This window comes from Prevotella pallens ATCC 700821, assembly GCF_000220255.1.
Taxonomy (GTDB): domain Bacteria; phylum Bacteroidota; class Bacteroidia; order Bacteroidales; family Bacteroidaceae; genus Prevotella; species Prevotella pallens.
In genome coordinates this window covers 184,219-230,182 of record NZ_GL982513.1, presented here as the reverse complement: position 1 = coordinate 230,182, position 45,964 = coordinate 184,219, and the positions used below count along the sequence as shown (strand labels likewise).

The window sequence follows — 45,964 nt, the reverse complement described above, 5'->3', positions numbered from 1 at the left end:
TATTAATATATAAACAACAATAAAATTAATTGATTATGAAAAGAAAAGGATTGAAAGTGGCTATATGCCTTATGGCAGGCACAATGTTGGCAACCTCTTGTGTAGGTTCGTTTACAATGTTCAACAAATTGGCTAAATGGAACAAGCGTGCTACCGATTCTAAGTTCTTAAACGAACTTATCTTTATTGTTATCTCCCCAGCTTATGCAATCGCAGGTACAGTTGATGCTCTTGTTCTTAATGCTATTGAGTTCTGGACAGGCGATAATCCGATGGCTAAGAATATTGGTAAAACCAAGAATATTAAGGGCGACGATGGCTTAATGTATGCCGTGAAATATCTTAAAAATGGTTACGAGATTACCCGTCCGAACGGAACAGTGTTCTACTTAACCTACAACAAGGCAGAGAACAACTGGTATATGAATGAGAATGGCAAGGAAAATAAGCTCATACATTTCAACGAAAACGGAACAATAAAGGCATTCTTAAACAACGGAATGACTATGGACGTTACTCCAAATGCCGCAGGCTTATACGAACTTCGCCAAGCAGTGGCAGGCACCAGCTACTTTATGGCAGTGCGATAAAAGATCAGACAGGAGGTAAACACTAATCATGGATTGTTAACCTCCTGCCTTCGTATTAACCTCCTTTCCTGCATTTGCCACACGAACTATTCGATATATGGGAATAGTTCGTGTTTTCGCATCTTATAATATGCAGCAAATTGTCTTAATCCATCAATGCATGCGCTTAAATAGCTTCCCATCTACCTGAATGAATATCACACCCAGGCTATCACCTTTCTGAATAGAAAGAAGCTGAAGACCACCCTTGCACACATCTTGTTTCAGAATACGTCCGTTGATGTCATACACCCTGATGTCCCTGCCTTGTAAACTTTGAGGCGTATTAATTTGCAGCAATCCATTGGCAATGAAGCATACGTTAATATCTTCTCTGCCCTCCGGCAGGTTTAATCCCGTAGGATTTTCTTTTCCCTCATAGAGGTTTTTACCATTGTTTTCTTTATTCTTATAGTCATAAACCTGCCAATTGTGCTTGTTGGCAACTTCTACATCTTTCTTTGTACACTGGTTTTCTTCCGTGGGATTCGTGGTATCGACAACATAAAATTCACCCTTTTTATTATCTTCTCTCACCGGCAACATGTTGCATAGCGATTTCATTTCCTGCCCTTTGATTTGATTACAGAAGCAATATACAGCTTCCAGCTGCTTTAGATTTTCATCAAGAGCGATGCTGGAGAGGGCATTGTGCTCACACGAAAGCATTCGTAGACCGTTAAGACCCTTTAAGTTTAGCTTTGTAAGTTTATTCTTCTGGGCATAAATACTCTCAATGAGGGCATTTTTGCTTAAATCAACTTCTTGGAGCTGATTATTCTCAAATGCAATTGTCCGAAGGTTTATGCAGGGTTTTACATTGAGTTCTTTAAGTTCATTGTTTGAAATAAATAATGTAGTCAGTGCATTATTATTGTCAAAGTTTGCTGCCGAGAGTTTGTTGGTGTTGAGTGATAGCAAAACCAGTTCTTTGTTTTCACTCAGATCTATTTCCGTTAACTCATTTTCATACCCTAACAATTCTTTGAGTTTCTTGTTGCTGTTAAGTTTCAATGTCTGAAGTTCGTTCTTTGAACAATTAAGAGTCTCCAACTCTGTGCATTCTTCAACATTGAGTGCGGTAAGATGATTGCCCATACACACAAGTTTGCTTAGCTTGCCATAAATGTTTATTTTTTCTCCACTGATGGGCAGGAGCACTTGCTGATTAAATACATTTTGTTCCTCACCGTAGTCATATTCATTGTTGTTATTCAAGTCAATCCAAACGCTATCAACCTCTTGTTCGGGAACACCGATATTGAGTAGCCACTCACCGCTTTGCTTGGAGGTGGTCAAGATAGCCTTAGGCTTTGACGTAAGATAACGATTGTGGTCTGAACCAGAATAATCAAGTTGCCCTGTGAAGTATTTTACGTCCCATTTCTTGGTCTTGGCTTGTTCTACCGAAGTTTTCAGAATCTCGTTCTTCTCCTTCTCGTCTATACTGTAAAGTACAAATAACCTGCCTGCTGTATTTTCTTGTGAACGGTCTGGAAGACTCTCCACTAACTTTTGCATGGCATCGGCTGTAAGTCTATTGTTAAAGCAGTCTATTCTCACCAACTTGCTGCAACCGGACACTTCAAGATTGTCGAGTTCATTGTCGTTCACGTCCAGTTCTTCCATCGCAGGACTTTGGACAGGCAGTGCAATACTGTTGAGTTTGCACCCACTAACATTAACCTTCTTAAGATTGGCATTTCCTGAAAGGTCCAATGAAGTGAGTCCTTTAGAATAAGTACATTTTAGCTTTTGAAGATTGGGGTTGTTCTTGATGTTGATTGCAGCAATTGCGTTGTCTTTGCTACCACAGTCAATATCAATGACAGGTCCATAAATCCTCAAGGTCTTTGCTGTACGTGGTCTACTGTACCAATACCATTCCCACATATCGATGGTTTCGTTCTCGTCTTTTTGTCCGTTGTTATTCAGGTCTACCCATACTTTGGCTTTATCTTCATCGTTAGCCACCGCAAGCGATACCCCCCACTTACCAGTTTCTTGTTCTGATGTAAGCTCAATATACGGTTCTCCGGGAGAAGTTTGAGCTATGCAAACATTGCTGAACAGAGCAATTGCTGCAGTCATTAATAAAGAATAATTTCTTTGCATACTTTGATTGTTTTTAAAAAATGAATATTCTATTTGCTTCCAAATTAATTTCAAGGAATAAGCCTTATTCTGAATATATAAGGTCTTTGTTAGTTTTTCTAGTTTATAGAGAAGGAGTACTAACAAAGACCTATTATTTTTCTTATCTTATCATTATTTTCTTTCCATCTATTATATACACACCTCTTAATCCTTTAATAGAGTTTGAGTTTTTACGTACCAATTTTCCACTAACGGTATATATAGTAAAGTTCTGATTGGAAACGTGGGGAGAATCAATAATAGATACAGCTGTTCTAATCGAAACAGGAGCAGATTCTATATTATCTCCATATATCGCAGTTACACTAAATAGGTGGTCTCCATCTGTTAAAGGTCGATTTACAATATAAGTCGTGTTTTCTCCCTCAACGGTTGCTATTAGTTTCTTATCAAGATATATGTTATATTTCTTAACCTTATCTCCCTTTACTGAATAGTTTATATCATCGAGCAAGAGTCCAAATGCATCTGTTGCAGTGTGGTGTATTGCAAAGTATTTTGTTTTATTAGGCAATGTAAAGAACCGTTGTGTCCAGTCCATATTGGGATTCTCGGTATTTTCAACTTTTATAAAGCTTTCTATATTTCTATCAGTTGTAGAATAAAGAACCTCATAAGTTTCGTCTCCATACATTAACGAGAGGCATTTCACATAGAACGTAATAGTTTGTTCAACTCCAGGAAGTTCTGGTGATATGAGCCAATCATTAGCAGCACCTTTTACAGGACAGAATGATATTAGATATTGATTGCCGGAATGAGCTTTGTCTTTATCATAAATGTTAGCACCAAAAACAGTTTCTGGATTAATAACCTGCCATGCGTGTGGTTTAGCAGAATTCTTATATGTTACTGCTCCCCATGCATCTGTTACCTGCCCATCACCATCTATAATCTTCCAATCCCCAAAAGAACCTTCATGTGTGGTTTCTGTTACACCTCCAAGAGAGAAAGGTACAAATATATTTTCGTCCTCAAAATCCTCAGTTATTGGACGTGTTGTCTCGTGTGGAGCATTCCAAGTAAGTTTAATTCCTTTCTCTGTTTGTTCTGCTAGAAGATTTTCAGGAGCTACTGCTTGTGATATTAGTACATTAAGTATACGCTCTGCTATATTGTTTTCTGGTATTTCATCTATAGCGTAAATAATCTCTGCTTTTATAACCCGGCTGCCAGCTTCATCAAATATTGTAGTTGGTATAGAAGTTTCGAAAGCTTGTTCATGCATAGAAGGTAAAGGTTGTTCAACAATTGTATTCATAAGTTCCTTATTGTCCATAGTTATCCGAACTGCATAGGATTTTGCAGTCTGTAAACCATAGTTTTTAACAGATAATCTAATAGTTGCAGTATCTCCGGTGTGTACAGTCTCAGGCACAGAAAAGTCTGCAACCTTAAGATCGTAACTGTTCATATCTACTATATTAATATTATCGAAAGTTATATTTCCTGGTGAATTAAATGTCTCAAATAACCCTAGTCGGATATATCGTTCTGTTTTGTACTGAGTTAAGTCTATTTTGTACGTTGTATACCCTGTTTTGGGACTAATTACATCGGCTAATGTCTCTGTACCATCTGGCTTTACAACATAAATACCAATAGTATTCTGACTATCTGTTCCTTTTACATCGAGTGTAAGTGTTGGTTTCTCTGCTCCTGCTAAAGATATTTTGCCCGAATATAATTCACCATATTCGTCTGAAGATGGAGAATCTATTGTAAAAGCATAATTATCCCCATCTGATGCTTCTGCAGATATTTGCATTTTGACACCTCCACCTGTACTATTAAAATTCCAATAATTATTCAGTTGTCCTTTGGTTACACTTTCTTTAAAAGGTAAGCTATAAGCCTTTCCTATAAGAAGTCCACTCATTCGAGCTTCGCCTGCTCCAGCAATATTAACGGCTCTTACTGCCCAATATGCAATACCTTGTTTTCCTTCATTAGTATTAAATGGAAGATCTGCCGAAGTTCCATTATGAATAGTTGATAATTTCTCTCCAAGTAACATTGTTCCATTGTAAGATGCAGTATTCCAAACTTCGTAATCAACGTTATCAGCAATAACAAGTCCACCTATAACCCCAGTATTTCCAACTTTATCCCATGTAATCTTAACAGAACTATCCTTGTCTGCTACTTTGATATTCTTTACATGTTCAGGTATATCTACTCCAACATAAACTACAGCTTCTTGTTTACGTCCTTGTTCTCCTTCAATAAAAGGTAATACTGTATACGTATGACTACCAAGACTAACTTTAGTATCCTCATATTCTATAATTGTATTTGGTAGGACATTATTAAAAGTATTAATAATTTTATTATCACGCCGTAATTCAATTTTTGTAATAGGCTTTGTTAGTATTGTTCCTCCAACAGTTTTTATAGGAGCATTAAAGAATATATTTGTTCTCAGTTGTCCTGTAGAGTCTGCTATTACTTTAAGGTTACCAACAGAATCTGGTGCTTCTGCAATAGGTATTTGTTCAACTATAATAGAATCAACGTAAAGAGTCCAACCCTCAGTTGTACTAATGGCATGTATGCCTAAATGATAGTCTCCACCTGAGTCTACCTTTATCTGATTATTCTCATATTTTTGATAAGTCGCAGAATTAATATTTGTTTCTGGTAATACGTTAATCGTCATATTTTCAACATTCGTTCCTTTTCCCATTTTCATTTCGAAGCGTTCAGGATATACTTTGCTTTGCCCTGAGCGTCCTTTGGCACTTAGACCAATGGTATAAGTTTTCCCCGCTTTTAGTTTTATAGGAGGAGATATTAACCAATCATCAGCAAGTTTTGGACCGAATGTATAAGAGGCAGATTTGGTTCTATTATCATAAATCCATGCTGCACGCGTACCAAATTCTGATTCTACTCTATCATTATTAACATCAACAACTGTCCATATAGAGAAGTTGTCAGCCGACTCAAAATCTTCTAAATAAGGTACATTAAAAGGCGAACCTAATTTTTCAGAATTTGAAAAAGCCATCTTGCTATGTTGCTCTCCATTTTTGGCAACGATACCATATTTATAGTTTGTATAATCACCAAGCGTTATTTGGTCTTCTATATATGTATCATTATAGTTTTCAGATATCAATTTTCTTTCTCCATTCCCTATGCGATAGATATCATAATAAATGCTTCCTATAAAACCATTATGTATTCCTTTTACTGGAGCTTCCCAATAGACATAAGCATTACCACTTTGTTTGTCCAATTCCATTACAATGTTGGAAGCTGTCTGTGGTTCATCATATCCTATCCATTTACTTAATTTTGTAGTTGGCGAACTACCAATTTCATTAGAAGTAACTACTTCGAAAGTATGCATATCTGTTGATACCGTAACAGGAATTGTCTCATTTTTTCCTGGAGAAGTTGTACCTGTAGCAGTCTCTTTACCATCTACAAGTATTTTATACGATAAGTTACTATTCAATATCTGACCATCATAACTCAATGTAGGTGCTGTAAAAACAACAGAGCCTGTTGTATCACCATCAATAAACATAAGTGAAAGATCTGTTACTTTTGCTGGTGCTCCACCAAGAGCTTTAGGTTGTTGAATAATCATTCCTGAAAAAGTATATTGCCCAAATTTGTATATTTCGGTTGCTACACCTGTATTAAGGTCTACTGTATATAGCGAAGTGCTCTGTTTTTTTTGGTCTGTTCCTAACCAATAGAATGTATCATCTGTCTGATCTATTTCACCTGTTTGAAAAAAGAATGCACCAGAACTATCCGAAAGCGTTATTCCAGTTGGTCCAATTAATGTTTCTGTACCAGCTTCTTTATCAATTTTATAAAGAAATCCATCAGTAGCAATACCATATAGCATACCAGCTTTTGTAATACCCATTGCAATATAGTATTTGTTTGTTTTAAAAAGCGTTGAACGAGTTTTATTTGGATAATCTATAATGCCAATCTCTTTACTTTTTCCGTCTACAGAATAGAATTCTCCATATATAGTTCCGTCTGTTGCCATTGCGGTTTCAAAGCTCATTAATGAATAGTCATTAAGTACTTCTGCTCCTATCAATTTCCAAGTGTTTGTATCTATAGTATATAGAGTAGGTGTGTATTTTTTATCTTTTGACACAGCATTGTAACCAGCATATAATTTCCCATCTACTAAGCCAATACCATTATAGAACATAAAATTACCTTTTATAAGAGGAGTTAAATTCTTTGGAGTTGTGGTGCTAAAGCTTGAAATACTTCGGTCTGTTGCTGCCGACATACCAGGTGCATAGGTAACATTTACCCAAATTTCTGCTCCACTATTTGTTTTTAATACTGGTTGTTTAATAGCAGATAAAGTTGATAATTGTATTGACGAAGTTAATTTTTGGTCCTGTAATGGCATACTTATTAATTCTGAATGAGGACTTTTAAGAGAATTTCCTTTTATGAATATAGTAGATGTTTCATTTTCTCGTTCGTCTATACAATTTTTTTGTTGTGATACGAAGCGTTGTGAAGACATACAAGGATTTTCTAATTGTTTTTGTGCAAAGGCTATGTTTCCTATTAATAGGAATATACAAGCCAACGAAAAGAATGCTTTTTTCATTATATAAATCTCCTATATGCAGCGTGATTGTTTAGTTATATCTAAAATACCTACGAAGCAAGATCAATAGGAATAGATAAATAATAATTTCTCCATCTTCCTGCTGCTTGGAAAAGGAAATATAATTTATTCCGTACAAAAATACTATTATTTTTAAATAAAAGTATAATAAAGTTTGCAAATTAACTAAATTAACGTTATTTTTGCACTGCGTAATCGTACTTAAATCATTTATTCACTAATTCTTTTTGTTATGAGAAAGAAACTATTTACCAACGAAAGCTTTAGAGGTTTCATCACATTAGTATGTATGTTGCTATCGGCATCGGTAGCTTTTGCACAGAAAATTGTGCACGTAGAAGAAGCAGGAACATTGAAAGATAAGCTAACTGAGGAGGAAATGCTTTCCCTTACAGAACTTACGCTGACAGGAAATTTAAATGGTACGGACATTCTCTTTATTCGTGCGATGGGCGGAAGTACCATTGCGGGCGGAAAAACCGATGGGAAATTGCATGTACTTGACCTTTCTGGAGCGAACATTGTGGCAGGTGGAGATGCTTATTATTATGTCAATGAAGATTTGGAATACGGAACAAAGGATAATACTCTTTCAGTTAATATGTTTTGCAAATGCGACCAATTGCGTAAGATAACCATTCCCAATAGCGTTACATCTATTGAAAAGAACGCTTTCTTGCTATGCGACAATCTTAAAGAAATTATTGCAAAGTCCGAAAACAAGAACTTTAAGACAGCAGAAGGGGTGCTTTTTGATAAGGATATGACTACTTTGATAAAATGTCCAGATGGAAAAACGGGTACGTATAACATTCCTGAAGGTACGGTAAAACTCTTGGGTGAGGCTTTCTCGAATACAGAAAAGCTAGAAAAACTTGTTATTCCTGCATCGCTGAATGATATCGGCAGCAGTAATTCGGTGCCTTTCTACATCTGTAATGCTATGAAAGCATTTGAAGTTCATAAGAATAATAAGACCTTTGCATCTGTAGATGGTGTACTTTTCGATAAAAATATAGAGACACTTTTAAAGTATCCGAAGGGCAGATGCGGTGAGTATGTCGTGCCCGAAACGGTGAAAAAGATTGATAAATATTCGTTCTATGAGGTTTATGGGCTTACGAAAGTAATCTTGCCGAAATCGCTTACCGAAATTGCAAGTTCGGCATTTGCACACATAAAGAAGTTATCTACTATTACTTTGCCAGAAAAACTTGAACAAATTGGTTTTGGTGTGTTTATGAATTGTACAGGACTGTCCGAAGTTCACGTTCTTGCTACTGAACCTCCTTATTGTAGTTCGATGGTATTTTATAATGTAGACTTTGATCAGTGTAAGCTGTTTGTTCCTCATGGAAAATTGGACGTTTACAGGATATCTACACCCTGGTCTTCATTCAAACATATAGAAGAATCTACAGCGATGCCTTATGTAACTTTTACGACTAGTCAGAAAATTGGTAGCGAAGTTGTTTCTCGTATTGTTGGAGAAAATATAATGTTCGATGGAATTAAATTCTTGGGAACAAAAGAAGTAATGGGCGAGAAATTTGATTACTATCAGGTAATGAAGAAAGATGTAAGAATAGAAGGCAGAATTACGGAAATGAGTATTGATAACTTTAATGTAGAAGCGCTTGATGTAAGCCATTGTCCTATGTTGAAGGTACTAAGTTGTAAGAATGGTAAGCTAGAGAAGTTGGATTTGTCTAATAACAAAGAGCTCGACACTTTAAATTGCAGTTACTGTGGACTGAAGGAATTGGATATTACGCAGTGCGGAAAGCTTGTTTTCGTAGATTGTGATGAAAACGAACTTACAAAAATTGATATCAGCAAGAACCTTCTTCTGAATTTTCTTTCAGTAAATAAGAACAAGATTAGTAGCATTGATGTGAGTGCACAGAAATATCTTGAAACGCTTTCGCTGAATGGAACAGATATCGAGAAGTTGAACGTAAAAAACAATCTGTATTTACAAAATTTATTTGCAAATGAGAATAAACTCTCCGAACTTAATCTCACAAATAATAATAATATACAAGAATTGCAACTGGCAAAGAACAACTTTGCTTCGTTCTCACTCAATTCGTCTACACTGAAGAAACTTTATATCAACGATAACAAACTGAAAACAATAAAACTTGACTTACCTGAACTGGAATTGCTATGTGCTTACAACAACGAAATAGCAGAACTTGACTTGTCGAATCTAAAGAATGTAAACACACTTTCGCTTCACCACAATCTTTTGACCGATATTAATGTGAAGACTCTCGGAAAATTAGAATATATATGGATAGACAACAATAAGTTGAAAACGTTAGATTTGTCGCAAAACCAAATGATTTTAACCGTAGTATGCTATTCGAATGAGCTTTCTGCTAATGCTTGTAAATTGCTTATGGAGGGACTTCCACAGCGAAACGAAAGCGATATTGCAGAAATAATTATTGTTGATACGAAAGGAATAGAGGGCAATGTCTGTACAAAATCGGCTGTAGCAATTGCAAAAGAAAAGCAATGGAACGTGATAGATTATGTTGGTGGCACAGAAGGATATCCTGGTTTACCTTACGATGGCATTAATGACCCCACAGGAATGCAGTATATTAATGCTGATAACAGTATAAAAACTTTTAATATTATCAACGGAAAGATACTGTTTACCGGTAATTGTGGACGAGTCATATTTTATAATGCACAAGGTACAGAGATTAATTCATTCGATAATCCTACATCAATAGATCTTAGCAGTATTCCTCACGGTGTTTACATTGTAACTTTTAATGGGACTTCAACAAAATTTGTTCATTAACATAAGTATCTATTATTATTTTTTTACGGTGGAATAACGCTATGTTGTTCCACCTTTTTTGTAAGCATAATACTTTCGGTCGTAAAATATGTATCATATTTTTCTGCACATTGTATTCTATTTCAATACAGTATATTACAGCATAACAGGAAACGAACTTTGTTATGGTGGGTATTTTAGTTTCAGCGGGGAGATGATATATTAGAAAATAAAAAATTGTGTTGTGGCAAGATACTGAGACTTAGAGGTTGAGTTGTTTTTTCAGTTCCAAACGTTTTTCTTTTAGTTCTTTATCGTCGGTATATGCCAGAGCGTAGCCCCAATAAAGGTAAGCTTCTTTAAATTGTTTCAGCTTGTTTTTGGCATCGCCCATATTTTTATATATCACGAACATAATTGTTTTGTTAGGTTCGTATAGTGTTGCGGCTGTTTTTAAATGTTCTATGGCTGCATCGTAGCGTTCTAATTGGTTTTCTACAACTCCCAAACGGTAGTTTCCAACTGCTATTTTCGGGTTTCGTTCCACTGCTTTTGCAAAATAAAGGGCTGCCGAATCTAGTTTTTCCAAATATTCGTATGCTCCTGCTGTATAATAAAGTGCGTTATAAGTGGTATCGCCTGCCGCAAATACCTTATTATATATAGCGATACATTGCTCGTATTTGCGATTTAAGAAATAAGCTTCGCCCAACGCACGGTTTACTTCCACATTGTTTGAATCTATTTTATAATAGCGTTCGCCGTATAAAACTGCCATATTAGGGTTACTTTCTTCTTGGTTTACAAATAATTTCATAAGGTCGGCAACTATATGTCCGTCCATTGGAAACTTATCTATAAGTGTCATTCCCCAATAAGTTTGTAGAGTTGTTTGTTGCATTGCTCCCTGTGCATAGTACATTTCGCGCATTGCATCGTGAGTAAGACTGTCTTCTGGAATTGTTTTCAGCATATCTGCACATTGTTTATATGCCGTACGGAGATAGTAACACGAGGCAAGTTTCATACGTATTGTGTTATTGTCGCCTAACATTTGTGCTTGTTTATAGTGCGAAATGGCGCAAAAATAGTTGTATGCCTTCATACAGCTATCGCCTTTTTCAATAAGCTGTTGGCAGTTTTGTGCCATTGTATGTAGACAAATGCAACAAACGACAGCAAAAAGTAGAATTTGCTTTTGCATATAAACAGTTTTATGAAACAATGAACTAAAAAATTTGTCTATTTATTTTCGTGAGGCTTTTAAACAAATGCAGCCTCACGAAAACTATTTTTTTAACTATACACTATTTACTTTTAGTTTAGTTTAAATGTAATTGGTAGCATATAGCGCACAGCAACTGGTTTTCCATTAAGTTTACCCGGATTCCATTTAGGCATTGCCAATATTGTACGAATTGCCTCTTTGTCGAGTATTGGCGAAACCGAACGAATAACTTTTGGTTCTAAAATTTCACCATATTCAGATACAACAAATTCCAGAATAACCTTTCCTTGTTGTTTCTTTTCTACAGCTTCTATTGGGTAATTTAAATTCAGTGCTAACCACTGATTAAGGTTTCCATTAAATGTAGGCATATTGTCTATGGCTTCATAAATTTTCTTTGGTGTTCTTTTTGTTTGTTGTTGTGTAGGGTTGTTTGTTGCAATTTCTGCCGTATTCTCTACTTTTTTAGCAACCATTTCTTCCCTGTTATTGGTTGTTTGTATTTCTGTTTTTCTATTCGTACAAGCTGTTTGTCCTGTATGTTGCACACGTTTTTGGTTCTTTTGCCTTTTTGTTACTTTTTTGCCCGATGCTAAATTTGCTATCTTTTTTTGTTCAACATTCTTATTTCCTATTGTTTTTGCAACATTGGCTATATTACGTGCAACTGTTTCTATGTTGCTCACTATTAATAGAGTTGCTATCAACGGAATATAAAGTGCATACTTTGCTTTTGCTATTTGTTTTGTTCTTTCTTTGTTCATCATTTCTATACGCTTTTTAAGGGGTAAAACATTAAAATTATTTGAAATAGTAGCTACATTCTTTTGGTATGTCAATACAAGCAAATGGTATTGATATTCTTTTTTGTTTGCTCCACTGGTTAAAACATTGTTGTCGGCAAGATATTCAAGGTTTAATCTTACTTCGCGTTTAAGCAACCAAACAAACGGATTTATCCAAAAAATGGTAGAAAACAGTTCTGTAAATAGAATATCTACGGAGTGCCATTGTTTGCAATGCGTTAATTCGTGTTTTATTATCTCGTGTGTTTGTTGTGTATTGTGTTTTGATGGATTGATAAAAATCCAGTTGAAAAACGAAAATGGACCTTCGTTGTTTTCTAACAAATATACTTTTACTCCATTTATATTGGCTGTTCTACATTTGTTTCTAAGTTTTATAATGGAAATTAACTGACAAAAGAAACGCACCAATAACACGCAAACCACCATATTATATATGGTTAATGCTATAGTTTCCCAGTTCGTTGCATTTATCTTATTTGGTGTTATGGTAACGGTTGGCAAAATAAAGGTTGCATATTGGTTTGCTATTGATGTTATTTCCACATTTTTGTTTATCCATTCCAAGCAATTTAGCTCTGGCACCAACATTGCAACAATGTATATTCCTATAAGTGTTGCCCTACGTAGCGAGAAAAATGTATCGCCAGAAAACATAAGTTTATAAAAACCAAGGAGCACTATTAAGGCAATGTTTAGTTTTAGAAAATACATCGTCATATTCGTTATATTTTAAGTTCAACGTTTTTCTAACTATGTTTTAAAATACTTCTAAAAAAACTATTTTTGCACCATTTCTGTTTTATTCAGTATCTTTTCCTTTTTCAATTTCGCTAATAATATCTCTCAAGTCCTCTGGCGAAATCTTATCTTTTTTTGCGAAAAACGATACCATTTCGCGAAACGAATTTTTAAAATAGTTGCCTACAAAGTTGCTCATAAAGTCTGATTTATAATCTGTTTGAGCTATTTTTGGTGTGAAATGATATACCAAACCATGTTGTTTTGCCACTAAATACCCTTTGCGTTTCAAATTGTTCATTACCGAAGCAATAGTAGTGTAGGGTGGTTTAGGCTCTTCTAATTGCTGCAAAATATCTTTTATTGTACAATTGTTAAGTCGCCATACTTGCAACATAACCTCTTCTTCTTGTTTTGTTAGCTTTTCCATATTCGAATTTTATTCTATAGGTTGCTGCAAATTTACGATTAATTCGTAATAACAACAATCTTAGCACGCTAAAAAATGTTAATGGGTTAATATTTTATATTGATTAATAGTTTAATACGAAAAAATAATAGATATGTTCTGCAAAATAAAAACGGCTCTACATTTAGCACATTCCACATAAATAGTTTTTTTATTCTTTCACGTTTCAATTGTTATGCACCTTATAATAAACGTAAATAAAAAGATGCCAAAATGCTAATACAACAATAAAGCAAAAACAGCCCAAGCCTAAACAACTGTTTGTTTAAAGAGTGTGTAATATACTTCTAAAATTTTGTAATTAAAACCTATGCAAATATTAATAAGAAAATAAAAAACTGTAATTAAAAAATTTTATTTTCTTATTAATAATTTCCTCCTTCTGTTATGTGTTTTTATATGGCTAATATATATACCTACCAAAAGGCGCACTACTCTTCAAAAAAATAATATAATTGCCAAACTATGATATTAAAAATATTTAGTATCTTTGCTTTTGTAAACATTAAATTGAGCTTATGAAACCATATACAGCTGTTATTGTGTTCCTTACATTAGTATTGTCGTCGGTATTTACAAGTATAAATAGTTACAACCATACAAAGAAAATGATTGTAAACGATATGAATCGCGCATTAGCATTAACGCTTTCTGAACAGCAAGAAGCCTGGATAACGCCCGATACTATTATAAACTATCGCAAAAATTTAAAGATAGATGTGCTCCGAAACGAGTCGTTTGTAACTTATGCACTTAACAATACACCAAAAACACTATGCAGTAAGCCTATGAAATGGGTAAGAAACAACAACAGAAATATTATTCTCCAGTCGTATGCAACTTGTTCTCTTTTCACCATTTACGGACTTTCTAACCAGCGTTCTACTGCTTTTCTCTTGTTTTTATCCCTCGTTTGGCTTGCCAGTTCGGTTTATTGGTTGCGCAAACATAGTTTAGGCACACTTGTTTTAAATAGTTTAATCTATTCAAACAATAGGCAAATGTTCTATAATATAAAGCAAATGCCAGTTCCTTTTACTCCTATGCAACAACAACTTATGCAGCTTTTTGTTGCTTCTGCCGACTATAAATTGTCTAAACAAACCATTTGCGATGCACTTTGGCCAAAGAAACCCGATGCAACCGAAACGCTTTATACACTTATTAGACGTATAAAACCAGTGCTAAAAAAATATGCTGGTTTGAATATTGTTACCGAACGAGGTGGCGATTATCGTTTAGAAAAACAATAAGAAAAATGCTACAATTTTGCAAAAATATAGCATAAGAAACTGATGTATATATTTTTTGTATAGCACGAACATCTATTTTGTGTTGAATATAGGCACTTTGCAGAATATTGCATAGATAGCCCATTAAAGAATATTATTGTTTTAATAAGGCGTTTACAAATTTATTATCTTTTTCGTGTCTATAAAATAAGGTTTCGTTGTTAAGTATTTATTCTTCTAAAATAGCAAAATAGGCTATGTTGGTTACGTTTCAGTAAGATGTCAGACACTTGTCAGCCATATTTTACCCTATTTTTTGTTGTTCAATCTAACTTTGTCTAATAAACTATAACCTATCGTTGCAATGCTGCAATATGAAGCAAAGGAGCGAAACTAAATTTATTGAATGACAATGAAACGATTTTTTACTTTATTTTTAATTGTTATGGCTGGGCAATATGTTTTATGTGTTCACGCTTTTTCGTTTAATGCAGTGTGTTTGCAGCACAATTTTACACAGAAAGAAGTTAGCGACACGGTGCAAACAAATAAGAACGAAAAGCCCGTAAAACTATCTGGCGTAACAATAGAAGCAACAAGAGTGATACAAAAACCCGACGGACAACTTATTTTTCCATCGAAAACGCAACGCAATAGTTCTACAAACGGATACAGTTTGTTGGCAAAACTCAGTTTGCCACGTATCAGAATAAACGAAACAATGCATACAATAACAGCATTAAATAACAATGGCGATGTGCAAATTCGTATTAATGGCGTGATAGCAACAAAGACAGAATTGATAAATATGAATCCAAAACTGGTGAAAAACATTGAATTTATAGATAATCCTGGTGTTCGTTATGGCGAAAATGTGGGCTATGTGCTAAACATTCGTACCGCAAAAAGCAAACAAGGAGGGGCAATTGGCATAGACTTAAACAATGCTTTAACAACAAAAAGTAGCGATAACACAGCATTTATAAAATTTAATAGAGGCAATTCGGAACTTTCGTTTTCCTATTCTTTTAATTATCAAGACTTCAAAGGAAGCAGAACTAAAGAAGAGGCTAACTATCAATTAAGCAACAATACATCTTATTATATTGCGCGAAACGACTTATCGAGCCGTAATCGTACGGTTAGAAATGGGCTTCAATTAAAGTATAATCTTGCCGATTCAGCATTGTCTTACGTGTTTCAAGCAAGTTTATCGAACGACTTTAATCATAGTCTTAACAACGATAAAACATATCAAATGTTTACACCCGAAGGTAATTTCCTCTCGGAAAGTCGCAATTCTGAACGTAGTTTTTCGCCAGTTCTCGACCTTTACTACTATAGAAAGTTGGGCAAAAGTAACAACATTACAGCCAATATAGTGGGTACAACAATTGGAACAAAGGCAAACAACTATCTAAAAGAAGTTTCACCTTATATATATAATGTAGATGGACAAATGCGTTCGTTATATTCTGAGCTTATTTACGAACACCAATTGCGCCCTTTTACCATATCGGCAGGTATAAATAGTATGTTGAAATATATACGAAACGAGTATATTGGCGATGTAAAATCGTTTAATAAGATGAATTATTCTACCTTATATATGTTCTCGGAAATAAAAGGAAATTGGCAAAAATTGGGTTATGTTTTTGGCATTGGAGCCACAAATGCAGGCTACAAACAAGCCACCGATAAATATAACTATTGGCTTTTTCGCCCTAAACTTAGTTTAAACTATTCTGTTACGCAAGCATTATCGGTGCGATATAGTTTTGAAATCTTCGAACATATATCGCGTATGGCAATGATTAGTAATACTAAAATCAGAGAAAACAGTCGCGAATGGCGTGTTGGAAATCCTAATATAGAGCCAAATAAGGTTGTTCAGCAAATAGTAAATATAAGTTATGTGCGCCCACGTTTCTATAATTTGGTTGATTTCTTTTGGCGATTGAATACCAATCCCAATATGTCTAAATACGTTCGTAATGCCAACAATGAGTTTTATTATATGCAAGCCAACCAGAAACGCATAGAAATGTTCAGCATTTCAGATGCTTTCAACATTAAAATCATACCCGATGTGCTCGAAACAACATTGGTTGGAGCACTCTATCGCTTCATTAACGAAGGCGACGACTATAAGCATAGTTTAACAACATTCAATTTTCAAGCCAGTATACAGGCATATTTAGGGCGTTGGACACTTACAGCGTATGCCGATAACGGGTGGAAATTCAACGAAGGAGAAACACTTGCGCACAACGGAAGTAATATTTATGTAGGCAGTAGCTATCGGTTGGGCAATTTACAGCTATCGCTTTACATTAATAATCCATTTACTCAACACCACAAGGACTTACATTCGCACATATTAAATTGCTATGTAACGAAAAATATAGTGCAGCGTAACCGTGATATGGGCAATTTTTTAACCTTCAATTTGTCGTGGAATTTAGAGTTTGGACATAGAAAACAGAATAAGAAAGAACATAATCAGCACAAAGATACCGATACGGGAATAATGTAAACAAATAGAAAAGCAGCATATTTAATGTTGCTTTTCTTAATAATATCTATCTTGTTAAAGCAATAGTTACACTTTTCTTCGGTTTTATTGTTCTGTTTTCACCTAATAGAGGTGTGTATAAAATAATAATAACCTTAAAATAATTTCCTTATATGACTTAAATTTACTATTTTTGCATTATGTATACGGCATACGAAAAATCGTATTCGTAAAAAGAAATAAGAACTATGCTGGCAAAATATCACTACGCTGTGCTTATACACGAGCAAGCAAAAAAATATGGAACAAAGCCCGTTATAACTTTTAGACATTTTGGAAGTTTAGAATGGAAAACGGTATCGTGGAACCAATTTTCTATGCGCGTAAAGCAAGTTTCTAATGCTTTAATAAACTTAGGACTGAAATCACAAGAGAAAATTGCCGTATTCGCACAGAATTGTATACAATATCTTTATACAGATTTTGGTGCTTATGGTGTTCGTGTAACCACAATTCCATTCTATGCATCAAGTTCTGAACAGCAAATACAGTATATGATACAAGATGCGAGCGTTCGTTTTGTTTTTGTTGGCGAGCAAGAACAATACGATAAAGCACATCGTATACTTCCACTTTGCCCAACATTAGAACGTATTATTATTTTCGACCCAAGTGTACGCATAAGTTCTCACGATCCGCATGCTATCTTTTTTGAAGATTTTTTAAAACTTGGCGAAGGATTTCCACGCCAATCAGAAGTAGAAAAACGATGGGCAGAGGCAAACGATAACGATATCTGTAACATTTTATATACTAGTGGTACAACAGGCGAGAGTAAAGGCGTTATACTTACACACGGTATGTATAATGCTGCAATGATTGCTAATAGTAAATGTGTACCTGTTACAGATAAAGATAGATCAATTGACTTTTTACCCTTTGCACATGTCTTTGAAAGAGCCTTTGCTTATTTAGTATTAGGCAACGGTGGTGAATTGATAGTGAACACATATCCAAAAGAAATTCAAGAAAGTATGCGAGAAACCCACCCAACTTGTATGGCTTCGGTGCCACGCTTCTGGGAAAAGGTTTATATAGCAGTGAAAGAAAAAATAGAAAATGCAAGTGCTGTACAGCGAAAAGTATTTGAACACGCATTAGAAGTAGGGCGCAAACACAATGTAATGTATCTTGGACGGGGCAAACGTCCTCCTTTAAGTCTACAGTTAGAGTATAAACTCTTAAATAAAACAGTTCTTGCATTGGTTCGTAAACAGTTAGGTTTAACCAATCCAAATTTCTTTCCAACAGCAGGTGCATACGTTTCGCCCGAAGTTGAAACATTTGTACATAGCATAGGTCTTGATATGTTGGTGGGTTATGGCCTTACAGAGAGTGTGGCTACAGTTAGTTGCGACCATCGTGGAAAGGCTTTTACAGTGGGTTCAGTGGGAAGACCAATAGAAGGACTACAGATAAAAATAGGCGAAAACGATGAAATATTGCTGAAAGGTCCTACTATTACCCCTGGATATTACCATCGTGAGCACATAAACGAAACTGCTTTTACTGCCGATGGCTACTTCCGTACAGGCGATTCTGGGTATCTTAAAGACGGAGAACTGTATCTGAAAGAGCGCATAAAAGACCTTTTTAAAACATCGAACGGCAAATATATTGCACCACAAATGATAGAAGGGTTGCTCTTAGTAGATAAGTTTATCGATCAAGTAGCTATTATTGCCGACCAACGCAAATATGTTTCAGCACTTATAGTACCCGAATTTAGAGTTTTAGAGGAGTGGGCGAAAGACTTTAATATAGATTATGATAGTCGAGAAGCTCTTTGTAGCAATCTACAAGTAAACAAAATGATGAAAGAACGTATAGCTACGTTGTTGCAATTGCTTGCTCCATACGAACAAATAAAACGCTTTACACTATTACCACACCATTTTTCAGCAGAGAATGGAGAGCTAACAAATACATTAAAACTGCGTCGCCCAATAGTTTATAAGAACTATAAGGACGTTATAGAAAGTATGTACGAAGAATAAGAAAACACCATCTAAAAACATAACACGAAAGTGATTACAGCAGAACAACTAAAAGATGTGGTGGCACGTGTAGATGCTTTACATCACTATTTAGGAATAGATAAAAAGAAAATTGAGTTCGAAGAAGAGCAACTTCGTACCCAAGCACCTGACTTTTGGGACGATGCTGACCGAGCACGAGAGCAAATGAAAAAGGTAAAAGGCATTGAAAAATGGCTGAAAGGATATGAAAATATTAAATCGGAAGCCGAAGAATTGCAGCTCGCATTCGACTTTTATAAAGACGAACTCGTTACCGAAGAAGAAGTAGATAAGGATTATGCAAAGGTAATATCCGATATAGAGAATCTCGAACTAATGAATATGCTCCGTCAAGAGGAGGATCCTATGGAGTGTGTTATGAAGATTAACTCTGGTGCGGGTGGAACAGAGAGCCAAGATTGGGCATCTATGCTGATGCGAATGTATATGCGTTACGGAGAAGCACACGGCTATAAAGTTACCATTTCAGATATTCAAGATGGCGATGAGGCTGGTATTAAGAGCGTAACTATGAAATTCGAAGGAGGAGAATATGCCTATGGCTTTCTAAAAAGCGAAAATGGGGTGCATCGTTTGGTGCGTGTTAGCCCATTTAATGCACAAGGAAAACGTATGACAAGCTTTGCCAGTGTGTTTGTTTCACCCCTTATTGACGACTCTATTGAGGTATATGTAGACCCAGCACGTGTAAGTTGGGATACTTTTAGGTCGGGCGGTGCTGGTGGACAGAACGTAAATAAGGTTGAATCGGGCGTACGTTTGCGTTATCAATATGAAGATCCTGATACAGGGGAGCAGGAAGAAATACTTATCGAAAACACCGAAACACGCGACCAACCCAAGAATAGAGCAAAAGCAATGCAGCTTTTGAAATCGCAATTGTACGACCGTGCAATGAAAAAACGTATGGAAGCACAAGCAAAAGTAGAGGCATCGAAGAAGAAAATAGAGTGGGGAAGTCAGATAAGAAGCTATGTTTTCGACGACCGTCGTGTGAAAGACCACCGCACAAACTATCAAACTTCTGATGTAGATGGGGTGATGAATGGAAATATTGATGGCTTTATAAAAGCCTACTTGATGGAATTTCCAGAAGAAGAAAAATAACTTTTAGGAGTGTAAAAATAGAAAAAGGTGAATAGAAAGAGAATTTCTCACCTTATTATATATAGTAACCAGTGAAAAGTTATAACGGCTTTTCTCGTAAAAAAATTATCACAATGAGCAATAAAAACAAATTAAGAAAGAAAGCAAAAGAGGCACGCGAAGAGAAAGAAGCTAAGTCTGTTTTTAAGTGGATAATAATATCTCTTATGATATTAGCTCTTATTTTAATGACGTGGGCAATGACTTTTAATGCATAATGAGTAGCGGGTTAGAAATTGAACGTAAGTTTCTTGTCCATAAAAATATGGATTGGAAGAGCCAAGCATATAATGTAAGTCATGTCCGACAAGGCTATTTTGCAGCTATAAATACCGTTCGTATTCGCATTCGAGATACAAAAGGCTACCTCACTATTAAAGGAAAGTCGGTTGATGGGGGGCTTTCGCGTTACGAATTTGAAAAAGAAATAACTCTCGAAGAGGCAGAACAACTTCTTCAATTGTGCGAGAAAGGTATAATAGACAAGCATCGTTATTTGGTGAAAAGTGGCAAACATACTTTTGAAATTGACGAATTTCACGGCGAGAACGAGGGCTTGGTTATGGCAGAAGTAGAATTGGAAAGTTTGACTGAACCGTTTGAAAAACCTAATTTCATAGGAATGGAGGTTACAGGCGACCCTCGTTTCTACAATCGGCAAATGCGTAACTATCCATTTACTGCTTGGAAAGAAACCTTACCAGCAGAGTACCGATAGCCAAAGCAATAGTACTACCTATAATATCGGCAATAAAATCGAGCCATTCGCCACTTCTGTTTCCATTGGTACAATAGGCTTGCAATAGTTCTATGCCTCCTCCTAAAAGCGATGGTAGCAACCATACACCAAGAAACATACCTTTTGGGGTTACAGGTTTGTGGTTATGAAAATACTCGTGTGCCACAATCATACCGAGCACAGTGTATAAACCAATGTGTGTCCACTTGTCTATGAGTGTAATACCACTTAATGGAGTCTCTGGAATAGGTATTAACGAAACAACTAAAATAAATATAGTCATCGCAATAGCCATTGGAAACTTGCGCAATAGAGAGAATGTTTTGTTCATAAATCTATTCTATTTTACTGCAAAAATACCAATATTTTTCTGTTTCAGTGGAATTTCTGCTGAATAATCTAAATACAATCGTAAACCGTTCTATGAATTTTCGTGAATTCTTTTACCTGAAAAAGTCAGATAGGAAAGTCATTACCTTTCTGTTATGTCTTACTATTGGAGTGTTAGGAATTTTGTTTTTATTAGGTAATAAGCGTAGTAGCACATTGCTTAATGCTGCCGACAGTTCGGCAATAGCTACAGAAAGAACAAGAGATATAGCCAGTTACGAAACAAGTTCGGGACAATATAGATTGGAAAACGGGCAAAAAACAGAATTGTTTCCTTTCGATCCTAATACAGCAGATAGTTTACAGCTGAGCCGTTTAGGGCTTGCACCCTATCAAATACGCAATATTTATCGCTACAGAGCCAAAGGAGGTGTGTTCCGTTCGCCTCAATCGTTTGCTAAAGTTTATGGTTTAACTCGCAAGCAATATCGCGATTTAGAGCCATACATAACCATTGGCGAGGACTATCAGCCAGCCTTTACAATGGAAACTATACGCAATTACGAACGAGGACGGATAGAAGAACAACGCAAACTACACGAAGCCTACGAAGAATATAAGAAGAACGATGCCTATAAACCATACAAGAAATACGACAGAGATACCATTCGATACCCCATTAAAATAAAAATGGGCACACATATAAACCTTGCTTATGCCGATACAACTATGTTAAAGAAGGTTCCTGGTATTGGTTCTGGTTGGGCAAAAACCATTGTTAGCTATGGCGAACGGCTTGGTGGATATGTAGCGGTGGGACAACTGAAAGAGATAGAAGGGTTCCCTGTAGAATCGTTACCTTTCTTCGAAGTGCGTAATGCGCAAACAAAACGTCTCAATCTCAATACACTTTCGTTGTCACAACTGCGTCGCCACCCCTACATAACCTTTTATATGGCACGTCAGATAGTAGAATACAGACGACTGAAAGGCAGATTAAGTAGTTTGTCGCAACTTCGATTGCTCAAAGAATTCCCAGCCGATGTTATTGAGAGGCTACAACCATACGTCTGCTTTTAGTAGTTCTTATATATTAAAAAGGTGGTTTTTGGTTTGTAAAAAGGTATGTTTTGCAAGCCAAAAACTACCTTTTTACAATGCAAAAGTATAGCTTTTTATAAGCTATTGAGAACTAATTAGTTAATAATACTATTTATATCTTATTGGGTTGGGGCTATAATAGCATCACTATTTCTGTTCTCTCACCAAATCTTCGTAGGCTTGGTTCATTTCATTCATCAGTACTTCAAAGTTATCCGAATTAAGTGCCACACGACGGAACATAATCTCTAAGTTATCACTTTCTATGGAAATAGGCTCATTGTGCAGCAATGCCATTGTGCCATAGAGCATTAAACGGAAAACGGTAGCCTGGTGCAAGGTTGCCAATTCGGGATTAATAGTTCTCAGTACCATACTATATGTCATCATCTGAGTACGCACCATAGAACGGATAGCAAGGGCTACATCTACTGGTTGAATATCTTTTGCACCACGTTCGTAGCTTTCGAAGAACTCTGTTATGGTTTGTAACCTTCCCGTAAGCAAGATACTAACCTGCTGTTGATACTCTTTAATGGCAGTTTCGTACAGTTCTTTAGACCCACAAGCATAGCGAAGAAGTATTTTTGGCGATGTTGAATTACTGAATTTTCTACGTTTCATGTCTTCAGCAACAGCCTCTCCGTCAGTGTAATTAAGCCGAATAAGAATTGGGAACATTACAGAAACATAGTAAGCCGACAACCTTTCGTAGTTATCGGCTATTATTTTCTTATATTCTAAGGGTGTTATATTCTTCTTTCCAGGCTGTGTGGCATCTATACTACCACTTATAAAGGCTTGAAAAAAACCTCTTGTCATAGCCGCCACTACCTTGTGCCGACTAACAGTTGTTATGTGCATGTGTTTTGTTTTCTATCTATGTCCGCCAAACGAACCACTGTTTTGTGTCGGGCGTTCTATTGTTTGATTAGGTTGCATACTAGGACGCGGAGCACTATTTCCAAACGATCCACGACTGCTATTGTTATTATTGAATCCGCTATTAGACGGTTGCGTTTCAAGACGACGGCTTTCTGACCCAAAAGAGAACGTGCGTTCAGAACCATTGTTGCGACCAAAGCTACCACCAAAATTAGAAGGCTGTGATGTTGTTCCCTGACGAGAGCCACCGAAGCTACTATTATTGTTGGAACGTTGTGGCATTTGTTGTGGTTGTACACCAACAGGTTGCCCCTGTATAGTGGTATTTCCGAAGCTTCTTCTGTCCACACTTTCATTATTTCTGCGTTGATTTCCAAAAGAAGGACGGCTACTATTGCTTCCATTTTGTGGTGTTTGCACTACGCGCGAACCATTGTTACCGTAGTTTCCAAAGCTACCATTATTGCGGTTTATCACAACAGGCTGCCCTGTTCGTCTACCAAATCGCCCGGCATAATAACTTTGTTCTCCAAGATTTCTACCACCTCTATAAGTATCGTAGTATACAGGATATGAGCGATAGAAGTAGCGCGGATTGTCGTAACGGCTGTAAATGCTGAAAGCGTATGTATTGTCGTACCAGTAAACAGGACGATAGAAGTAGTCCATATTTACGAAGTAGTTGTATTGAGAGGCATTCAACACATAGAATATATCACTATTACGACGTGCCCAATAGTCGCCATAAATTGAGTTTTCACCTCGCATATTAAGCAAATAATCTAAGTTTATTTCGTAAATAGCCTCGTATTGAGCATCGTTAAGTCCTAGTTCGTAAGCCATTTTGTCTGATAAAAAGAGAGCCTGACGGCGTGCATCTTCGTATCGTATGCCCGAATAAGCATATCTACCACCGTAATCAGAGCCGTAACCAGCATTGTAAACATCACCTCCAGATGTATAAACTACGCCAGACGAACCACCATTTAAGGCAAGTAGACTATCGCAAGAAGTAAGAGACATTGTAGCAACGATGGCACTTAACCATATTATATTTTTACTTTTCATAATCTATTTCCTCCTATTTTGTTATATTTTTATTCAATATTTCTGCTGCAAATATAATAGTAATTCCCCATACAGCCAAAGGCGTACACCTATATAAAAAAGGGAATACCCTACTTTTTTAATTTTATGAATATAGTATTTGGCAGTTTAAAATCATTATTTTTAGGTATGTAAGTTATAGAAAGAAGATACCAATACATTCATAATCAATAAAATTATCTATATGGTAATGAGTAAATGTAAACTTTTTTATTGTTTAAATATTGTTATGTAAATGTGTGCTATATATATAATGTAAAATGACACATATATTAAATGAATGAACAATAAATGTAAATGATAGCGGAATGATATGGCTTTTACTTATTATTAGGTATTGTTAAACATTGCAAAAATAGATATCTTTGCAACTTAAAATTAAAAGCTATTCACCTAATAAAAATAATTAACGCTACATGAAACGAAATTTTATGTTACTATTAAGCCTATTTTGTGCTATAATAACGATGGCACAGGGCACAGATGCAATGCTTTTCGGTGATGTTAAGGCGAAAGAGACAGGACAACACCTGCCTTATGCCACCATTACAGTGAAAGGAACGAATATGAAAACTAAGTGCGATGCGTCTGGACACTTTAAGATGTCTGACCTGCCAGTAGGGAAACAGACTGTCGTAGCAAGCCTCGAAGGTTATCAAGAAGAGGAACTCGAAGTAGAAATGGTAAGTGGAAAAGGTACTGCTGTCTATTTTAAGTTAGACAAAGATGCCTTAGAACTTAGCCAAGTAGTGGTAACTGGTACGCGCACAGAGCACTTTGTAAAGAATGTTCCAATACGTACAGAGGTACTGACATCGCAGGCTTTAAAGCGTAAAAACGCCCTTAACCTGTACGATGCGCTAGAAGGTGTACCCGGAATACGCGTAGAACAGCAATGCCAATTCTGCAATTTCTCTATGGTAAGAATGCAAGGACTTGGTGCTGAACATACCCAAGTGCTACTCGATGGTGAACCTGTATATTCTGGATTGGCTGGAGTTTACGGTCTACAACAGATGGGAACAAACGATATAGACCGTCTGGAAGTGGTAAAAGGAGCAGGTTCTGCACTTTATGGAAGTAGTGCTGTTGCTGGTGCTATCAACATTATATCAAAAGAGCCAACCTTCGAACCAACGGTAAATGCCGACATTCAGTATGGAAGCTTTGGACATAAAAGTTACAAAGGTTCAGGTTCTATACGCTATAGAAATATAGGTTTATTGGTAACAGCACAGCGAACAGAGGAAGATGCCGTAGATGCTACACAAGATGGACTAACTCGTGAAGAGGTAAAACATAAAGATCAGATTTCCGATAGAGTTTATAGCCTTATGAATAATGTAGGAGCAAGTGTCTACGTATATAGTCCTTTTGCTAAGAACGATAAACTTGTGCTTCGTGCAAAGGCTATGGACGAACTTCGTTATGGTGGGAATATGAAAGATGATCTATTCTTAAATCCATTCTCAGCCGGCACAGAGAATATCAGAACCAATCGTATCTCAACCGATTTGGCTTATACATTACCAATAGGAGCACATTCAGAACTTAACTTAGCAATGGCTTACGTACACCATAAACGTAATGCAACCAACGATACCTTCCTATCTAACTATAGAGAAGCTACCACCGATGCAACTCACCCTGACGGTGTTGATCCCGATGTAGAACTGATGCGCCCTTATATTGCTAAGGAAAATACATTCACACCTTCGCTTACGCTGACTACAATTTGTGGTAATCACACTCTATTGGCAGGTGTTCAGAGCTACTTTACACACCTTCGCGAAACAGGTCTCTATATTATTTCGTCAGACGATGAACGTGGTAACCCTTACTTTGGCATACCTTACACCTCTATTGGTAAGAAACATGCCGATGAATTTGGCTTCTTTGTACAAGACGAATGGAACATATTGCCTAACTTTACAGTAGTACCTGGCTTGCGGTTAGATACTCACTCTTCTGGCGAAGAATATACAACAAGTCAAAGAGTTTCTGATTCTGCATTCCCATTGACCCACTTCAGCAAGACTTCATTCAACCCTCGTCTTGCTATTAAGTATGCGGTTAGCCCATCGTTCATACTTCGTGCCAACATAGGAACAGGTTTCCGTGCACCATACGGCTTCTCAGAAGACTTACATCTTTGCTCTGGTTCACCACGTGTTTGGAAGTCATCAAACCTTAAAGGGGAGCGTTCTATAAGCTATAACTTCTCTGCCGACTACTATACAAAGAATGTTCAGTTGAGTGCAAATATCTTCCGCACCGACCTGAAAGATAAAATTCAGTTTGCTCCAGCAAGCGATGATGTTAAGAAATTCGGCTATACCTACCAGTGGGAGAATGTAGACGATGCATACGTGCAGGGTATTGAGCTCGGCATAAAATGGAATCCATTTAAAGATTTCAAGACTGGTGTGAGCTGGACCTTTAATCAAGGTAAGTTTAAACACGAGCGTGCAGAGTGGTCAGACCCTAATTCTGAAGAATGTGTAGCTACTCCTGCTCGTTTAGCATACGCTAAAGAAAGTAAGTATATATCTCGTTTCCCTGCTATGACAGGCGATTTAACATTGGAATACACTCCTGGTACTTGGTCGTTTGCACTAACAGGGTCGTTGCAAGGAACTATGTATATAGATTATAACTCTGAAGATGCACCAGAAACATCGAAGATAAAGAAGACTAGTACATTTACTTTGTGGAATCTTCGTGTAGCTAAACGCTTTGGCTCGTTTAGTGTTTATGGAGGAGGAAAGAATATCTTTAGCTATCTGCAAGACGAAAAGCATGGCGATGATGCTGCCTTTATGTATGCTCCTGTCTATGGCGCAACGTGGTATGCAGGTGTTAGTTTGAATCTATAATAAAAGGTGTAGACAACAGAATATCTATTTTAAAATGCAAAAATGGTTCGCATCAATCGATATGCGAACCATTTTTGTATAGTTAAAAATGTAGGATTGTATTTTAATTACAGCTATTTTTAGCAGCCGTTTTTATGTGTCATAATATCCAACACCATAATATCCATCTCGTTCATTGCATGTTTTCCTAAGCTAGTAAGGTTGCGAATAGATTGGTCAATATCCTTATCAATAATACCTTCTGCTTCCGTTACATGTTGGTTAGACATAGAAAGCATTGCAGAAAGTACCGCAGTAGATACACCAGACGATACTTTTAAAGCACAACTTGGCTTTGCACCATCGCAAACCATACCCGTAAGGTTAGCAATCATATTCTTTATAGAATAGCAAATGTTGTTATAGTCGCCACCCATCAAGTAGGTTATGCCGCAGCTCGAACCTGTACAAGCCACAATACAACCACAAAGTGCCGATAGTGTTCCAAGATTTTGTTTAATATAAATAGCTGTAAGATGGCTCAATGTTAGTGCTCTTACCAATTCGTCGGGTGTATTTCCATTCTCTTTAGCAAACACTACAACAGGATTGGTGGCGCAAATGCCCTGATTTCCCGACCCACTGTTGCTCATTACAGGCACCATTGCTCCGCCCATACGTGCATCGCACGCTGATGCAGTCTTAGAAAGAATGTGCGAATAAATACTATTACCAAACAAACCACGACTTATTGGTCGGTCCATTGTCTTTCCTACGCAATGTCCATAGTTGCCTTTTAGTGCTTCTTCGGCAGCATTCATATTGTAACGCTTAGCTTCTAAAATGAAATCAATCTCGTTTATGGGTGTTGTTGTCGCAAAATCCCATACCAATTTCAGATTTAGCTGAATGTCGTCGTTATCTTCCGATGTACCATCTCCTGCCTCAACTTGTTTGTTAAGTAGTACTTTGCCATTCATTTCCTCGTACACAAAGTTTGTATGGGTTTTAGAAATTATGGCAGTAGCTTTGTTCTCGCCAGCTTCGCAGGTTATTTCGACATACAATTTCTCGCTTATTCCACTCTTTAATTTTATATCTATGTGGTTTTCTGCTACATATTGCTTACCTTCTTCCAGCGATTCGGGTGTTAAATCTTTAATAACCTCAAGCTGATATTCCGACTTTCCAATAAGCGCTCCCAAAGAGATTGCAATTGGTAAGCCTATCATTCCAGTACCAGGAATTCCAACGCCCATTGCATTTTTTAAGATATTAGCAGATAAAAGGGCTTTAATTCTTTCTGGTTTCTGTCCTAACAGCTCTGTGGCACGTGCTGTACAGAGTGCAACAGCCATAGGCTCAGTGCAGCCAACGGCAGGAACTACCTGTCGATGAATCAAATCTATGATTTGTTCGCGTATGTTTTTCTCAAGCATTTCTGTTACGAATTAGTTGTTTGAGTGCAAATTTACTCAATTTTTAATAAACCAAAAGGAAAACAAAAGAAAAATTACAAACGGATAAAAACTTTGAGTTTGATTTTGCTATTGGTAAACATTGTCGTACCTTTGCACACAGATAAACTTTCGGTTTAACCGAAAAGGGGGTGCCACTCTATTGAGTGAGCTGAGATTATACCCGTATAACCTGATGCAGGTAATGCTGCCGTAGGAAGTGCGAATATATAGACATTTGCGTTTATCTATCCTTAATTTAGTGTATCCCCCTATATTTTGGTTTTCCGAAAAGTACCATTTGTTACTTTGATGGCTTATGATGCACTATGTAAAAACTCTCACAATAGCAGGCTCTGACAGTGGTGGAGGAGCAGGTATACAGGCGGATATTAAAACAATGTCGGCTTTAGGGTGTTACGCATCTTCGGTTATTACGGCTGTTACAGCACAAAATACAAAGCAAGTGTTCTGTGTTCAGAGTGTTGAAGCTACAGTTGTAGAGAGTCAGTTACGTGCCGTTCTCACCGATTTGCGTCCCAATGCTATAAAAATAGGTATGGTTGGTTGTGCAAAGAATATCGAAACTATTGCGCAGGTATTGGTTGAATACAGGACGGTTCCACTCGTTATAGACCCTGTAATGGTTTCTACATCTGGCAAAAAACTTATAGAAGAAGACGCTATAGACACCTTCTGCCAATGCCTTTTACCTATGGCAACTATACTAACACCCAACATTCCAGAAGCAGAGACTTTAGCACGATGCGCAATTGCAACAATATCTGATATTGACAAGGCTGCAATAAAAATCTTAAACCTTGGTTGTAAGGCGCTATTAATAAAAGGTGGACACATAGAAAGCGCTACTAAAACCGACCGACTCTACTTTGCCGACAACAGCAAACCAATAATCTTTGAAACTGAGACTATCGATTCTGTTAACACACATGGCACAGGTTGCACCCTCTCTTCGGCTATTGCAGCATTCTTAGCGCGTGGTTTAGAACTTGAAAAAGCTGTTGCAATGGCAAAAAACTATGTATCGCAGGCTATAAAGGAAGGTGCAGACGTGTGCATAGGCAGCGGACATGGAGCAGTAAATCATTTCTTTTGTCCTGAAAAACTAATAAAACGATGAACAACATACAGTTTATTACACACGAGAACCAACGATTTGGTTACGTAGAAGGTGCTGAAATGGCTCTTCGTGGTGGTTGCAAATGGGTACAGTTGCGTATGAAAGACGCTACCGATAACGAGTTTTTAAGTGTTGGAAGAAAGGTTTCCACACTCTGTCGCAACTATAATGCAACCTTTTTGCTTGACGATCGTGTACATTTAGTTGCCGAACTTGGTGCCGACGGTGTACATTTGGGTAAGAACGATATGCCCATCAGCGAAGCACGATGTATGCTTGGTAGTGAAAAAATAATTGGTGGAACTGCCAATACCTTTACTGATGTGCAGCGTTTGGCAACCGAAGGAGCAAACTACATTGGTTGTGGTCCCTTTAGATACACTAAAACAAAACGCAACCTTGCACCTATACTTGGTTTAGAGGGATATCGGAATATTCTAGAACAAATGAAAAAAACAAACATTTGCCTACCACTTATTGCCATTGGTGGTATTGTTAGCACCGATATAGCTGCACTTATAACCATCGGCATAAGTGGAATAGCTGTCAGCGGAGCCATACTCGAAGCAATAAATCCTATTAACGAAATGACGAAACTAATAGAAATATAACATTATGAAGAACGAAAACATTAAGATTTCTTATCCTAATTCGGAGAAAATCTATAAGCGTGGTACGCTCTATCCAGAACTAAAGGTGGGTATGCGGCGCATTCTTCTTACACCAACAGTTAAGAACGAGGGTGGCAAACGCATAGAGCTACCCAACAATCCTGTAGTAGTTTACGATACAAGCGGACCATACAGCGATCCGAATATAGAGATCGATCTAAACAAAGGTTTACCTAAGCTCCGCCAAGCATGGATAGAAAAGCGTAAAGGAACACAGATGTATTATGCAAAGAAAGGCATCATAACAGAAGAAATGGAATACGTTGCTATTCGCGAAAATATGAATTGCGAGGCTTTGGGCATAAAAACATACATCACACCCGAGTTCGTTCGCGACGAGATAGCAGCAGGGCGGGCAGTCATTCCTGCCAATATCAACCACCCCGAAAGCGAGCCAATGATTATCGGAACGAACTTCTGTGTGAAGATAAACACCAATATCGGCAACTCACACGAAAATTCGAGCATCGACGAAGAAGTCGAAAAGGCGGTTTGGAGCTGCAAATGGGGTGGCGATACCTTAATGGATTTATCGACAGGAACGAACATTCACGAAACAAGAGAGTGGATTTTACGCAACTGTCCCGTACCAGTAGGCACCGTTCCGATGTATCAAGCCTTCGAGAAGGTGAACGGCAAGGCTGAGAAACTTACTTGGGAGATATTCCGCGACACACTGATTGAACAGTGCGAGCAGGGCGTTGATTACTTCACAATTCACTGCGGAATCCGCTTAAAGAATGTCCATCTTGCCAACGGACGCCTTACGGGTATGGTGAGTCGTGGCGGAAGCATCATCTCAAAATGGTGTCAGGTGCACAACGAGGAGAGTTTCCTGTACAGCCACTTCGATGACATCTGCGACATTTGCGCCAAATACGACGTTGCAATATCGCTTGGCGACGGCCTGCGCCCCGGTTCTACCTACGATGCCAATGATGCTGCACAGTTTGCAGAGTTGGACACGATGGGCGAATTGGTGGAACGGGCGTGGGCAAAAGACGTTCAGGCGTTCATAGAGGGTCCCGGACACGTGCCGATGCACAAGATTAGGGAGAATATGAACAGACAAATAGAGAAGTGTCACGGTGCGCCTTTCTACACTTTGGGCCCTCTTGTAACCGACATTGCGCCTGCCTACGACCACATTACCAGTGCCATTGGTGCGGCAATGATAAGCTGGTACGGCACGGCAATGATTTGTTATGTTACCCCAAAAGAACATTTGTCGCTGCCCAACAAGGACGATGTGCGCACAGGAGTCATTACTTACAAGATTGCTGCCCATGCTGCCGATTTGGCAAAAGGACACCCGGGTGCAACCATAAGAGACAATGCACTAAGCAAAGCTCGCTATGAATTTCGTTGGAAAGACCAGTTTAATCTTGCGCTCGACCCAGAGAAGGCACTCGAATATTGGAAAACATCTAACAAGGTGGGTGGAAAGTTTTGCACAATGTGTGGACCAAACTTCTGTGCAATGCGCATTAGTCAAACATTAGAGAGTGGAGAGTGTAACGAAGAAGTAGTATAAAAATAAACTAAAACAATACGATTATGATTGAAAAGAAAGTGTCTAAAGGAATTATCAGTACTTATTTTGCAAAGATGGAACGATGTCTCGAACTCGATGTTGCCATTGTTGGTGGTGGTCCTTCTGGAATTGCTGCCGCCTATTATATGGCAAAAGCAGGACTAAAAGTGGCGCTCTTCGACCGCAAGCTATCGCCTGGTGGTGGTATGTGGGGAGGTGCTATGATGTTCAACCAGCTGGTTATACAGCAAGAAGCCCTACATATAATTAGAGATTTCGACATCAATTACGAGCCTTACGAAGATGGTTTGTACACTGCCGACTCATTGGAATGTACCTCAGCTCTACTCTACAAAGCAACACACGCAGGTGCAACTATATTTAATTGTTACTCTGTTGAAGACGTTGTGTTTAAGAACAATGTTGTAAGCGGTGTAGTTGTGAACTGGACTCCCGTGCTTCGCGAAGGTTTGCACGTAGACCCTTTGAATATTATGGCTAAGTTTGTGATTGACGGAACTGGCCACGATAGTGAGATGTGCCAAGTGGTTGCGCGTAAAAACGGCATAAAGCTTAACACAACAACAGGCGATGTGATTGGCGAACGCTCGTTAGATGTAGCGGAAGGCGAACGACAAGTGGTGGAAGGAACAAAGGAAATATATCCTGGTTTGTATGTTTGCGGTATGGCATCGTCGGCAGTTGGTGGTACACCACGAATGGGACCCATCTTTGGCGGTATGCTCCTTTCTGGCAAAAAAGTAGCAGAAGCCATTATCAATCGTTTGAAATAGAATTATCAATGAGTGGCAATGGTTGCACGACAGCAACCGTTGCCACCTATTTGGTTCACTTAGTATATGGGAGAACAATTGAAAGATTATTCAAAATCTAAAACAAAATTTTGTTATTTAAATATTATTTATTTAACTTTGCGCTGATATTTTATTATTACTAACAATTATGGAATATTAGAAAAACGGATATAATACAGTGTGAACAAGATGTCAATAAAGTTATTATAGACTCAAACTTTGATGCTTCTATGAAACAAGAATTACAAGGTACTAATAGTTTAGCAGCTAAAACAACTATCTTTTGGAAAACTGTTAAAAAAGAATATGAATAATCAACCTGATGAAAGGAAATAAGATTGTTCTATCTCTCTTAGAGATTAATACCGTTATTATGGCGTTATCTAAACTACTATCTATTTATAATAATAAGGGTAATGCCTTTTTATTGATATCATATAATATATTTTATGTCTTGTCGTATGTCCTAATATTAACAATTACGATAACTGAAAGTATAACTTTATATAAGACCTTTAGAGATGATAGTAACTCTTTGTTCCGCATGATTTCAGTTGTTAGATTCATTTCTATGATTTTGTTTTGTATTGCTATTCTTTTATTCTTAGTAAAAGAATAGCAATGTATGTAATAAACCAACTAATATATATAATATGTATAGTCTACGAGAGAAAATGCTTGATAAACAACAAAACGATGTATCTCATTGTAATTACCGAACCACAGTTTGTCTCTAACGAGGCAACCATTATCGCGCAACTGCTACATTGGGGTGTAGACCTTGTGCACCTGCGGAAACCCGAAAGTAATGCCGACGAATTGGCAAAACTAATCGAAGCTATTCCCACAGTCTACCATAACCGCCTTGTGCTACACGACCATTTCAATTTAGCTACCCACTTTACATTGCATGGGCTACACTTAAACCGCCGAAACTACGTGCTGCCACCAAACTATAAAGGTGCAGTTTCGAAATCGTGCCATACATTTAGCGAAGTGGAAACCTATAAGCAGCATTGCAATTACGTTTTTCTTAGTCCTATTTTTAATAGCATTTCAAAACAAGGATACGCCTCTGCTTTCTCACCAAAGGCTCTTTTCGAAGCAAAACAGAAAGGCATTATCAATGAAAAAGTGGTTGCGTTGGGCGGAATTACCGCAGCCAATATCAATAGGATAAAGCGTTATGGCTTTGGTGGAGTAGCACTTTTGGGCGATGTTTGGCGAAGAACTGCTGATCCATTTTTTGAACAATATATTAAGCGATGTGTTAAACTCTAATAGGTTTATTATATCGTAGCATTGTTATATTTTAGTGGTGTAATGGACATTTGGTAGGCTAAAACTTCACGTAACGCTTTTATTTACTACCTTTACAGCATTTGAAAGCTTATGAAAAAACGGTTCTTCTGATATGTGGAGTGATAAAACAAACCACAGAACGATGTACTTCAACATAAGAGATAAAAATTCCAGATTCTACAATCTGTATGTCTTGTGATGAGGAAATAACTGCTTCCTCTTTTCAAAGAAATGTACGTATACTACTACGGTAGTTTTAATTTTGTTTTGCTGTCATATTTAACACTTCGCATAGATGCACTGTTATTCAGTAAGTTAGATATAAAGGTTAGATGATGGCAGTGACAGGAAATTTAATTTCGGCGAAATTACTTTGTTATAGAAAAGCTGGAATATTGAATGAAAAGGGATTTGTTTCTTACACCACAAAACTTTTCTTGTCAGAAAGTATTTGTTTCTTTCTCACGTTAGAGTTGTCCTTATCATTCCAAATTCCCGAAAGAACCTTGAAAAGAACCATGCCAACTTTGTTGGACAATTTCCCGACCTAATAATCTATAGCTACGCTTCAAAAAATAGAATGCAGCTATCTCAAAAAAATGGGATACAGGTGTACTTTATGTGCCTGAAAATAGGCTTTGGCTTGATTTAAATCTATCACAACTACTATATTTTCCACCATTCAACAAACTTTTAATATAATATTACGATAACCATTATCGAAACAACTCATTGTAAATAGTTGCACGACCAAGAATTAATGCCTATCTTTGCAACACAAAAATAAAGAATTAACAGACTTAAAAATCAAAGACTTATGAGTAGTCAAATTATTATTTGGAGTGCATTAATGGTATTACTTCTAGTAGCTTTTGTTTTGCGTATGGCTATTACTGCCCGTACAGCAGGTGGAGACAAAAAAATATTTGAAGTAACCGATGAATTTGAATTATACGACTTAACAGAAGATGAAGCATAGCCACCCCACCTTCCCAGTAAATAAAACAAGCACCTTTATAGCTGAATATGCAGCATGGCTTTATGGCTGTGGCGCTACATGTACACGTATAAGAGAAAATGTAGCTCGTATAGCCAAAAAATGGAATATCACTTGCCAACTTCTTATTATGCCTGGAAGTGTGGAACTTATGGTATTCGATCCCACCACAAATCAATCGTCAGTGGTTATAAAAAGAGCACCCCACACAGGTATTAGCTTCTATAAAAATACTTATTTGAGCCGATTAAGTTGGAATATAGCTGATGGGCACGTTGATTTAGAAGAGGCAAACAAAACACTCGAAAGTATAACCAAAGCACCTTTCACCAACAAGTGGTTGGTGTTATTGCTTACATCGCTTGCCAATCTTTCATTCTGTCGTGTTTTTGGTGGCGACCTTGCAGCTATGTTAATAGTGTTTGTAGCTACTTTTGTAGGTTTTAAACTTAAACAGCTATTGTTAGAAGATGGTGTAAACGTTAAGTTTGTTTTTCTCATTTGCGCATTTTTCTCGTCTGTAATAGCTACCTCTGGCTATATATTTGGTTTAGGCAATAAACCCGAAATAGCACTTGGAACATGTGTTCTTTATTTAATTCCAGGTATTCCTTATATTAATAGCATTAGCGACCTTATGGGGGGCGATTATCTTGTGGCTTATAGCCGATTTATGGATGCTATTATTCTTACCTTTTGCCTGTCGGTAGGTTTGTCGGTAGGTATTCTTCTTATGAACCTCAAACTATTAGCATAGCACTCAAACAAAATGGACTTTCTACTCTCAATACTTCAAGATGCTTTCTTTGGTGGCTTAGCCGGAATAGGTTTTGCTAGCATTAGTAATCCTCCAAATAATGCCTATAAATACTGTTTTGTAATATCGGCTGTTGGACATGCTATACGTTTTGTTCTTATGAACAACAGCTACTATCACTTCGGACTAATTATTGCCAGTTTCGTTGCGGCTTTAAGTATAGGCTTTTTAACTGTACTTATGGCACGAAGAGCCAAATGTCCACCCGAAACATTCTCATTTCCATCATTATTACCAATGATTCCTGGAATGTATGCCTATCGCACCATAGAAGGACTGGTAATGTGTTTATTTACAGAGAAAGAAGATTTATTCAACCATTATTTGTATCTTTGTACATCGAATGGCTTTACTTGTGCGTTCGATATCTTAGGAATGGTGTTAGGCGCAACAATGCCTATATTCATTTTAAATAAGATTTCGTTCACTGTAACAAGGCACGCCAAATAACAAAGAACATAAGAATAATGGAACTCAGACAACTACGCTACTTCTTAAAAGTTGCAGAACTCTTAAACTTTTCGGAGGCTTCGAAAGCATTGTTTGTTACTCAAAGCACACTGTCGCAACAAATAAAACAACTCGAAACAGAACTCGATTCTACGCTTTTCGAACGAAATAGCCACGAAGTAACACTAACAGAAGCAGGAAAAAAGCTGGTAGAATATGCACAAACAGTAGTTGTTGATGCTGACATTTGCCAACAAAAAATGAACGACTTGAAGGATTTAGCAACCGGAGAGTTAAACATTGGCGTTACGTTTACATTTAGTCCACTACTTACTGAAACAGTACTTGATTTTATGAAACGCTATCCGGGTGTTCGCCTAAATATTATTTATAAAACAATGGCAGAACTTATGGATATGCTACAACGACACGAAGTAGACTTTGTTTTGGCATTTAAGCCTACCGAAAAGAACGAAAGAGTGGAAAGCTATGTACTCTTTAATAATAAACTTGTGGCTGCAATGAGTGTAACTCACCCACTTGCAAAGCGTAAGAGTATAACCATAGACGATTTAAAAGATTGCCAGGTAGCAATGCCAGCACACGGATTGCAAAACCGTAATGCTTTCGAAAATATTGCAGAACAATCTGCAAAAAATATCAATATACGGTTAGAAATAAACGATATAAATATTCTGCTAAAACTGGTGCGACAGAGCAAACTTGTAACAGTTCTTGCCGAAGCTGCTTTACACAATGAGGAAGGACTTGTTGGAATACCACTCGAAATGGGAAATACCGACATGGAAGGTTGTCTTCATACTCTAAAAAATGGCTATATAAAACACTCTGCACGTGCTTTCTATCGCCTATTAAGTCAGTCGCATACAATCATTAAATATTCATCGTTGGCACATTTGTTGTAAATAACGTGAGTTCGACGAATTATAAGTGTCTATAAATTTAGTGATTAGCGAAATTTGTTGTAACTTTAAAGAACTAATATACAAATAGTTACAAACAAAAATCGCTATGATCACCGAGGACAAAGTTACTGAAATATTTTGTATGGCAGATGACTTCTGCAAGTTTTTTGATGCAATGACAGCAAAATATACGCTAAAACCTACAGGAAAAAGAAAGTATCATCGAGATTCCACGATGTCAAAGGCAGAAGTCATGCTAATAATGATTCTTTTTCACGATTCTGGTTATCGCTGCTTTAAACATTTCTATCTTGAAAAAAGAAGCCGTGTATCAATGTACAAAGGACTATTGACACACAGCTTGCTCTGTTCTAAATTCGTCGAACTCACGTTATTTTAATGTATCATATTCAAGTCCAAAAAGAACTTCACCCATAAAATCAAGTGTTTGTTTTGGATTTCTTGTGCTAAATGCTTTTCCGCCTGCCTTAGCATCGAAAAGAAGATCCTTTAGCTTGATAGTAACAGTAGTTGTTCCAAGATCATCGCCTACAGGGACTCTGTTAATAATCGTATTGTGCATACTTGTTGTAATAGTAACATACTGCTCCAAGAAGTTTGACATACTCATATTTAGTGGACGTTGTATGGAAACTGTTTCAGGCATATTAGAGTCTGTTATATCTGTATAGGAATTGTTATCTACCTGAATAGCCTTCTCTTTACTAATATTTAGAATGTTAAAACGATCTCCGTTAGGAAGGGTTACGTTGCATTCACCATATAGGAAAAGAGGGTTTTTGTTTATAACTTTACCCCTGATCGCTTTTGGGGTAAACTTAAAGTTGATGCTATTACATGTAGGAACAAAAATCGATTGTGTAACAGGGTAAGAATTGCTCGTAAGGATACGAGCTACAGAGTTATCGCCAACATACTTTAAGTTGTAAGCAATAGGAGCTGCTGCTGACATTGGTATAGGGTTGCCGATAGCTTTCTTAAAGGCCTCCCAACCACCAGATATAATTGCTTGATGGTCTTGCATAGTACCTCCAATGCTAGTCTGTGTGATTACAGATTCGTCTAAGATGCTCTTGTATTTAATTTGTAAATCAGCACTTAAGTTATTAAGTTTAGGGAAAACAAGATTAAGTGCAGCTGTAACCTCATCGTAACTATAGTTTGTAGAAATAAGGGCAAACGCCATTCTTCCATAGTGAACACTGCTTACATATACAGGCATTACCCCATTAAAAGAGTTAATATCAGCAGATTTCAGAATGCAGTTTTTAGGAGATGTAGAAACTGTAAATAATTTCTGAATAAACGAAACGAGAACATGCGTCTTTTTTCTGTTGTGCTGTGTGTCAAGGCTTAGCCCTGCTTGCACGAGTGAACCATTAAAATTGATACCTAAGTGGGTAGCAAATTCCTTTTCATTTTTGATCTCTTGTACTTTGTACTCTGTTGTTACAGAGGGTTCAGCATTAGGGGATGATCTCCATTGCTGAAGGGTAGTTTGGTAGCTACTCCATGTAATATTAGGGATAACTGCAGTATAAGCAGCTCCTCCCATAGGGGTCAAATCGGCTGTAACTACCATATCTTCTACTTCTGCATTCTTGATAGGACTAAATATGCCATTTGAAATAGTGTTACCTGCTAAAACATTGCCAGGAAAAATTTGGTTTTCATTGGGGTTAAAAAAGAGGACTTCATCATGGATGGCACTAGCGTTGTACATCTGTGTTTTGTTTACCATCGTGCCGTTAATACCATCAAAAATGCCCTCATTGCTTACTATTTGTGGCGAAGAATTAGGAGTTGGACCATTGTAAAGATCAACTTTATCGCCCACACGATACATATCTTTACCTAGTGGTAATGAATTAAGAAGTTGTGGACTGATATTCTTGTCTGTACTAGGCACATTGGTAACATCCTCCATGATGTCGCTACTACATGATGTAAGTACATTAGCGAATAATAATACGCTAAGCCCTCTAACAATAAAACTGTAATGTTTCATAACTTTTAATAGGTTAATGCATCCCATTTTACAAGATGCAGGTTAGAAAAATAAATTTAAAATAGAAATTTCTCTCAATTAGTTTGTTATATCTTTTGTTATAAGCTCACCGTACAAGTTCCAGCTTTGATAATACACACCTCATTTCTTTGCTTTTTTCTTAGAGATATTGTCGTAATAATTTACTAGATCATAGGTAGGTTAGGCTTTATTATGCTCCAAAGGTAAATAATTAAATAATAACTTATATAATGTTATTTTAAAAATATGAATAAATTAATTATAATTAACGCTATGTTTTCTTTAAAGGAGATGTCTTTTTTATGTAATAATAACGTGAGTTCGACGAATTATAAGTGTCTATAAATTTGGTGATTAGCAAAATTTGTTGTAACTTTAAAGAACTAATATACAAATAGTTACAAACAAAAATCGCTATGATCACCGAGGACAAAGTTACTGAAATATTTTATATGGCAGATGATTTCTGCAAGTTTTTTGATGCAATGGTGGCAAAATATACGCTAAAGCCTACTGGAAAAAGAAAGTATCATCGAGATTCCACGATGTCAAAGGCAGAAGTCATGCTAATAATGATTCTTTTTCACGACTCTGGTTATCACTGCTTTAAACACTTCTATCTTGAAAAAAGATGCCGTGTATCAATGTACAAAGGACTATTGACACACAGCTTGCTCTGTTCTAAATTCGTCGAACTCACGTTAAATAACATCAACTGCGACATCAATGTTTTTTAGTCTTTACCGACATTACTTTTCTTTTATTGTCTGTACATTCTTATTTAGAAACAATGTTGCCTTTATGCTTTCGTGTGAAGCATAATAAAACACAAAATAAGTTTCTAATAAATACAATTTAGGTTTAAAAGTTTTCGAGTTCCTTTGTGAGAATACTTTCTAATTGTTCGGCTGATAAACGCACTTGGAACTCGCCATGAATAGCAATCGAAATTTTGCCAGTTTCTTCTGAAACTATTATAGCAAGTGCATCAGATGCCTGCGAAATTCCTAATGCGGCACGATGGCGTAGTCCAAATTCCTTTGGAATATCTTGATTGTGGCTAACTGGAAGAATACAACCAGCAGCTTTAATACGTTTTTTTGATATAACCATTGCACCATCGTGGAGTGGAGAGTTCTTAAAAAAAATATTTTCAATAAGTCGTTGGTCAATGCGAGCATCAATATAGGCGCCCGTATCAACAATATCCTGAAGCATTACACTACGTTCTATAACAATAAGTGCCCCAACTTTTCCCTTGCCCATATTCATACAAGCCATAACAATAGGGAGAATAGTTTCGCGGTCTACGCCTTTTTTGTTCTTATCGTTCCGAAATAGTTTTAGAATGTTTCTTGCTTTTTGGTGTGCACCAAGATTATAGAGAAAATAGCGTATTTCTTCCTGAAAAAGCACAATGAGACCAATTACGCCTACAGACACTAATTTATCCATAATGCTTCCTAAAAGTCTCATTTCTAAAACCTGACTAACAATAAGCCACACAACAATAAATGTCATGATACCTGCAAACACGTTAAGCGAACGTGATTCTTTCATAATACGATATATGTAGTAGAGCATAAGTGCCACTAATACAATATCGATGATATCTTTTATGCCAAATTCGAAAAACATATTCTTCTCTTTTAGTTGTTGTTTCTATATTGCCATTAGCAATACTGGCTTTGTTTCTTTCTCCAAACGTTCTATGTTTGTGTCTTTAGCAGGTATGTTGTTGCTATTGCACATTCAAAAACATTTGCATTGTTATTTTGCTTGCCGTAAACGGTTGTAAATTTGCACCGTTTCTACAGCTTCTTTCACATCGTGTACACGCAAAATGCTTGCTCCTTTCATTAGTGCAATCATATTTAGTGCAGTTGTTCCATTCAAACTTTCTTGTGCTGTAATGCCCAAAAGCTGGTGAATCATACGTTTGCGACTAATTCCAACTAATATTGGAAGTTCTAAAACGTGTAGTTGTTCCATTACATTCATTAGCGCATAATTGCCGTCTATAGGGTCTTTTCCAAATCCAAATCCTGGATCTATAATAATATCTTTCTGTCCCAAAGCACGTAATTCTTGTATTTCGCGTGCAATATTTATAAGCATATCGTGTATGTTTGGAGCTTTCGACATTAATATATAAGGTGTTCCCAGTTCGGCTACAGTACGAAACATTTCTGCATCGCTACCTTCTTCCACATCGTTTATAATATCTACACCAAATTCGTTTACCATTTCTCGTGCTATTGAGGCACGAAAAGTGTCGAGCGATATTATTGCTTTTGGTTGTGTTTTACGAATTATAGGAAGTGCCATAGCAAGTCGGCGTCTTTCTTCTGCTTCGTCTACAAATTTGCTTCCAGGACGTGTAGAACATGCACCAACATCTATAATTTTAGCTCCTTCCGCTATAATTTGGTTAGTACGATTGTATATTTCAGCCTCAGTTTGCATACGACTATCGGCATAAAACGAGTCTGGTGTAACGTTTAATATTCCCATTACACACGGTTTAGACAAATCGAAGAGTTGTCCTTTTACGTTTATTGTATATTCCACAGGACTAAATTGTTGTGCAAAATTTTCTTTTTCCATACAGGCAAAGTTACTAAAAGCACTTTAAACTGCAAAGTAAGCAATGCTAAAATTATGCATTTTGTTTTACACCCATACGTGCTTCAACTACATTTACCACATAATCGCCAAGTTTTTCGCATTCTTGAATAATGTCCATATACATTGTTCCAATGGCGTAAGTATATTTATGTTCGTTTACGTCCTGAATGTTTTGTGTGCTAAGTTGGTTACGATAGTTGTTCATTTCGTTTTCAATGTTGAACGAACGGTTCACATCGTTTTGGTGTTTATGTCCTATTAGCAAACTGTTCATTTGTGTTAAAGCATCGTCGGTAAGTTCAAACATTTGTTCAATGTGGTTGTATTGCTTTTCAGTAAAATCTTCTTTTGCCGATATTTTTCTATTTATGGTACGAGCTATATTATAGCAAGAGTCGCCAATACTTTCTAGTTCAGATATCTCTCTAAGCATTGATCTTACCTTTTCTTTTGTTTCATCGCTAAGGTGAGCATTACTAACTTGGTCTAAATATTTAGCTATTTCTATCTCCATATTATCCGAAATGCCTTCATATTTCTCTATTCGCGAATACAGTTTCACAAATTTAGAGTCGTCGGTTGTATGTAATAGTTCTCTCACCATATCGAACATTCGTTGTAAACGTTCGGCAAACGATTGTATTTCTTTACTTGCTTCGAGCACCGAAAGTTCTGGAGTCTTCATAATTCCAGCTTGTATGAAACGCAAACGGAAGTCTTCTTCTGTCTCGCTCTTGCGTGGTTTTATAATCAAGCAAACTAACTTTTCGAGCTGTGGAATAAACCAAATTAGCAAAAATGTATTTGCAACATTAAATGTTGTGTGGAATGCTGCTAAAACAACAGGTAGTTTTACTTTTATATTAGCATTGACTGCACCAATTGCAGGATTATAATCAACAAAACCACATACCATATTTACGAAAGGATAGAATATAGCGAGCACCCAAACTACACCAATTACGTTAAACATTAAGTGGGCTAATGCTGCTCTTCGTGCTTGTGTGTTTGCTGCTAATGCTGCTAAATTGGCTGTAATTGTGGTTCCAATGTTTTCGCCCATAACCAATGCAATACCAAGATAAATAGGTAAAACGCCTGTAGAACAAAGCAAAATGGTGATAGCCATAACCGCAGCAGACGACTGAACGATGCAAGTTATGAGGGAACCAATGGCAAGAAATATCAGAATAGTGAAATAACTGTTTATATCGAACGATTTAAAAAACTCTATAACTGCAGGTGTAGTGTCTAAATGTAGTGCTTTTCCAGCATCGCTTAACAGCACCAAACTGAAGAACATAAACGAAAGACCAAACAAGAAGTCGCCTACATAGCGCATTCTTCGTGTGTAAATCAGCACAATTCCCACAAGAAAAGCTGGAAAAACAAAGCTTGTTAGGTCTACAGAATATCCTAACGACATAATCCAAGCCGTAAGTGTTGTTCCAATATTAGCACCCATTATCACGGAAATAGCTTGAGCAAGGGTTAATAGCCCTGCATTTACGAAAGAAACAGTCATTACCGTTGTTGCCGAAGACGATTGTACAGCACAAGTTATGAATGTTCCTGTAAGCATACCAGTAAAACGATTGGTAGTCATTGCACCTAAAATGTGGCGTAATTGCGAACCTGCCATTTTTTGTAATGCTTCACTCATTACTTTCATTCCATAGATAAGCAATGCCAACGAACCAATAATCTTGAAAATAATGGCAAAATAAATACCTGTTGTCATAATAATTCTTTTTTTCTAATGCTATTTTTTGCTCTTTAATGAGAACTTGCTAACTTTATACCCTGATTAAAATCGTTAAACGTTCATACAAGATGAAACAAGTAATACAAATCCGTTGCAAAAATAATAAAAAAACTTTAGAAGTACCAATTGGCAGTACACTTTATGATGTTTATACTGCATTTAATCTTAATATGAACTTTGGACCAATAAGTGCAAAGGTAAATAACAAGGTTGAAGGATTAGATTTTCGTGTATTTCATAATAAAGATGTAGAGTTTCTCGACCTTTATTCTGCTTCGGGAATGCGCACTTATATTCGTTCTTTGTTTATGGTTTTGTGTAAAGCCGTACACGATATATATCCAAAAAGCAAAGTTGTAATAGATATTCCGGTGGCAAATGGCTATTATTGCAACATTAACATTCATCGCGAAGTTACAAATAGCGATATTGAAAATATACGCCAACAAATGCAAACCATTATAAATCAAGCTTTACCTATACAGCGTTATGAGGCTACAACCGAAGAAGCTATTAATATGTTTCGAAAGTTGGGCGACGAAGCTAAGGTAAAACTCCTTGAAAGTACTGGCTCGCTTTATACCACTTATTATAAATTAACCGACTATGTTGACTATTATTATGGTGCAATGCTCACAAATACATCGCAAATTAAGCTTTTTGGAGTAGAAAAATTCTTCGATGGATTATTACTTCGCGTACCATCGTCTGAAAATCCTGCAAAGTTAGATAATTTAATAAACCAAGACAAAATGTTTGAGGTTTTTAGAATGCATCATCGGTGGCAAGAAATTTTAGGCGTACGAACTGTTGGCGATTTTAACGAAGCCGTGAAACAAGGTTTTTCTAACGACCTTATAAATGTTAGCGAAGCATTGCAAGAAAAAAGAATTTCGCAAATTGCAGAAACCATAGCAAACAAAAAAGATGTGAAGGTTGTGCTAATTGCCGGACCTTCTTCGAGTGGAAAAACTACGTTTTGTAAGCGTCTTTCTGTGCAGTTATTAACTTGTGGAATAAAACCAGTACAAATTTCTTTAGACGATTATTTTGTAAATCGGGTGGATACACCAAAAGACGAGTCGGGCGATTACGATTACGAAAGCTTATATGCACTAAATATTCCGCTTCTTAACGAACAGTTTTTGGCATTATTCCGTGGCGACGAGGTGCAATTGCCCTCTTATAACTTTCAAACAGGGAAAAGCGAAATGAAAGGTAAAAAACTTCAACTAAATTCTGATAATGTTTTAATAGTAGAAGGTATACACGCTTTAAATCCGATGCTGACAAACGATATTGCCGACAATAAAAAATTCCGTATTTATGCTTCTGCTTTAACAACAATATTATTAGACGACCACAATTATATTCCTACAACCGACAACCGACTTATTAGACGTATTGTTCGCGACCATAAATATCGTGGCTGTTCTGCACAAGAAACCATACGACGTTGGCCAAGTGTTCGCGCAGGAGAAAAGAAATGGATATTTCCTTATCAGGAAAATGCCGATATTATGTTTAATACCGCAATGCTTTACGAGGTTGCAGTTTTAAAAGCACAAGCAGAAGCTGTGTTAGAACAAGTGCCAGAAAACTGTAACGAATATGCAGAAGCATATAGATTGCGTAAGTTTTTAGGCTATTTTTCTTCGTTACCTTTCCGAAGTTTACCACCAACATCGTTGCTTAGAGAGTTTTTAGGTGGCTCTTCGTTTAAATATTAATGCCAGAAACAAGGCAAAGCGCAACGAAAAAAACAAATATGCACTACATCTAAAAATATACATTTAGCAATTGTTGTGTAAGCGGTTATAGAAAAATTCTCTATAATCGCTTTTTCTTTTTATTTATAAATATTGCCTTTCTGTATGCACCAAAAAAAATATAATTAAAATGCAAATGATTTTTAATTACAAAATAAAAAAATAGTAATTATAAATTTTAA

At 36.8% G+C, this 45,964-nt stretch carries 33 protein-coding genes and 2 pseudogenes; 22 read left to right on the top strand and 13 right to left on the bottom strand.

The genetic code is table 11. The annotated features are described in order from the left end of the window. Positions 1 to 35: 35 nt before the first annotated feature. Positions 36 to 590: a DUF3332 domain-containing protein gene (locus HMPREF9144_RS00905; protein WP_040595340.1), complete on the top strand. Its 555-nt coding sequence runs from the start codon at positions 36 to 38 to the stop codon at positions 588 to 590. 153 nt (positions 591 to 743) lie between these two features. Here the strand turns inward: HMPREF9144_RS00905 and HMPREF9144_RS00900 are convergent, their stop codons facing one another. Beyond that, on the bottom strand, positions 744 to 2,744 hold the full coding sequence (locus tag HMPREF9144_RS00900) for a leucine-rich repeat domain-containing protein (RefSeq protein WP_040595339.1): 2,001 nt from the start codon (positions 2,742 to 2,744) through the stop codon (positions 744 to 746). A 142-nt stretch (positions 2,745 to 2,886) separates the two neighbouring features. Next, on the bottom strand, positions 2,887 to 7,389 hold the full coding sequence (locus HMPREF9144_RS00895) for a choice-of-anchor J domain-containing protein (RefSeq protein ID WP_006043900.1): 4,503 nt from the start codon (positions 7,387 to 7,389) through the stop codon (positions 2,887 to 2,889). Positions 7,390 to 7,642: 253 nt separating this feature from the next. Between HMPREF9144_RS00895 and HMPREF9144_RS00890 the strand changes: the two genes are divergently transcribed. Beyond that, positions 7,643 to 10,228, top strand: a complete 2,586-nt coding sequence (locus HMPREF9144_RS00890; RefSeq protein WP_006043899.1) for a leucine-rich repeat protein — start codon at positions 7,643 to 7,645, stop codon at positions 10,226 to 10,228. A 241-nt stretch (positions 10,229 to 10,469) separates the two neighbouring features. Here HMPREF9144_RS00890 and HMPREF9144_RS00885 read toward each other — a convergent pair whose 3' ends face one another. The 3 genes from HMPREF9144_RS00885 to HMPREF9144_RS00875 form a co-directional block, all read right to left on the bottom strand. After that, positions 10,470 to 11,411: a tetratricopeptide repeat protein gene (locus HMPREF9144_RS00885; RefSeq protein ID WP_006043898.1), complete on the bottom strand. Its 942-nt coding sequence runs from the start codon at positions 11,409 to 11,411 to the stop codon at positions 10,470 to 10,472. 113 nt (positions 11,412 to 11,524) lie between these two features. Then, positions 11,525 to 12,961 carry a M56 family metallopeptidase gene (locus tag HMPREF9144_RS00880; RefSeq protein ID WP_006043897.1) on the bottom strand — a complete coding sequence of 479 codons (1,437 nt, stop codon included), beginning with the start codon at positions 12,959 to 12,961 and terminating at the stop codon, positions 11,525 to 11,527. Positions 12,962 to 13,043: 82 nt separating this feature from the next. Further along, the gene (locus tag HMPREF9144_RS00875) at positions 13,044 to 13,412 is read right to left on the bottom strand and encodes a BlaI/MecI/CopY family transcriptional regulator (protein WP_006043896.1); all 369 of its coding nucleotides are present in this window, start codon (positions 13,410 to 13,412) and stop codon (positions 13,044 to 13,046) included. 557 nt (positions 13,413 to 13,969) lie between these two features. On the opposite strand from HMPREF9144_RS00875, the gene HMPREF9144_RS00870 reads away from it, so the two are divergent. The 6 genes from HMPREF9144_RS00870 (at position 13,970) to HMPREF9144_RS00850 (ending at position 21,161) form a co-directional block, all read left to right on the top strand. Further along, positions 13,970 to 14,704 carry a winged helix-turn-helix domain-containing protein gene (locus tag HMPREF9144_RS00870; protein ID WP_006043894.1) on the top strand — a complete coding sequence of 245 codons (735 nt, stop codon included), beginning with the start codon at positions 13,970 to 13,972 and terminating at the stop codon, positions 14,702 to 14,704. A gap of 391 nt (positions 14,705 to 15,095) precedes the next feature. Next, a complete protein-coding gene (locus HMPREF9144_RS00865; RefSeq protein ID WP_249031156.1) occupies positions 15,096 to 17,219 on the top strand; it encodes a TonB-dependent receptor in 2,124 nt (707 codons plus the stop codon). 227 nt (positions 17,220 to 17,446) lie between these two features. Continuing rightward, positions 17,447 to 19,255 carry an AMP-dependent synthetase/ligase gene (locus HMPREF9144_RS00860; protein WP_006043892.1) on the top strand — a complete coding sequence of 603 codons (1,809 nt, stop codon included), beginning with the start codon at positions 17,447 to 17,449 and terminating at the stop codon, positions 19,253 to 19,255. A gap of 30 nt (positions 19,256 to 19,285) precedes the next feature. Further along, the gene (gene prfB, locus HMPREF9144_RS00855) at positions 19,286 to 20,404 is read left to right on the top strand and encodes a peptide chain release factor 2 (RefSeq protein ID WP_006043891.1); all 1,119 of its coding nucleotides are present in this window, start codon (positions 19,286 to 19,288) and stop codon (positions 20,402 to 20,404) included. Positions 20,405 to 20,517: 113 nt separating this feature from the next. Beyond that, the gene (locus HMPREF9144_RS13465; RefSeq protein ID WP_006043890.1) at positions 20,518 to 20,661 is read left to right on the top strand and encodes a hypothetical protein; all 144 of its coding nucleotides are present in this window, start codon (positions 20,518 to 20,520) and stop codon (positions 20,659 to 20,661) included. Further along, on the top strand, positions 20,661 to 21,161 hold the full coding sequence (locus tag HMPREF9144_RS00850; RefSeq protein WP_006043889.1) for a CYTH domain-containing protein: 501 nt from the start codon (positions 20,661 to 20,663) through the stop codon (positions 21,159 to 21,161). The genes HMPREF9144_RS13465 and HMPREF9144_RS00850 overlap by 1 nt, the downstream gene beginning before the upstream one ends. Here HMPREF9144_RS00850 and HMPREF9144_RS00845 read toward each other — a convergent pair. Next, on the bottom strand, positions 21,121 to 21,513 hold the full coding sequence (locus HMPREF9144_RS00845) for a VanZ family protein (protein WP_006043888.1): 393 nt from the start codon (positions 21,511 to 21,513) through the stop codon (positions 21,121 to 21,123). The genes HMPREF9144_RS00850 and HMPREF9144_RS00845 overlap by 41 nt on opposite strands. 92 nt (positions 21,514 to 21,605) lie before the next feature. Here HMPREF9144_RS00845 and HMPREF9144_RS00840 point away from each other — a divergent pair, with 92 nt between their 5' ends. After that, complete coding sequence (locus HMPREF9144_RS00840) at positions 21,606 to 22,592, top strand: helix-hairpin-helix domain-containing protein (protein ID WP_006043887.1); 987 nt, start codon at positions 21,606 to 21,608, stop codon at positions 22,590 to 22,592. 168 nt (positions 22,593 to 22,760) lie between these two features. On the opposite strand, the gene HMPREF9144_RS00835 is transcribed toward HMPREF9144_RS00840, so the two are convergent. Both HMPREF9144_RS00835 and HMPREF9144_RS00830 read right to left on the bottom strand, forming a co-directional pair. Continuing rightward, positions 22,761 to 23,477 carry a hypothetical protein gene (locus HMPREF9144_RS00835; RefSeq protein WP_006043885.1) on the bottom strand — a complete coding sequence of 239 codons (717 nt, stop codon included), beginning with the start codon at positions 23,475 to 23,477 and terminating at the stop codon, positions 22,761 to 22,763. Between the two features lie 12 nt (positions 23,478 to 23,489). Next, positions 23,490 to 24,566 carry a hypothetical protein gene (locus tag HMPREF9144_RS00830; RefSeq protein WP_006043884.1) on the bottom strand — a complete coding sequence of 359 codons (1,077 nt, stop codon included), beginning with the start codon at positions 24,564 to 24,566 and terminating at the stop codon, positions 23,490 to 23,492. A gap of 455 nt (positions 24,567 to 25,021) precedes the next feature. Between HMPREF9144_RS00830 and HMPREF9144_RS00825 the strand changes: the two genes are divergently transcribed. Next, a complete protein-coding gene (locus tag HMPREF9144_RS00825) occupies positions 25,022 to 27,481 on the top strand; it encodes a TonB-dependent receptor (RefSeq protein WP_006043883.1) in 2,460 nt (819 codons plus the stop codon). Positions 27,482 to 27,600: 119 nt separating this feature from the next. Here HMPREF9144_RS00825 and HMPREF9144_RS00820 read toward each other — a convergent pair whose 3' ends face one another. Continuing rightward, positions 27,601 to 28,899, bottom strand: coding sequence for an L-cysteine desulfidase family protein (locus HMPREF9144_RS00820; RefSeq protein ID WP_006043882.1), 1,299 nt, complete (start codon positions 28,897 to 28,899; stop codon positions 27,601 to 27,603). Positions 28,900 to 29,236: 337 nt separating this feature from the next. Between HMPREF9144_RS00820 and thiD the strand changes: the two genes are divergently transcribed. From thiD to HMPREF9144_RS00775, 10 genes and pseudogenes are all read left to right on the top strand, one after another. Beyond that, positions 29,237 to 30,058 carry a bifunctional hydroxymethylpyrimidine kinase/phosphomethylpyrimidine kinase gene (thiD, locus tag HMPREF9144_RS00815; RefSeq protein WP_006043881.1) on the top strand — a complete coding sequence of 274 codons (822 nt, stop codon included), beginning with the start codon at positions 29,237 to 29,239 and terminating at the stop codon, positions 30,056 to 30,058. Further along, positions 30,055 to 30,669 (top strand): thiamine phosphate synthase, encoded by a 615-nt coding sequence (locus tag HMPREF9144_RS00810; protein ID WP_006043880.1) that lies wholly within the window; start codon positions 30,055 to 30,057, stop codon positions 30,667 to 30,669. Before thiD ends, HMPREF9144_RS00810 begins: the two co-directional genes overlap by 4 nt. 4 nt (positions 30,670 to 30,673) lie before the next feature. After that, positions 30,674 to 32,263 (top strand): phosphomethylpyrimidine synthase ThiC, encoded by a 1,590-nt coding sequence (gene thiC / locus HMPREF9144_RS00805; protein ID WP_006043879.1) that lies wholly within the window; start codon positions 30,674 to 30,676, stop codon positions 32,261 to 32,263. A 23-nt stretch (positions 32,264 to 32,286) separates the two neighbouring features. After that, positions 32,287 to 33,057, top strand: coding sequence for a sulfide-dependent adenosine diphosphate thiazole synthase (locus HMPREF9144_RS00800; protein WP_006043878.1), 771 nt, complete (start codon positions 32,287 to 32,289; stop codon positions 33,055 to 33,057). A 717-nt stretch (positions 33,058 to 33,774) separates the two neighbouring features. Beyond that, positions 33,775 to 34,359, top strand: coding sequence for a thiamine phosphate synthase (locus tag HMPREF9144_RS00795; RefSeq protein WP_006043877.1), 585 nt, complete (start codon positions 33,775 to 33,777; stop codon positions 34,357 to 34,359). A gap of 838 nt (positions 34,360 to 35,197) precedes the next feature. After that, positions 35,198 to 35,359 carry a hypothetical protein gene (locus tag HMPREF9144_RS13460; RefSeq protein WP_006043876.1) on the top strand — a complete coding sequence of 54 codons (162 nt, stop codon included), beginning with the start codon at positions 35,198 to 35,200 and terminating at the stop codon, positions 35,357 to 35,359. Next, the gene (locus HMPREF9144_RS00790; protein WP_006043875.1) at positions 35,349 to 36,134 is read left to right on the top strand and encodes a threonine/serine exporter family protein; all 786 of its coding nucleotides are present in this window, start codon (positions 35,349 to 35,351) and stop codon (positions 36,132 to 36,134) included. The genes HMPREF9144_RS13460 and HMPREF9144_RS00790 overlap by 11 nt, the downstream gene beginning before the upstream one ends. A 12-nt stretch (positions 36,135 to 36,146) precedes the next feature. Further along, positions 36,147 to 36,644, top strand: a complete 498-nt coding sequence (locus tag HMPREF9144_RS00785) for a threonine/serine exporter family protein (RefSeq protein ID WP_006043874.1) — start codon at positions 36,147 to 36,149, stop codon at positions 36,642 to 36,644. Between the two features lie 17 nt (positions 36,645 to 36,661). Then, positions 36,662 to 37,570: a LysR family transcriptional regulator gene (locus HMPREF9144_RS00780; protein ID WP_006043873.1), complete on the top strand. Its 909-nt coding sequence runs from the start codon at positions 36,662 to 36,664 to the stop codon at positions 37,568 to 37,570. Positions 37,571 to 37,676: 106 nt separating this feature from the next. Further along, positions 37,677 to 37,889 (top strand): annotated as a pseudogene (locus tag HMPREF9144_RS00775) (IS982 family transposase); the annotation flags it as partial. 72 nt (positions 37,890 to 37,961) lie between these two features. Here HMPREF9144_RS00775 and HMPREF9144_RS00770 read toward each other — a convergent pair. Beyond that, on the bottom strand, positions 37,962 to 39,599 hold the full coding sequence (locus HMPREF9144_RS00770) for a thiol-activated cytolysin family protein (protein WP_249031155.1): 1,638 nt from the start codon (positions 39,597 to 39,599) through the stop codon (positions 37,962 to 37,964). A gap of 437 nt (positions 39,600 to 40,036) precedes the next feature. On the opposite strand from HMPREF9144_RS00770, the pseudogene HMPREF9144_RS13205 reads away from it, so the two are divergent. Further along, positions 40,037 to 40,258: pseudogene (locus HMPREF9144_RS13205) on the top strand (IS982 family transposase); the annotation flags it as partial. A 223-nt stretch (positions 40,259 to 40,481) separates the two neighbouring features. Here HMPREF9144_RS13205 and cdaA read toward each other — a convergent pair. The 3 genes from cdaA to HMPREF9144_RS00750 all read right to left on the bottom strand — a co-directional run bounded on the left by cdaA (position 40,482) and on the right by HMPREF9144_RS00750 (position 43,989). Further along, positions 40,482 to 41,258 carry a diadenylate cyclase CdaA gene (gene cdaA / locus HMPREF9144_RS00760; protein ID WP_006043869.1) on the bottom strand — a complete coding sequence of 259 codons (777 nt, stop codon included), beginning with the start codon at positions 41,256 to 41,258 and terminating at the stop codon, positions 40,482 to 40,484. Positions 41,259 to 41,390: 132 nt separating this feature from the next. Beyond that, positions 41,391 to 42,227 carry a dihydropteroate synthase gene (folP, locus tag HMPREF9144_RS00755; RefSeq protein ID WP_006043867.1) on the bottom strand — a complete coding sequence of 279 codons (837 nt, stop codon included), beginning with the start codon at positions 42,225 to 42,227 and terminating at the stop codon, positions 41,391 to 41,393. 52 nt (positions 42,228 to 42,279) lie between these two features. After that, positions 42,280 to 43,989 carry a Na/Pi cotransporter family protein gene (locus tag HMPREF9144_RS00750; RefSeq protein WP_006043866.1) on the bottom strand — a complete coding sequence of 570 codons (1,710 nt, stop codon included), beginning with the start codon at positions 43,987 to 43,989 and terminating at the stop codon, positions 42,280 to 42,282. A gap of 92 nt (positions 43,990 to 44,081) precedes the next feature. Between HMPREF9144_RS00750 and HMPREF9144_RS00745 the strand changes: the two genes are divergently transcribed. Continuing rightward, entirely contained in the window at positions 44,082 to 45,743 is a 1,662-nt protein-coding gene (locus HMPREF9144_RS00745) for a nucleoside kinase (protein ID WP_006043865.1), read from the top strand. The last annotated feature ends 221 nt before the right edge of the window (positions 45,744 to 45,964 follow it).

Excerpts from the sequence above, each read along its gene's own strand:
- HMPREF9144_RS00905 (WP_040595340.1), top strand. The coding sequence starts at position 36 with ATGAAAAGAAAAGGATTGAAAGTGGCTATATGCCTTATGGCAGGCACA.
- HMPREF9144_RS00900 (WP_040595339.1), bottom strand. The coding sequence starts at position 2,744 with ATGCAAAGAAATTATTCTTTATTAATGACTGCAGCAATTGCTCTGTTC.
- HMPREF9144_RS00895 (WP_006043900.1), bottom strand. The coding sequence starts at position 7,389 with ATGAAAAAAGCATTCTTTTCGTTGGCTTGTATATTCCTATTAATAGGA.
- HMPREF9144_RS00890 (WP_006043899.1), top strand. The coding sequence starts at position 7,643 with ATGAGAAAGAAACTATTTACCAACGAAAGCTTTAGAGGTTTCATCACA.
- HMPREF9144_RS00885 (WP_006043898.1), bottom strand. The coding sequence starts at position 11,411 with ATGCAAAAGCAAATTCTACTTTTTGCTGTCGTTTGTTGCATTTGTCTA.
- HMPREF9144_RS00880 (WP_006043897.1), bottom strand. The coding sequence starts at position 12,961 with ATGACGATGTATTTTCTAAAACTAAACATTGCCTTAATAGTGCTCCTT.
- HMPREF9144_RS00875 (WP_006043896.1), bottom strand. The coding sequence starts at position 13,412 with ATGGAAAAGCTAACAAAACAAGAAGAAGAGGTTATGTTGCAAGTATGG.
- HMPREF9144_RS00870 (WP_006043894.1), top strand. The coding sequence starts at position 13,970 with ATGAAACCATATACAGCTGTTATTGTGTTCCTTACATTAGTATTGTCG.
- HMPREF9144_RS00865 (WP_249031156.1), top strand. The coding sequence starts at position 15,096 with ATGAAACGATTTTTTACTTTATTTTTAATTGTTATGGCTGGGCAATAT.
- HMPREF9144_RS00860 (WP_006043892.1), top strand. The coding sequence starts at position 17,447 with ATGCTGGCAAAATATCACTACGCTGTGCTTATACACGAGCAAGCAAAA.
- HMPREF9144_RS13465 (WP_006043890.1), top strand. The coding sequence starts at position 20,518 with ATGAGCAATAAAAACAAATTAAGAAAGAAAGCAAAAGAGGCACGCGAA.
- HMPREF9144_RS00850 (WP_006043889.1), top strand. The coding sequence starts at position 20,661 with ATGAGTAGCGGGTTAGAAATTGAACGTAAGTTTCTTGTCCATAAAAAT.
- HMPREF9144_RS00845 (WP_006043888.1), bottom strand. The coding sequence starts at position 21,513 with ATGAACAAAACATTCTCTCTATTGCGCAAGTTTCCAATGGCTATTGCG.
- HMPREF9144_RS00840 (WP_006043887.1), top strand. The coding sequence starts at position 21,606 with ATGAATTTTCGTGAATTCTTTTACCTGAAAAAGTCAGATAGGAAAGTC.
- HMPREF9144_RS00835 (WP_006043885.1), bottom strand. The coding sequence starts at position 23,477 with ATGCACATAACAACTGTTAGTCGGCACAAGGTAGTGGCGGCTATGACA.
- HMPREF9144_RS00830 (WP_006043884.1), bottom strand. The coding sequence starts at position 24,566 with ATGAAAAGTAAAAATATAATATGGTTAAGTGCCATCGTTGCTACAATG.
- HMPREF9144_RS00825 (WP_006043883.1), top strand. The coding sequence starts at position 25,022 with ATGAAACGAAATTTTATGTTACTATTAAGCCTATTTTGTGCTATAATA.
- HMPREF9144_RS00820 (WP_006043882.1), bottom strand. The coding sequence starts at position 28,899 with ATGCTTGAGAAAAACATACGCGAACAAATCATAGATTTGATTCATCGA.
- thiD (WP_006043881.1), top strand. The coding sequence starts at position 29,237 with ATGATGCACTATGTAAAAACTCTCACAATAGCAGGCTCTGACAGTGGT.
- HMPREF9144_RS00810 (WP_006043880.1), top strand. The coding sequence starts at position 30,055 with ATGAACAACATACAGTTTATTACACACGAGAACCAACGATTTGGTTAC.
- thiC (WP_006043879.1), top strand. The coding sequence starts at position 30,674 with ATGAAGAACGAAAACATTAAGATTTCTTATCCTAATTCGGAGAAAATC.
- HMPREF9144_RS00800 (WP_006043878.1), top strand. The coding sequence starts at position 32,287 with ATGATTGAAAAGAAAGTGTCTAAAGGAATTATCAGTACTTATTTTGCA.
- HMPREF9144_RS00795 (WP_006043877.1), top strand. The coding sequence starts at position 33,775 with ATGTATCTCATTGTAATTACCGAACCACAGTTTGTCTCTAACGAGGCA.
- HMPREF9144_RS13460 (WP_006043876.1), top strand. The coding sequence starts at position 35,198 with ATGAGTAGTCAAATTATTATTTGGAGTGCATTAATGGTATTACTTCTA.
- HMPREF9144_RS00790 (WP_006043875.1), top strand. The coding sequence starts at position 35,349 with ATGAAGCATAGCCACCCCACCTTCCCAGTAAATAAAACAAGCACCTTT.
- HMPREF9144_RS00785 (WP_006043874.1), top strand. The coding sequence starts at position 36,147 with ATGGACTTTCTACTCTCAATACTTCAAGATGCTTTCTTTGGTGGCTTA.
- HMPREF9144_RS00780 (WP_006043873.1), top strand. The coding sequence starts at position 36,662 with ATGGAACTCAGACAACTACGCTACTTCTTAAAAGTTGCAGAACTCTTA.
- HMPREF9144_RS00770 (WP_249031155.1), bottom strand. The coding sequence starts at position 39,599 with ATGAAACATTACAGTTTTATTGTTAGAGGGCTTAGCGTATTATTATTC.
- cdaA (WP_006043869.1), bottom strand. The coding sequence starts at position 41,258 with ATGTTTTTCGAATTTGGCATAAAAGATATCATCGATATTGTATTAGTG.
- folP (WP_006043867.1), bottom strand. The coding sequence starts at position 42,227 with ATGGAAAAAGAAAATTTTGCACAACAATTTAGTCCTGTGGAATATACA.
- HMPREF9144_RS00750 (WP_006043866.1), bottom strand. The coding sequence starts at position 43,989 with ATGACAACAGGTATTTATTTTGCCATTATTTTCAAGATTATTGGTTCG.
- HMPREF9144_RS00745 (WP_006043865.1), top strand. The coding sequence starts at position 44,082 with ATGAAACAAGTAATACAAATCCGTTGCAAAAATAATAAAAAAACTTTA.